This is a genomic window from Pseudomonas sp. ERMR1:02 (assembly GCF_002277815.1).
In the GTDB taxonomy this organism is placed as follows: domain Bacteria; phylum Pseudomonadota; class Gammaproteobacteria; order Pseudomonadales; family Pseudomonadaceae; genus Aquipseudomonas.
Window position 1 is genome coordinate 1 of sequence record NZ_NKJI01000024.1, and the last position, 57,671, is coordinate 57,671.

Here is a 57,671-nt window from a genome sequence, read left to right on the forward strand (position 1 = left end):
CTTACAGCGGGCAGGATGTCAGCATGAATCCGGTCGACTTCGAGCCCGCCAAGCCTGGCAAGCCCGAGGGCAAGTTCATGATCCCCTGCCCTTGCACCGTGATGACCCTGCCGATATCGCCCGGCTTGCCCAAGCACGGCACCGCACCTTTATCTTTGGCCGCTCCGACGGCACAGATTTTTCGCCCTGGACGATCAAGACCGATGGCGGCGAAGGCTTCAACATGGACCCGCGCCGGATTTCAGCCGCGCCACAACTGGCCACTGGCCCGACATCGGCAGGGTTCAAGGGTGAAGGCACGCTGGAAGTCTGGAAGTTCCAGAACGGTGGCAATGGCTGGAATCACCCGGTACATGTGCACTTCGAGGAAGGATCATTCTCAGTCGAGGTGGGAAAACACCACCAGAATGGGAGAAAGGGGCGCGCAAAGATATCTACCGTATAGGCTCCGATCCTGACAGCCTCGACAATGTCGAAATGGCCCTGCGCATCCGTGAGTTTGCCGGTACCTACATGGAGCACTGCCACAACACACAGCATGAGGACACGTCGATGCTGCTGCGCTGGGACTCTGAGCACCCGGGCCAGTTCCAGTTGATGCCCACACCATTGCCCAGCTGGGACGGCGTGAAATTCGTGAACTCGGTTGCGTTACCGAAATTCCGTACGGGGATGGCGTCGGACCACAGGTCAAGGTCAACAATAACCAAGGAGATAACAGCACCAGTGTCAGCGCAGGCAAAGGCTAGCGACTTCGGCACTCAACGTTGTATCTCGAAAACCGGATCAATCGGAACGAGGAGGCCCGCCAATTTCGAGCCTCCTCAGAGGGAATGGGTCAGCTACATGACCGCAGCGATTTGCTTCGCACGACGGTTCTGTTTGCCAATCAGAAACACCAATAGCGATCCGATAGCGGTCAATGCACAGAGCGGCATCAGTGCGATAGGGAAGCTCCCGGTCTGATCACGCAGTACACCGATCACCGAGCTCATGGCACCGGTACCCAAGTGGGCAAAGGTATTAATCGCTGCAATTGCGGTGGCCAAAGTCGCTGGCGGCAGGGATTCGGAACACAGTGCCCAGAACGGCCCCTTGATCGCATAGTTGCCCATCAATACGAGCGTCAGCAGTATCAGCGTAATGGTCAGGGAGTCGGTGAACAGTGTGGCGGCGAAACTCACTGCAGTAATGGCCAGCGGAATAGCAGTGCTCTTGATCCGTTCCCCGCTCTTGTCCGCACGCAGTCCCCAAAAAATCATGAACGCGGCTGCCATGCCGAACGGAATCATGTTCAGCAGACCCGTTTGCATATTGGTCAAATGAAAGGATTTCAGGATCTGCGGCATCCACAACGAAAGTGTATTGCTGGTTGCCGAACTGCCCATATAGATAAACGAAAGCACCCATACATATTTGTTGGTAAACACCGCCTTGAGGGTGCCGCTTACGCTATGTGCATGCTGAGGAATTGCGCTTTCGCGCGCAGCCTTATCGTTGGTCAGTTGCTCGCTCAGCCAATCCTGCTCCTGCCGAGTCAACCATTTCGCTTCGCTTGGCCGATTTGGCAACACTTTCAGCGCGAGCAATCCCAGGGTAACGGCGGGGATAGCTTCAAGCATAAGCAACCACTGCCATCCCTTGAATCCTGCCACACCGTCCAGTTGCAACAGCAGTGCCGACACAGGTGAGCCGAGAAAGTTGGAGAGTGGTATTGCCACCATGAACAGCGCAACGATTCGAGCCATGTACGCTTGGGAATGCACTGCGTGAGGTAAAGAATGACCCGGGAAAGAAGCCGGCTTCGGCTGCACCCAAGAGGAAGCGGGAAATCGAATAGGATATCGGCCCGACCGCAAATGCCGAACAGAACCCGACGATGCCCCAGGTGATCATGATGCGCGCGATCCACCGCCGGGCGCCAAAACGCTCCATGGCCATGTTGCTGGGCATTTCGCAGAGTACATAAGCAACGAAAACAGCGTGGCGCCGAATCCGAAGGCGCTGGCCGTCAGGCCGATGTCCTGGTTCATGGTCAGGGCAGCGAAGCCGATATGACCCGATCAATGTAGGCGATGAAATAACAGAGTACGAGAAAGGGAATCAGGCGATACCCTAACTTGCGCATCGTCGAACTTTCAATTTCAGCATTGGATGGCTTGTTCATGGAAACCACTCTCTTGTAATTGGAATAGGCTGCTCTTGCGCAGAACTTCTCGATGCGGCACGAGAGGTTGACTGCAACGTCGAATTTCAAACGTTCTGCAAGTTATCGTTACAAATGGATAGGATGAATGGGCTTCTGCAAATGCGCGGGTGAACTTCAGCCTTCGCCTTTAGCAAAACCGAATAACTTTCGAGGTGCTTGCACGAGCAACGAATAAATAAGCTGCGTCGAACACTCCAGGGCTTGCAGCTGATCGATTACTGTGCCGAAACCGATGCTTTGCTCATGCTGCGTATGCGGCCAGTCGCTGCCCCACACCAATTGGCTACGGCCGAAACTTTGCTCCAGCAGCGGTAACGCCATTCGAGCGAAATTGATGTTCTGTTGTGGCGTACTCCCAAACGATAGATTCCCGATACCTTCATCCAGATTGACCCCTTGACCCAACTCCAGTAACTCGCAAAACCCTGGCTGATCGACGCCCGAATTGGCATCCGGCCGGCCGAAGTGATCAATCACCAATTTCAAACCGAACGGCGCTAATTGATTAATCAGTACCGGCAAATCCTTTACCTCCCGATGCAGTTCGACATGCCAGTCAAGATCAGCGATGTGGCGGAAAAACTCTCTCCAGGCACTGTTACGAAAATCAGGTAACGCCTTGCCCATCAGGTTCAAGCGAACGCCGACCACGCCCAGATGATCCATGTCATTCAACGTGGCGCGACTAACGCCTGGCTCCAGCACGACCACGCCTCGCAACTGCTCCGGCGCCTGCCTCAACGCCCCCAGCAGGTAGCTATTGTCGGTGCCGAGAAAGCTCGGCTGCACCAATACGCCATGACTCAAACCATGGGCACCCAGGTGGTTCAGATACTCGGCAAGCGTGGCATCGTAGTCAGGTGCGTAGCGCCGTGTAGCGGCCAGGTTTAATCCCGACTAAAGACATGAGCATGGGAATCGACGCCAGTGATCGATGTAGAACAGGTATCAGACATGGGTTTCATCTATCGCAAGTGAGGATCATCACGCTCGGGCGCTCTCGCCGTTAACCGGGACGGATGAGGTTGTGGCTTCGAGACTGCGACCACGGGTTTCCGGCAGGCAGAGGGCGGCGACTACCGCCACGCCGTAAGCGATCCCGGCGTCGATGCCAATGGCCGAGCCCAGCGACATGGAGTCACTCATATGGCCGACCAGAAACGGGAACACCGCCGAGAGCACTCGGCCGAAGTTGTAGCAAAACCCCACGCCAGCGCCGCGCACGTCCGCGGGTACAGCTCGTTGAACAGTGCACCCAGGCTTGCCGGAATGCCCGCCGCGAAGAAGCCGAGCGGAAAACCGAGGAACAGCATTTGGGTATTGGTCAGGGCATGAATACGTAGCACTGCACGGTAACGACACAGCACAGGGCGAACAGCACGATGTTTTTGCGGCGGCCAATACGGTCGATCAAGAATCCGCTGACGACGCAGCCACACCAGAAGGCAAAGATGATCACGGCCAGGTAGCCGCCAGAGTTCAACACCGACAGGTTGCGTTCGGTCTTGAGGAAAGTCGGCAGCCACGTCATCACGGCGTGGTATCCACCGTGTGCGCCCAAACCCAACAACCCACCGAACAGCGTTACGCGGATCAGTTCAGGACGGAAAATACCAGCCAGGGATTTGAAGAAGCTCTGAGGAATAGCGTGTTCTTTTTGCAGACGCTGAAAACTGTCGGGCTCCTCGACATTACGCCGCACCCACAGGATCAGAAACGACGGCAGCAGGCCAACGATAAACATCACACGCCAGGCCATGTCTTGCGGTACGAACGTATAAATCAGCGCAAATACCCCGACCGCCAGGCCCCAACCGACGGCCCAGGCACTTTGTACAGTGCCCATCACTTTGCCTCGGAATTTCGGGTTGATGGTTTCGGCCATCAGTACCGCGCCCGCAGCCCACTCACCTCCAATGCCGAAGCCTTGCATTGCCTTGACCAACAGCAACTGATGGAACCCGGTGACGAAAGCGGACAGGAAGGTGAAGAAGGAGAACCACAAAATCATCCACTGCAACGTACGCACCCGGCCGTAGCGGTCGGACAACGTCCCCCTACCCAACCGCCGATGGCCGAAGTGACCAGCGTGACGCCGCTGATCAGCCCGGCATCACCCTTGGTCAGGGCGAACGCGGCGATCAACGCCGGAATGGCCAGTCCGAACATCTGTACTTCCAGTGCGTCCAGCGACCATCCGCCGAAGCAGGCCCAAAACGTTTTGCGCTCCCGAGGAGTGACTTGGCGATACCAGCTGAACATGATTTCTTATCCTTATAAGTGGAACGTGAGGCAGCCGAAAGCGAACCGCGCCGCTACGAGGCCGGGGATGGCAAGCAAACGATGAATCCGGCGGTGATCAGGCGCCGTTGGGCGATCCGCTATTGAGGCAAGGCGCTAGCGAATATCCACGCTGTAGCGGAAATGCTCGGCGTGCCCACGCGAGCGTCGCCACTCCAAAGGTGTACCGGCGTAGTCACGCGCCAGACGCTCGATCACCACCACGGGACTGTTGACCGGTACTTGCAACAATCGCGCATGCACGTCGTTTACAGACTCGGCGGTGAGTGTTTCTTCGGCAGAGGCGACGACTTGACCGCAGACTTCTTCGTAAATCGGGTAAAGCAATGGCCCTTTTCGGCTCAGGTCAATTTCCAGCAGCGGCTGAAACCGGCTGCGAGGCAGCCAGATTTCTTCGGCAAGCACCGGCTGAACATCGAGAAGACGTACGCGAACAATGCGAATAACCGGCGCGTCGATTGGCAGGCCTAACGTTTGTGCCACAGCCGAGGGTGCGGCCACCGGCTCAATCGACAAGATGCGACTCTGCGGCACCTGGCGTTCGCCCGCGGCGGTCTGGAAGCGGAAGAATCGGAACAGCGAAGATTGAAACTGAGGCCGACGGACGAAGGTGCCTCGACCTTGCTGACGCTCCAGAATGCCTTCACTGACCAGCGCGTCGACGGCTTTGCGCACGGTGCCAGTGGACAGTTGGTACTCCGCTGATAGCGCGGCTTCGGTGGGAATGGCCTCTCCCGGACGCCAACGATTGTTGGCAATCTGTTCGGCCAACTGATCTCGTAGGCGTTGATAAAGCGGTAGGCGGACATCACTGGACAAGGAATTCATCGACTTTATTCACCTTGTTATCTAGTCATATATATGAATCTTGGAGCGAGTATTCTCCTGATGCATTTTTCTGTCAAGAAGGGTTACCGAACCTGGCGGACGAATGGTGCGCGGAGCGGCCATAGGAGGTACCGAGACGTCGAATCTGGTTTGTTACGGGTTAACCATTGCTCCGGGAATTGCATCCCGGGTCGACAGTTGCCCGTCGTGGTAACTCGCTGGTGGGTTCGGTGGAACAACCCCAAAGTGGTGGTTTTTTCTGTTTGGCTGGCCTGGAGAAAGTGACCATCCCGGCGACTATGGAATTGCCAGGAATGACACAGACAAGTCGCCCCTGCGGCAGACCTGTTGCTGGTGACAAAAAAGCTACGTCGGAATCACGAGAGCCTCAATGCTGCAATGGAAAGGTCAAGCCTGCTTGTATCCGCGCACTTCATCCACACCACGATTCGCCAGCTGGTCGGCCCGTTCGTTGCCGTGGTGGCCGATGTGCCCGCGTACCCATTTCCAGGTGACGTTGTGGCGATTGACCTGCTCGTCGAGCATCTTCCACAGGTCGGCGTTTTTCACCGGTTCTTTCGCGGCGGTTTTCCAGCCGCGTTTTTCCAGTTGGCCATCCACTCGTTGATGCCTTTCATCACATACTGCGAGTCAGTCACCAGCAGCACGTCGCACGGTCGCTTAAGCTCTTCCAGGCCGCGGATCGCGCCCATCAGCTCCATGCGGTTGTTGGTGGTGTTGACTTCGCCGCCCCAAAGTTCCTTTTCAACACCCTTGCACACCAGCAACGCACCCCAGCCGCCAGGTCCAGGGTTGCCTTTGCAGGCGCCATCGGTGAACAGTTCTACGCTATCGCTCATGCCAATCTATCCAGAAAATGCGGTGGCTCGCCGATCGGTGATCGACAATGCCCGAGACCGGGGTAACCCCGGCCAGAAATATATAGAGGTATTACGGTTCGATGTGACGGCGGTTGACCTTGGCCATCGGCAATGGAATCAGCTTGCCCATCGGTTCTCGGCGCTCCTGACGGACCGGCCGCAGGCCCACTACGATCTTGCGTGCGACCAATAAGTAGAAGCCGCCACCGGACAATTGCCAGTCACCGGCCTTGCGTTCCCAACCGGCCAGACGGGCCTGCCAGGCGGGCGAAGCAAGCGGCGGACGATAGCACCCGAAGCGGCGTTTCTCCAGCGCGAAGCCTAGCAGGTTCAGCCAGTCCGCCACGCGCGACGGCGAAATGCAGCGAGCCTTGCGCAGAGCATCGTGGGCAAACGCATGACGCAAACCCCAACTGCTCCAGGGGTTGATCCCGACGATCAACAGATGCCCGCCGGGCCGCACACTGCTCGCGGCTTCGCGCAGCAGACCGTGGGGTGACAGGCAAAAATCCAGCCCGTGCTGCAATACCACTACATCGGCGGCATGTTCGCTCAATGGCCAGGCCTGTTCTTCGCAGACAATTTCGACCCCCGGCAACGGCGCACCCAGGCGCACGTTGCGCTGGACCTGCGGCGCCGACGGCGGCGTCTGGGCCGACGGGCCGTAATGCACCAGATAGCCGCCGAAAAAGCGACCAAGCTCTTCTTCGAGCATGCGCCGCTCTTCATCCAGCAAAAACTGCCCGAGAGGACCAGACAGCCACTCGCGGGCCGCGCTGATCAATGCCAACCAGTCAGGATCAGCCTGAGCGAACGCTTTATCGGTCATTGCATTCTCCAACGCGCCAGGAAGTTCTAAGATGCGCCATTGTTTACCGCTTGGCGAATCCGACGATGATACAGATCACAGCCCTGCCCGCCTTTACCGACAACTACATCTGGTTATTAAAAGATCACAACACCCGGCGCTGCGCGGTGGTCGACCCGGGCGATGCCGCGCCCGTACAGGCCTGGCTCATGTCAAATCCGGAGTGGGTGTTGAGCGATATTTTGATCACTCACCATCATCATGACCATGTCGGCGGTGTTGAACAGCTAAAAAAAACGACGGACGCGAAAGTCTACGGTCCGGCCAGCGAAAACATTCCGGGGCGGGACATCGCGCTTAAGGATAACGACCGCATTAATGTACTGGGCCATGACTTCAAGATCATCGCCGTGCCCGGCCATACCCTGGGGCACATTGCCTATTATCATAGCGGCCTGCTGTTTTGTGGCGACACCCTGTTCGCCGCCGGTTGCGGACGCCTGTTCGAAGGCACGCCCCAACAAATGTACACTCGCTGTCACGCCTCGCGGCGCTTCCCGAAGACACGCAGGTGTACTGTACCCATGAGTACACCCTGAGCAATTTGCGCTTCGCCGCCGCTGTCGAACCGGGTAATCCGGACACACTTGAACGCCTGGCTACGGTCACCCGACAACGGGAAGCCGGAATCATCACGCTGCCGTCTACTGTGGGCCTGGAAAAGCGTACAAATCCGTTTTTGCGTTCCGCAGAAACATCCGTTAAAGAAAAAGCGGACGAACGGACCGGCACTGATAACTCTCGGCCCGATATGGTTTTTGCAACTCTAAGGCTTGGAAAGACAAGTTCTAAACACCTTGCACGAGGGTACGAAATCACGAATGGTTGACCGCAGGGGGTGTGCTTTCTAGAATCGCCCGACATTTTTGCCCGAAACTTACTTCCAGCCAATGTCGCCATCCATTCGTAAGGCCATCAATTCGGACGCTCTGACCCGTCTGGCGCAAGCCATAGCGGTGGCTGTGTCCGCGACATTGGCGGGCTGTTCCAGCCATGTACCGCAAACCGATGCGGCACATACTCCGAATATTGCCGCGCGTGCCAAGCAAAAGCCCGTCTGGCTCAGCGAAAAGCCGAGCCCGCAGATCCCCCAGGATGTCTGGGAGCGCATGCGCCAGGGCTTCCAGTTGCAGGATGGCCTGGGCGTCAACCCGCGCATCGAGCAACAGCGCCTGTGGTTCGCCAGCAATCCGTCCTTCCTCGAAAACGCCGGCGAACGCGGCAGCCTCTACATTCATTACATCGTCGAACGCCTTGAAGAACGCAACATGCCGCTGGAACTGGCGCTGCTGCCAGTGATTGAAAGTGCCTACAACCCGATGGCCTATTCCCGGGCCGATGCGGTTGGCTTGTGGCAATTTATCCCGTCCACCGGACGTTACTTCAACCTGCGTCAGACCCGTTTCTACGATGGCCGCCGCGACATTACCGCTTCGACCACCGCCGCAATGGACTACCTGACCCGCCTGCACGACATGTTCAACGGTGACTGGCTGCTGGCCCTGGCCGCTTACAACGCTGGTGAAGGCACGGTCAGCCGGGCCATCGAGCGTAATGAAAAGCTTGGCCTGCCGACCGACTACTGGAACCTGCCGCTGCCCGCCGAAACCCAGGCCTATGTGCCGAAGCTACTGGCGCTGTCGCAAGTGGTACTGGCGCCTGAAGCCTACGGCGTGAACCTCAACCCGATCGCCAACGAACCGTACTTCCAGGTCGTCGAAATCAACCAGCGCATGGACCTGTCAAAGGTTGCCGCGGTAGCCAACATCGACGAAGACGAGCTGTTCCAGCTCAACCCGGCCTTCAAACAGCGCACCACCATCGACGGTCCCCAGCATTTGCTGGTGCCGACGTCCAAGGCGCAGTTGCTGACCACCAGCCTGCAGACCATGCGTCCTGAAGAGCTGATCAGCAAAAAGCAACTCAAACCGGTGTTTGAAGGCGCAGACAGAACTGCCGTGGCGAGCGTAAAACGCAACTACCGGGTCAAGCGTGGCGATAACCTGGGTACCATCGCCAAGGCCAACAACGTCGACATCAAGGATTTGCAGCGCTGGAACAAGCTGAGCGGCAAGAACCTCAAGCCCGGCCAGACCCTGGTCATACAGGACACCAGCAAACACGGCTCTGGACGCATCAACACCATGGTCGCGACCAACACCAAAACCAAGGGCGAGACAAAGAAGCCGCAGTCCCAGTACAAGGTTCAGCAAGGTGACTCGCTGTACATCGTGGCCAAACGCTTCAACGTTGAAATGCAGCACCTCAAGCGCTGGAATCCGCGCGTCGGTCAGGCGCTCAAACCGGGGCAGATGCTGACGGTTTCCAATCCGCACTAAAAAAGAGCCCCTGATTTTTCAGGGGCTTTTTTATCCGCGAGACTTGCCTGCCCCCTGTAGGAGCGAGCTTGCTCGCGATGGACTTGAGGGCGACGCGCTTATTCAGGAAACACACGTTATCGTTCACGTCCATCGCGAGCGAGCTCGCTCCTACAGGGGATCGGTTTGCTTCTCTAACCGATATCAGCATTATCCCCCCGTCTTTTTCCTGTCCTTACAAGCTGTTACTGTACCGCCACAAAGCCCAAGCCGCCTGGATCGAATTCCTTACTTGAAGCGTCCCCTCCTCTCGCTCCTGATCAGCCTGGCCTTGAGCTCCACCGCAAGCGCGACGATCAGTGAAAGCCATGGTTATGCGCAGTTCGGCATGCTCAAGTACCCGGCCAGATTTACCCACTTCGACTGGGTCAACCCGCAAGCGCCCAAGGGCGGGACGTTGCGGGTGATGGCGTTTGGCACGTTCGATACGCTCAATCCGTACACCTTCAAGGGCACCAGCCCGGTTACCACACCGAACTTCCTGCAATACGGCATCAACGAGCTCAACGAGCCGCTGATGGTCGGCACCGGCCAGTACGCGCCATCCGGGGACGAGCCGACTTCCAGTTATGGCCTGATCGCCCAATCGGTGGAGTACAGCGAGGACCGCAGCTGGGTGGTGTTCAACCTGCGGCCCGAGGCGCGTTTTCACGATGGCACGCCGATCACCGCCTACGACGTGGCGTTCTCCTACCGCTTGTTGCTCAAGGAAGGCCATCCGCAGTACCGCACCAGCCTGCAGGAAGTATTGCGCGTCGACATTCTCAACCCGCAGCGCATCCGTTTCGTGTTCAAGCGTGCCGGCAATCCATTGCTGATCCTGCGTCTGGGCGAGTTACCGGTGTTGCCGCAGCATTACTGGAAAGGTCGCGACTTCAAGGCAACCACCTTCGAGCCGCCGCTGGGTAGCGGGCCGTATCGCATCACTTCGGTCACGCCGGGGCGGCAGATCGTGTTCGAACGAGTCAAGGATTACTGGGGCAAGGACCTGCCAGTCAATCGCGGCAAATACAATTTCGATCGCATGGAAGTCGAGTTCTACCGTGACAGCGATGTAGCGTTCGAAGCGTTCAAGGCGGGCGAGTTCGATATCTATATCGAGCATCAGGCAAAAAACTGGGACAACGGCTACAACTTCCCGGCGATACGACGTGGCGACGTGATCAAGGCGCAGATCCAGCACCAAATCCCGACCCAGACTCAGGGGTTGTTCATGAACAGCCGCCGGCAAGCTTTTTCAGAGGCCAGGGTCCGTGAAGCGCTGGGATTGATGTTCGACTTCGAGTGGACCAACCGAACGCTTTTCAGCGATGCCTACAAACGTGCGATGAGTTACTACCCCAATAGTGAATTCTCGGCCACCGGTTTGCCGGTCGGTCATGAATGGCTATTGCTCAAGCCCTGGCGGGACCAGTTGCCCGCCAAGATGTTCACCGAGCCGTTCAGCCTGCCGCAGACCCAGGGCCGCGGCATTCCCCGTGACACCCTGCGCAAGGCCCTCGGCCTGCTCGCCGAGGCCGGCTGGAAGCTCAACGGCCAGCGCTTGCAGAATGCCGCCGGGCAACCGTTGCGCCTGGAGATCCTGCTAGTCAATCCGAACCTGGAACGCATCCTCCAGCCCTACGTCGAGAACCTCGCCAGCATCGGCGTCGATGCGCGGCTGCGCACGGTGGATCGCGCGCAATACAAACAGCGCCTCGACCAGTTCGATTTCGACATGATTCTGATGACGCTCAACCAGACCCTGAGCCCCGGTCTGGAACAGTGGCAGTACTTTCATTCCAGCCAGGCCGGGGTCAAGGGCAGCAAGAACTACGCCGGCATCGCCAGTCCGGTGGTCGATCATTTGCTCGAACAATTGCTCGCGGCGCAGACCCGCGACGAGCAAGTCGCTGCCGGCAAGGCGCTGGACCGAGTGCTGCTGTGGCAGCACTACATGATTCCCAACTGGTACCTCAATTATCACCGCCTGGCCTACCGCAACCGGTTCGCCTTCGTCACCACGCCGCCCTATACCCTGGGCCTGAGTGCGTGGTGGCTGAAATCTTCGGAGAAAGATCAATGAAACCCGTAAGCGCCCTGCTGTTGCAGGCCAGCGCCTTGTTGTTCGCAGGACTGGCCTGTGCCGCCCCGCAACATGCCCTGACCCTGTACAACGAGCCGCCGAAATACCCGGCCGACTTCAAGCACTTCGATTACGTCAACCCGGACGCGCCCAAGGGCGGCATCTTCCGCCAGGCCGGTTTCGGTGGTTTCGACAGCCTCAACCCGTTTATCAGCAAAGGCGTTCCGGCCAACGATATTGACCTGATCTACGACACGCTGGCCAAGCAGGGTCTGGATGAGCCCTTCACCGAATACGGCCTGATCGCCAGCAAGATCGAAAAAGCCCCGAACAACGACTGGGTGCGTTTCTATCTGCGGCCAGAAGCACGGTTCAATGACGGCCACCCGGTGCGTGCCGAAGACGTGGTCTTCAGCTTCCAGACCCTGATCAAGGATGGCGCGCCGATGTACCGCGGTTACTACAACGACGTCGAAGACGTGGTGGCCGAAGATCCGCTGACAGTGCTGTTCAAGTTCAAGCACAGCAACAACCGCGAACTGCCGCTGATTCTTGGTCAGCTGCCGGTACTGCCCAAACACTGGTGGGCAAATCGCGACTTCAGCAAAGGCAACCTGGAAGCTCCTTTGGGCAGCGGTCCGTACAAGGTCAGCGAAGTGAAGGCCGGACGCTCAGTGCGCTATGAGCGGGTCAAGGACTATTGGGGCAAGGACCTGCCTGCCAACCGCGGCTTTTACAACTTCGATGTCATGACCACAGACTACTACCGCGACAACACCGTGGCGCTGGAAGGTCTCAAGGCCGGGCAGTTCGATTACTGGCTGGAGATGACCGCAAAGAACTGGGCCAATGCCTACAACATTCCGGCCGTCACTGAGGGCCGCCTGATCAAGGAACAGATTCCCAACGGCAACCCCACCGGCATGCAAGGTTTCGTGTTCAACCTGCGCCGCCCGGTATTCCAGGACGTGCGCGTGCGCCAGGCCCTGACGCTGTTGCTGGATTTTGAATGGACCAACAAGCAACTGTTCAACGGCGCCTACGCACGCACCCGCAGTTATTTCGAAAACTCGGAAATGGCCGCCACCGGCCTGCCGGACGCCGATCAGCTGGAAATTTTGAATCCATTGCGCGGCAAGATTCCCGAGCAAGTATTCAGTGAATCGTTCCAGAACCCGGTGACCGACGGCAGCGGCATGATCCGCACCCAGCAACGCAAGGCCTATCAACTGCTGCAGGATGCCGGCTGGCGCATCGTCGACGACAAAATGGTCGACGCCACCGGCAAACCGGTGAGTATCGAATTCCTGCTGGCGCAGACCGAATTCGAACGGGTGCTGCTGCCGTTCAAGCGTAACCTCAGTGACCTTGGCATCGATCTGGTGATCCGCCGGGTCGACGTCTCGCAGTACGTCAACCGCGTGCGCTCTCGGGACTTCGACATGATCGTCGGCAGCTTCCCGCAATCCAACTCGCCGGGTAACGAACAACGCGAGTTCTGGATGACCGCGGCCGCCGACAAACCCGGCAGCCGTAACTCCATGGGCCTGAAAGACCCGGTGGTGGACCAGTTGGTCGAGCAACTGATCAACGCCGATTCACGCAAAAGCCTGGTGGCCCACGCCCGCGCACTGGACCGGGTGCTGCAATGGGGCTATTACGTGATTCCCAACTGGCACATCAAGACCTGGCGCGTGGCCTACTGGAACCACATCGGCCACCCGAAGGTCTCCCCAAAATATGACATCGGCACGGCCACCTGGTGGGTCAAGCCCGATGCCAAACCGGCCATAGAAATCGAAACCAAATTGCAAGCCGACCCTGCGGGCACGGAGTAATCAGATGCTGGCGTATATTTTTCGGCGACTGCTGCTGATCGTTCCAACCTTGTTCGGCATTTTGCTGATCAACTTCGTGATCATCCAGGCCGCTCCCGGCGGGCCGGTGGAACAGATGATCGCCAAGCTCGAAGGCTTTGAAGGCGCCACCAGCCGCATCGCCGGTGGCGGCGCGGAAGTGTCGGTGGCCGGTTCCGCCTATCGCGGCGCACAAGGTCTGGACCCTGCGCTGATCAAGGAAATCGAACACATGTACGGCTTCGACAAATCGGCGCCGGAACGCTTGTGGATCATGGTCAAGAACTACGCCACCCTGGATTTCGGCGACAGTTTTTTCCGCGACGCAAAGGTCATCGACCTGATCAAGGAAAAGATGCCGGTGTCGATCTCCCTAGGGCTGTGGAGCACGCTGATCATGTACCTGGTGTCGATCCCGCTGGGGATCGCCAAGGCCACGCGACATGGCAGCCACTTCGACGTCTGGACCAGTTCGGCGATCATCGTCGGCTACGCAATCCCGGCGTTCCTGTTCGCCATCCTGCTGATCGTGGTGTTTGCCGGCGGCAGCTATCTGGACTGGTTCCCGCTGCGCGGCCTGACGTCGAACAACTTCGATGAGCTGAGCATGGGCGGCAAGGTCCTCGATTACTTCTGGCACCTGGCGCTGCCAGTAACCGCGCTGGTGATCGGCAACTTCGCAACCATGACGCTGCTGACCAAAAACAGCTTCCTCGATGAAATCAACAAGCAATACGTGGTCACCGCCAAGGCCAAGGGCCTGACCAATCACCGCGTGCTGTACGGCCATGTGTTCCGCAACGCCATGTTGCTGGTGATCGCCGGTTTCCCGTCGGCCTTCATCGGCATCTTCTTCACCGGCTCGTTGCTGGTGGAAGTGATCTTTTCCCTCGACGGCCTGGGCCTGATGAGTTTCGAATCCGCCATCAACCGCGATTACCCGGTGGTCTTCGGCACGCTGTTCATCTTCACCCTGCTGGGGCTGGTGGTGAAACTGATCGGCGACCTCACCTACACCTTTGTCGATCCGCGCATCGACTTCGAAAGCCGGGAGCATTGAGATGAACCTGTCCCCTCTCAATCGCCGCCGCTTCGAACTGTTCAAGGCCAACAAGCGCGGCTGGTGGTCGCTGTGGCTGTTTTTGATCCTGTTCGGCGCCAGCCTCGGCGCCGAGTTAATCGCCAACGACAAACCGCTGGTAGTGCACTACGACAACGGCTGGTATTTCCCGGCCTCAAGCGTTATCCGGAAACCACCTTCGGCGGCGAGTTCCCGCTGGAAGCCAACTACAAGAGCCCGTATATCCGCGAACTGCTCAAGGCCAAGGATGCCTGGGTGCTGTGGGCGCCGATTCCATTCAGCTACCAGAGCATCAATTACGACCTGAGAGTACCGGCTCCCGCGCCGCCGTCGGCGGACAATCTGCTGGGCACCGATGACCAGGGCCGCGACGTGCTGGCCCGGGTGATCTACGGCTTCCGCGTTTCGGTGCTGTTTGCCCTGACACTGACCATTCTCAGCTCGATCGTCGGCGTCATTGCCGGCGCCTTGCAGGGCTTCTACGGCGGCTGGGTCGACCTGGCCGGCCAGCGTTTCCTGGAGATCTGGTCCGGCTTGCCGGTGCTGTACCTGCTGATCATCCTCGCCAGTTTCGTCCAGCCGAATTTCTGGTGGCTGCTGGGGATCATGCTGCTGTTTTCCTGGATGAGCCTGGTGGACGTAGTCCGCGCAGAATTCCTGCGCGGCCGCAACCTTGAATACGTGCGTGCGGCCCGGGCGCTGGGCATGCAGAATGGCGCGATCATGTTCCGCCATATTCTGCCCAACGCCATGGTCTCGACCATGACCTTCATGCCGTTCATCCTGACCGGCGCCATCGGTACGCTGACCGCCCTGGACTTCCTCGGCTTTGGCCTGCCCGCAGGCAGCCCGTCGCTGGGTGAGCTGGTGGCCCAGGGCAAATCCAACCTGCAGGCGCCGTGGCTGGGCATCAGCGCGTTTGCCGTGCTGGCGCTGATGTTGAGTTTGCTGGTGTTTATCGGCGAGTCCGCTCGCGATGCCTTCGACCCGAGGAAGTGAAATGAATCAGAACAATCTGATCGAAGTGCGCGACCTCGCCGTCGAATTTGTCGTCGGTGACCACTGCCAGCGTGTGGTCGAAAATGTCAGCTTCGATATCAAGCGCGGCGAAACCCTGGCGCTGGTGGGCGAAAGCGGTTCCGGCAAATCGGTGACCGCCCACTCGATCCTGCGCCTGCTGCCCTACCCGCTTGCCCGGCACCCCTCGGGCACCATCGAATATTCCGGGCAAAACCTGCTGAACCTGAAAGAGAAAACCATTCGCCACATCCGTGGAAACCGGATCGCGATGATCTTTCAGGAGCCGATGACCTCGCTCAATCCGCTGCACTCGATCGAGAAGCAGATCAACGAGGTACTGGGCATCCACAAAGGCCTGGTCGGCAAAGTGGCGACCAAACGCACCCTGGAGCTGCTTGAGATGGTCGGCATTCCCGAGCCGCACAAGCGGCTCAAGGCCCTGCCCCATGAATTGTCTGGCGGTCAGCGCCAGCGCGTGATGATTGCCATGGCCCTGGCCAACGAGCCGGAATTGCTGATCGCCGATGAGCCGACCACCGCGCTGGACGTGACCGTTCAGCTGAAAATCCTCGAATTGCTCAAGGAATTACAGGCTCGTCTGGGCATGGCGCTGCTACTGATCAGTCACGATTTGAACCTTGTGAAAAGAATTGCACACCGCGTATGTGTCATGCAGCGCGGTCGCATCGTCGAACAGGCATCGTGCGAAGAGCTGTTCCGCGCGCCGCAGCATCCGTACACTCGGATCCTGCTGGCAGCAGAGCCCAGCGGCAAACCGGCGACCAACGTGATCGGCCCGCCATTACTGGCGGTCGATGACCTGAAAGTCTGGTTTCCGATCAAGAAAGGCTTGCTCAAGCGCACGGTGGATTACATCAAAGCGGTAGACGGCATCAATTTCAGCCTGCCCCAGGGCCAGACCCTGGGGATCGTGGGCGAAAGCGGTTCCGGCAAATCGACGCTGGGTCTGGCGATCTTGCGGTTGATCGGCAGCAAAGGCGCCATCCGTTTTGAAGGCAAGCAGCTAGACTGCCTGACGCAGCAACAAGTCAGACCGCTACGGCGGGAGATGCAAGTGGTGTTTCAGGACCCGTTCGGCAGTCTGAGCCCGCGGATGTGCGTGAGCCAGATTGTTGGCGAAGGCCTGCGGATCCACAAGATCGGCACCGAGGCTGAACAGGAACAAGCGATTATTGCGGTACTCAAGGAGGTAGGACTGGACCCGGATACCCGGCACCGCTACCCCCACGAATTTTCCGGCGGGCAACGGCAGAGAATCGCCATTGCCCGGGCATTAGTGCTAAAACCGGCGTTGATTCTGCTGGACGAGCCGACTTCGGCCCTCGACCGGACAGTACAGCGCCAAGTGGTGGAGCTGCTGCGTTCACTGCAAACCAAGTACAACCTGACGTATCTGTTTATCAGCCATGACCTGGCTGTCGTCAAGCACTGAGCCACCAGTTGATGGTGGTCAAGCATGGCCAAGTGGTCGAACAGGGAGACGCGCAAGCATTTTTGCCGCCCCCAACATCCGTATACACAGCAGTTGCTGGAAGCCGCTTTCCTGGCTCCGGACACTGCGCAATAACCTGAAAGAGAGGAGCAACACATGGGTTTTCTCGCCGGTAAGCGCGTACTGATCGTCGGTGTCGCCAGCAAGCTGTCCATCGCATCCGGCATCGCTGCCGCCATGCATCGCGAGGGCGCTGAGCTTGCCTTCACTTATCAGAACGACAAACTCAAGGGTCGTGTCGAAGAATTCGCACAAGGCTGGGGTTCGAGCCCTGAGCTGTGCTTCCCGTGCGACGTGGCCAGCGATGCAGAAATCGCCAAGGTCTTCGAAGAGTTGAGCAAGAAGTGGGACGGCCTGGACTGCATCGTGCACTCCGTCGGCTTCGCCCCGGGCGACCAACTGGACGGCGACTTCACCGAAGCCACCACCCGCGAAGGTTTCCGCATCGCTCACGACATCAGCGCCTACAGCTTCGTGGCCTTGGCCAAGGCTGGTCGCGAAATGATGAAAGGCCGCAACGGTAGCCTGCTGACCCTGTCGTACCTGGGCGCCGAGCGCACCATGCCGAACTACAACGTGATGGGCATGGCCAAGGCATCCCTGGAGGCTGGCGTTCGTTACCTGGCCGGCTCCCTGGGCCCGGACGGTACTCGCGTCAACTGCGTATCGGCTGGCCCGATCCGTACCCTCGCCGCTTCCGGCATCAAGAACTTCCGCAAGATGCTGGCCGCCAACGAAGCGCAAACCCCGCTGCGTCGCAACGTCACCATCGATGAAGTCGGCAACGCCGGCGCGTTCCTGTGCTCGGACCTGGCGTCCGGCATCAGCGGCGAATCATGTACGTGGACGGTGGTTTCAACACCACGGCCATGGGCAACATCGAAGAGTGATTTTCGGTTAGCCACTAAAAACCCGCCTCTTCTGGCGGGTTTTTTATGTCTGCATTTTCAGCCCTGATGCAATCCAATGTGGGAGCGGGCTTGCTCGCGAATGCGGTGTGTCAGTCGACATTTTCTTTTACTGATACACCGCATTCGCGAGCAAGCCCGCTCCTACAGGGTTCAGTGTTGTGTCAGACAATTTGCGAATAACTGCTGAATCGGCTGCTGTCGCTGGCTGTATCGCTGCAACAGGACTATTTCACGGTAAAAGGTCAACTCGCCCAACCGAATCACCCTGACCTTCGCCCCATGCTCTAGCCACAGCCCTGCCTCGGGCAACAATGAAATCCCTAATCCACATTCGACCATTTTCACAATGGCTTCCAGCTCATCCAGCTCCAGGGCACGTGCACGTCGATCTGCTGTTCACGCAGAAACCGCGTGACCAGGCGCCCGCCGAAGGAGTTGCGGTCGTAGCGCACATGGGGATGTTCGGCGAGCAACTTAAGCGGCTCGTCACCTTCGAGGTCCGCCGGCACAATCAGCACGAACGGCTCGCGGCGGATCACTTGCGCTGACAGCTCCTTGGGCAGTTCAACGGCGGTTTGATCATGATCGCCAGGTCCACTTCGCCAGTGTCTACCTGGCTCAACAGGTTGAGGGATACGCCGGGCACCAGTTTCGGTTCCAGCCGCGGCGCCTGCTGACGCAACCGCAACAATGCCTGTGGCAACAACCCGGTCTGTACCGTGGCCACGGCGCCGATCTTCAACTCGCCACGGTACTCGCTGACATCATCGCTAATTGCCATGCGGCTGAAGGTCTCCAGCATCTCCCTGGCCATCGGTATCGCGCGCTGCCCCGCCGCATTGAGCAGCGCCTGACGCCCAGTGCGATCGAACAGACGAATGCCCAAGGCTTGTTCCAGATTGCGAATCTGCGCGCTGACCGCCGACTGCGTCAAACCGATGTGTATGCCCGCCGCAGCGAAGTGCCGTAACGCGCCACCGCGATAAAGGTTTTCAGTTCTCGCAGCATGGCGGCCTCAATTGATCGAAATAATTTGTGCTCGATGCAAAAATATCGTCTTTCAATCTAAAAGCACAGGGATAAACTCAGCCTCATCTTCCAAAACCGAGGCACGCCTGATGCAACTTTCCCCTTTTCACCTGGCCATTCCGGTTTATGACCTGGCCGCCGCACGGCACTTCTATGGCAGCGTGTTTGGTCTGGAAGAAGGTCGTTCCAGCGACCACTGGGTCGATTTCAATTTTTTCGGCCATCAACTGGTGATTCACCTGGCGCCGAAAAACGCCTCGCAAGAAGCCGCCCACACCAACGCCGTCGACGGTCATGACGTGCCGGTGCCACATTTCGGCGTGGTGCTGGGGATGGCGGAATGGGAGGCGCTCGCCGAACGGCTGAAATCGTTGGATACGCGCTTTGTGATTGAGCCGGGGATTCGTTTTCAGGGATTGGTGGGTGAGCAGGCGACGATGTTTTTGTTCGATCCTTGTGGGAATGCGCTGGAGTTCAAGGCGTTCAAGGATATTGGGCAGTTGTTTGCCAAATAGGTGTTGAATGTCAGGACGCCCCCCTGTAGGAGCGAGGCTTGCCCGCGAAGAGGCCCGCAAAAAATACGTTGGACTACCGGCCCAACACCGTTTCCGCCTCAACCAAAAGCGCTTCAACCGAGTCATGATCCACAGGGTCATACTCGATCTGCCCAATGCTGAAGCGAATGTCATAACTGCGATGCGCCGTGGCGTTGCGTTCATCGAGCATCTCTTCGAGCCGCGCCCTGATCGCCGTAATATCCACGCCACAAGAGCCCGTCAGCAAAGCAACAAAGGTGGCACCTTCCAGCCGGCCGATCACATCGCTTTCCCGAAAACCGATGCGCAGCACATCGGCATAGGTTTTCAGTGCGTTGTCGCCTTCCGCACGGCCATACAGGTAGTTGATACGCTTGAATTCATCCAGATTGAAAAACAGCAGGGTCGCCGGTCTCTCCAGTTGCATGCAGGCCTCCAGCCCCAATTTAGCCAGGGCAATGAAGCCGTGTCGGTTGGGCAGCAACGTCAACTCATCCATGCTCGCCATCTGCACCCCGATCAGCTCTTGCTCGGCCTTACGGGCGAGATCGCGCAGAAGCTCGCGCTCCTGTTGTGACGTCCCTGCACATACACCTGTCTTGTGCGGTTTGCCTGGAATCAGCATCACATACTCCCATGGAGGGTATGTTCTTTAGAGTCCTCGACACCGGTTTGACTCCGTGTTCATTGACCGATGGTCAAGTACCTAACACCGGGCAAGGCCCTCCTGCCTCGGCCCAGAGCTTGAACTGGGTGACAAAATATCGTGCGGCACCGGCACCGGTGCGCGATTGCCGCCCGGATTCCAGCCCCACAGCACCAGTTTGTCTTCGCTGACGTGCTTGATCAGCGCCGCGAAATCCCGGTCGCCATTGCTCGCGCGGTCCTTGATCATGCTGCACAGTTTGTCGGGCGGCAGGCCGATCCAGGCCATTTTGTGCGCCGCCGGCGGCAGGCTCCAATGCGGTGCGCCCGGGGGTGCCTTGGGACCGTAACTGGCCGGCGGATTGGCATCGGCATGGCAAGTGGCACAGGGCAAACCCACTGCCCCTTTGCCGTCCATGCCCCGCACCACGTTCATCGCGTGGGGAGTTCCGGCATCGAACTGCAACGGTGAGTCGCCGGGAATGTGGCAGTTTTGGCAACGTGGACTCTGGAAGACTTTCTGCACGGTATCGAAAGCCTTTACGGCCTCCTTGTCGTCGGCGAACAACTCCGTTGCATAGATGAAAAGGCAAATCAGGATCACCGCGCCGAGTACCCAGTGATGTCGTTTCATCTCACACCCCCGACAGCTGCAGCGGCAGTTCCCGCAGGCGCTGCCCGGTCAGGGCGAACACCGCATTGGCCACTGCCGGCGCCGTGGGTGGCACACCGGCCTCACCGATGCCGCCGGGTTTTTCGCTGCTGGGCAGGATATGCACTTCGACCACGGGCATCTCGTTTAGCCGCAACACCTGATAATCGTGGTAGTTGGACTGCACCACCTGCCCGTCCTTGATCGTCAGTTTGCTGTGCAAGGTGAAGCTCAGGCCGAAGGCGATGCACGACTCCATCTGCGCCGCGATGCTTTGCGGGTTGACCGCAATCCCGCAGTCCACCGCACACACCACCCGATGCACGCGAATCGCCAGGTTGTCCTGGGACACTTCGGCGACATGGGCCACGTAACTGCCGAAAGATTCATGCACCGCCACGCCCAAGGCATGGCCGTCCGGCAACGGCCCTTTCCAATTGGCCTTCTCCACCGCAAGGTTCAGTACACCAAGGTGCCGAGGATGGTCCTTGAGCAAGGTGCGCCGGTACTCCACCGGATCCTTGCCCGCCGCCGTGGCGAGTTCATCGATCAGCGATTCCATGACGAAGGCGGTGTGGGTATGCCCCACCGAACGCAGCCACAGCACGCTGATACCGGTCTTTGGCGAGTGCAGGTCAACTTGATGGTCAGCCAGACCTTCAATGTAGGGACTGTCCGCCACGCCTTCCACCGAGGTCCTGTCGATGCCGTTCTTGACCATGGCTGCTTCGAGCGAGGTGCCGGCCATGATCGACTGCCCGACCAGCACATGTTTCCACGCCATCGGCAGGCCATCAGCGCCCAGACCGACCCGCGCCTGATGCAGGAACGCCGAGCGGTAATAACCGCCACGGATATCATCCTCCCGCGCCCACACGGTTTTCACCGGCCCGCCTGCGGCTTTAGCGACCTGTACTGCTTCCGCGACAAAGTCCGAAGTCGGGTTGGCCCGTCGGCCGAAGCCACCGCCGAGGAACTCGGTGTGAATCTCGACCTGTTCGGGTTTAAGCCCGGTGATTTTTCCGGCGATCATCTGGTCCAGGGTCTGGAACTGCGTACCGGTCCAGATCTCGCATTTGTCCTGGGTGATTTTCACCGTGCAATTGAGCGGTTCCATCGGTGCATGGGCCAGGTAAGGCACGCTGTATTCAACGTCCAGGGTCTTGGTCGCTTTGGCCAACGCCGCCTTGGTATCACCGGCCTGGCTGGCCGGGAGGCCTGGGGTGGCGGCAAGTTTGCGAAAGCTCTCCAGCAGTTTCTGACTGTCGAGCCCGGTGTTCGGCCCCAGGTCCCATTCGACCTTTAGCGCATCACGCCCCAGTTTTGCCGCCCAATAGTGATCGGCGATCACCGCCACGCCGGTCGGCACCTGTACAACTTTGTGCACGCCGGGTACTGCCAGCGCTTCGGCGCCTTCAAAGGATTTGACGCTACCGCCGAACACCGGCGAACGGGCGACCATCGCCGTCATCAGGCCATCGAACTGCACGTCCATGCCAAACTTCGCGCGGCCGGTGATTTTCTCCGGTGTATCCAGGCGCTTGGTGGGTTTGCCGATGATTTTCCAGTCTTTCGCGTCTTTAAGTTTGATCGATGCTGGGTCCGGTACCGGCAGCTTGCCGGCGTCATCGGCCAGTTCGCCGTAGGTGGCGCTCTGATCGCTGGCAATCACCACGCCCGATTCGGTGCGAACCTGCGAAGGCGCGACATTGAAGCGCTTGGCCGCCGCCTCGATCAACATCAACCGCGCCGCCGCACCAGCCTGGCGGTAGCGATCGAACTCCATCCGGGTCGAAGTCGAGCCGCCGGTGATCTGCATGCCGCCGAACCCGGCCAGACCATAGTCCTTGGCGGAGGCCGGGGAATGTTCGACGCGAATTTTCGACCAGTCGGCGTCCAGTTCTTCAGCGATCAACATGGTCAGGCCGGTCCAGATGCCCTGACCCATTTCCGAATGGCCGAGCAACACGGTGACGCTGTTGTCATTGCCGATGCGCAAAAAGGCATTGGGCGCGAACACGTCACCCTGATTCTCGGCGCCCATGGCAAAGCGGTGTTTACCTGGGATGACAAACGCGACCACCAGCCCGCCGCCAAGCACAACACTGCCCTTGAGAAATCCTCTTCGTGACAGCAGATTGAGGCTGTTCATGGCCATCAAGCCAATTGGGCGGCGCGTTTGACCGCGGCGCGAATTCTTGGATAGGTGCCGCAGCGACAGATGTTGCCGGACAACGCCTGATCGATGTCGCTGTCGGTCGGTTGCGCGATCTTCGCCAGCAACGCTGCCGCCGACATGATTTGCCCGGACTGGCAGTAACCGCACTGGACCACATCGAGCTCGGCCCAGGCTCGCTGCACCGGGTGCGAACCATCAATCGACAGCCCTTCGATGGTGAGGATTTTCTGGCCATGGGCCACGGCTGTGACGGGCGTGATGCAGGAACGTAGCGGCGCGCCGTCGATGTGCACGGTGCAGGCGCCGCACTGGGCCATGCCGCAGCCGAACTTGGTTCCAGTCAGGTGCGCGACATCACGCAGGACCCAGAGCAGCGGCATGTCCGCGGGGACATCGAGTTCCTGGTCCTTGCCATTGATGTTGAGGGTCAGCATTGCGAAGGTCCGCCGTTTTTTGTAGGAGCAAAGCTTGCTCGCGATGGCGTCGGCACAAACCACATTGATGACAACTGAGCCACCGCTATCGCGAGCAAGCTTTGCTCCTACGGACGGCGGGTGCGTGCGCCTCGGGTTGTCTTTACAGCTAAGTCCAATTTGCCCGGCAAGCCGAGGTCTATCGACCACCGGTCACCATAGGAGCGAGCCTGCTCGCAAAAAACGCCAGGACAACGCGGTCATTCAAGCGGGGCGCGTTATCGTTGGCGAACATCGCGAGCAAGCTCACTCCTACAAAGAATGCCGGTATAACGCAGCAGAAACAGTCCGAACGCCGAGCACCAGAGCAATGCAGACACCCCCAACCCAAACCCGGAAAACGGCACCAGCAACACCCGCGACAGCCCAGCCATCAGCACCAAGGCAAACCCCACGACAATTGCTTTCGAAGGCTGCAACGCTCGCCCTGTATGACCCAGGCTGACCCGGGCAATCATCGCCAGAATCAATCCGCCCACACCGCCCACCGCCAACGAATGAGTGGCCAGACTCTGTTGCTGCATCCAGCCTGCATGCCACGAGGCCATGGCGAAAGCCGCCACCGCCAGCCAGACGTAGGACAGATACAGCGACCACAACAGCGGCACGCGCCACATGCCCCGATCGTGCCAACGCCACAACCGCAGCAGATGCAAAACGCCCATCAGCACAAACAGCGCCGCCAGCCAAAGCCGGGGAACGTCTTTCATTCCCAGGGCAAACGTCAGCGCCACAAGCAAACCACTCACCAGCAGGATCCGGGTCGGCCATGGATTGGCTGCAGGCTGTGCCGGACGATTCAAACCACGCTGAATGAAGAACGGGATCACTCGCCCGCCAATCACACTCATCAGCGCGCCCACCAGCCACAGAGCGGCCAGCACCCCACGTCGTTGCAGGCCAACGTCGTCGGTCGCGATGCCCCATAGCGTCATGGCCTGACACCCGGCCAACAACATGACCATTAGCAGGATCGGATAGTTGTCGCGCTTGCCGGCAGCCACCAGGTCACGTCCCAGCACCGCGGCCAGCAGCGGCAAAAAAGGCAGCTGCAAAAGAAGCAAAAATCCGCAAGGAATCGGCATAAGCCAAGCCAGTCGCGCCAGCAGCCAGACAAACATCAGCCCGATCAACGGCCAGCCATTGAGCCCCGGTCGACCGGTCCAGTTCGGCACCGCCGTCAGCAGGAACCCGGCAATGATCGCCACGGCAAACCCGAACGGCATTTCGTGGCGATGCCAGGCCAGCATGCCGCCCACCGGCTGTGCGCCGGGCAAGCGGCCATACAGCCACAGTGCCCAGATCGCCACCGCCAGCACGGCGAACATGGCCCCCGCCAGAAAGAACGGGCGAAAACCAAGACTGAAGACAGGTGCCGCGACCAGTTTGCGCATCAGGCCAGCGCCCCAGCCACCAGCATCGCCATGCCGACGCCGAGCACACGACTGCAAAGGTGCGGAACATTCTGAGGATTGCTGAAGAAATCGAACATTTTCCGTAGTCCTGTGCAGTTCAGTTGTACGTTGGATGTATCAAGTCTCGTGCCAGATATTTACCCCATACGAATCAAGCCTTTGAGATGAACATGTCAAAAAGACTCTCCAAAAAACGGGTCAATTCGACTCGGCGCGCAGTCATATTGACTAATGCCAATCCTGTAGGAGCTAGCTTGCTCGCGATGATGGCCAAGATGACGCGCACAGCCTGACTGGACGCGGCGTCCTCGGGTCTTTCGCGAGCGAGCTCGCTCCTACGAAGAGCAGTTTTATGCCCACTTGGCGATCTACGGCACAACCAGGCGACCGGAGGCTGGCTACGCTGATAATCCAGCATGCAAAAACCTGCCAGGGAGACCCGCCATGCTACATGTTCAAAAACTCACGCCCTGCCTGTGGTTCGACGATCAGGCAGAAGAGGCTGCAAAGTTTTACTGTTCGATCTTCGACCATTCGAAAATCACTGCGATCACCCATTATGGCCATGCCGGTTTCGAGTTCCACGGGCGACCCGAAGGTTCGGTGATGACGGTCAGCTTCGAGCTCGAAGGGCAAACTTTCACTGGCCTTAACGGCGGTCCGATGTTCAAGTTCAGCGAGGCGGTGTCGTTTCAGGTCAATTGCCAGACCCAAGAGGAAGTCGATCATTTCTGGGGATCCCTGTCAGCCGGCGGCGTGCCTCAGGCTCAACAATGCGGCTGGCTCAAGGACCAGTTCGGGTTGTCGTGGCAAATCGTGCCTGTGGCATTGATGGACATGATGAAAGACCCCGACACGAGCAAATCCCAACGTGCCATGGAAGCGATGCTGCAAATGAAAAAACTCGATATTGCCGCGCTCAAGCGAGCCTTTGACGGTGAGAGCTAATACACTCAGGCGCTGACCAGCCAAGGATCGACCATGAAGCTCGCCAAGCCCAAGGACACCGACAAGGCCCCGCGCTTCTGGCGCGATGACGCCCTGCCCTTCATCGAGGCGCGCTCCATCGCCGACGGGCGCGAGGTCTGTTACACCCGACATTCCCACGCGCATTTTTCCATCGGCGCGATCACCGCCGGGCGCAGTACGTATGTCCATGAGCAATCGCAGTTCGAAGTCAGTGCCGGCACCGTGGTGCTGATGAACCCCGGTGATGTCCACGCCTGCAATCCGATTGACGACCAGCCCTGGTCGTACCTGATGCTCTATGTCGACGCCGCATGGCTCACCGACTTGCAGCATCAGCTCGGGTTCAGCGACGATCTGGCGTTTCGCCGCTTTGCCGTCACCCATAAGCCGGACGCCTACCTGTTTGATGGCTTGAACAATTTGTATGAAGTCCTGGTCGATCAGCAGCAGGATTTCCTGCGCAAGCACAGCGCAGCGGTGGAGTTTTTCACCGAGGTGCAACTACGGCTGAACCCGGTCGATCAACCGTTGCGCGAGCCCAACTTCAAACTGGAACGCGCCGCCGACTTCATCCGCGATCACTGCACGCAAATGCTCAAGCTCGAAGACATTTGCGAGGAGGCGCAATTGTCACCGTCCTATCTGATACGAGCCTTCAAGCAGCATTACGGCATGACGCCCCACGCCTTCCTGGTCAACCAGCGCATCCAGTTCGCCCGGGATCAATTGCGCAACGGCAAGCTGATCGCCGATGTGGCGCTGGAAGCAGGATTTTCCGACCAGGCGCATTTTCAGCGGGCGTTCAAGCAGCATCTGGCGGCGACACCTGGACAATATCGCGGCTGAGTGAATGGCGCCCTGTATGTAGGAGCCGGCTTGCTGGCGAAAGCGGCGTATCAGTCAACATGGATGGCGCCTGACACACCGCTTTCGCCAGCAAGCCGGCTCCTACAGGTCTACGGAATCAACAAATAAATGGCACTCACGGCCAGCATCAACGCCATCCCCCGATTGAACCAACGCATCCCCGCCGGGTTGTTCAAGTAACCGCGCAAAAACGTCCCGGCGTACGCCCAACAACCGACTGACAAGTAGCAGATCACCAGATACACCGCCGCGAACTGCCACACCAACCGCGCTTCGCCATCAGCGACAAACGCCCCCATACCCGCCACGCAGGCCAGCCACGCTTTGGGGTTGAGCCATTGCATCACCGCGCCGTACAGCATCGACGGCGCACGGCCCGAGTCCTTCGCGTCAAGTTGCCCGTTGTCCGCCGCCAGTTTGAATGCCATGTACAACAGGAACGCCACACCGGCCCACTGCACCACTTGGGTCATGGCCGGCCAAAGCTGCAACAGCTCATGCAACCCCAGCCCCATCAGCACCAGCAGCAGGACAAACCCCAGGGTCGCCCCGGCCACATGCCGCTGACTGGCGCGAAAGCCGAAGCGCGCCCCCGAACTCAACGCCACGATATTCACCGGCCCCGGCGTTATCGAAGCAACCAGCGCAAACGCCGCCATGGACATCATCAGACTCATCGCACACCTTCTTCCTGTCAGTTGAACCAGGCCTCAAGGTAAAGAGCCCTCCGGTGCACGTATTGAAGAAAACTGCCCTGCGCGCCTAATGCCTCGGCCCCTTGTAGGAGCTGGCTTGCCAGCGAAGAACCCAAGAGATACACGTGAAGCCAGTCAATACGAGTCATCGTTGACGACCATCGCTGGCAAGCCAGCTCCTACATTCTGAACTGACCACCACCCAGTACTGCTAAGAATAAAAGCCAACCACCCTCTTCACTTTCACCAGCGCTTCGCGCAACGAAACCATGTCCACCGAGCCTAGCGCCAGGCGGATGGCGTGCGGTACATGGGTGGTTATCGCAAAGGGCTCGGCGGGCGACACCGACACCTGCTCGCGCATCAACGCCATGGCGATCTGGTCGGCCCGGGCGTCTTCGGCCAACGACAACCAGATGAAGTACGAAGACGGATGGCTGATGTATCCAAGTCCTGCCAATACCTCGCGAGCCATGGCTTGGCGGGCCTGTGCGTCGGCACGTTTTTGCGCCTCCAGTCTGGTGACGGTGCCGTCGTCGAGCCAGGCCGTGGCAATGGCCGTCATCACGCCTGGGGTGTTCCAGGTGGTCGCCATGATTGTGCGTTCAAATCCCGCGATCCAATGCTTGGGTGCGGCAACAAAACCGACGCGCAATCCGGTGGCTACATTCTTGGATAAACCTGAGACGTACACCGTTCTTTCCGGCGCCATTTCAGCCAGGGGTGGTGGCGCGTTTTCGGCCAGAAAAGCGTAGGCCGCGTCCTCGATGATCGTCAGGTCGTACTGGCGCGCAATCGACACCAAGCGCTCGCGCTGATCGGCGTCCATCACCCAGCCCAGGGGATTGTGCAAGGTCGGCATCGAGTAGACGGCCCGAACCGACCGGCTCCGGCACAGCTTTTCCAGCGCCTGCAAATCAGGCCCCTTGTCCGTGACAGGAATGGGCAAGACTTCAAGGTGCAGCGTTTCCGCCAGTGTCTTGAACCCCGGATAGGTCAAGGCATCGGCGGCGATCACATCACCCGGCTTGAGCAGCGTCATCATGACCACCGCCAGGCCATGCTGAGCGCCACTGACGATCAACACCTGTTCGGCCGGCACATTCAGGCCGCGTTCGCCCAGATGACGCGCGACCGAGGCCCGCTCATGCAGACGCCCGGCATGGGGCTGGTAGCGCAAATGCGATTCGAGGTCTCCGGACAACGCGAGCTGGCGCAGGGCATTGCGCAACAGGTCGGCCTGACCGGGCAACGACGGGTAGTTGAAGTTGAGGTCAATCATCCCCGCCGCCACCACGGACTGCGAGATGCCCTGACCAGGCGGTAGTGATGTTTCCCTGACAAAAGTCCCACGCCCGGTTTCGCCGCTGATCAGACCCATGCCCTCAAGCTCGGCATAAACCCGGCTTGCGGTGACCAGCGCCAGTCCTTGCTCACTGGCCAGTTGCCGATGAGTCGGCAGGCGCGTACCGGGTGGCAGACGCCCTGAGCGGATGTCGGCGGCAAAGGCATCAACCAGCGATTTGTACCGGGATCTAGACATGTCGAGATGTATCCATGACAATTTTTTGATTGTATCGATAGTCGGTCATACGATGGGTTTCGTGCAATCAAACTTTGAGCGTGAGCGAAATGGAACGGACTTCGAACCTGCAAAACCGGGCGCTGGAAAGCGGTACCAGCGGCTGGATCAACGGCCTGATCGGCGTGATTATTTTCAGTGGCTCACTGCCCGCGACACGGGTGGCGGTGCTGGAGTTCGATCCGGTATTCCTGACCGTGGCCCGCGCGACTATCGCGGCGATTCTCGCGCTGTGCCTGCTGCTGTTGTTCAAGGAAAAACGCCCTGCGCACAATCAAATTGTGCCGTTGACCATCGTCGCCTTGGGCGTGGTAGTGGGGTTTCCGCTGCTGACTGCGCTGGCGTTGCAGTACGTGACGTCGGCGCACTCCATCGTGTTCGTCGGCCTGTTGCCGCTCGCGACGGCCGTGTTTGGCGTTTTGCGCGGTGGCGAACGCCCGCGACCAGTGTTCTGGATTTTCTCGGTGCTGGGGAGCCTGCTGGTGGTCGGCTTCGCCGTTGCCCAAGGCCTGACTGCGTCCCCCAAGGCGATATCCTTATGCTGATGGCGATCCTGGCTTGCGGTCTGGGTTATGCCGAAGGGGCGAAATTGTCTCGCACGCTCGGCGGCTGGCAGGTGATTTCCTGGGCGCTGGTGCTGGCGTTGCCGGTCATGGCGGTGCTTAGTTTGTGGCGGATGCCGGCGTCGTTCAGCGGCATCAGCACGCCTGCCTGGTTCAGCCTGGCTTACGTGTCGCTGTTCAGCATGTTGATCGGCTTTGTGTTCTGGTATCGCGGGCTGGCCCAGGGTGGAATTGCCGCCGTCGGCCAACTGCAATTGCTGCAGCCGTTTTTTGGCCTGGCGCTGGCGGCGACTCTGCTTCACGAGCACGTCAGTATCGGCATGCTTGGAGTGACCGTGGCGGTGATTTTTTGTGTGGCCGGGGCGAAAAAGTTTTCTCGCTAGCCCTGAATCTTTTCTTTAGACCGCTGCCGGTAAATCCCGGATAAAAATACTCCGCAGTGTTTACTACGGAGTATTTTTAACCGCTGAAACACAACGCACTTACTATTAACTACTCGGCAGAAAACTTCAGACCGACAATCTTGTTATCTGCAAACTCAGCGTTAATGTAGTTAACTTTTTTTCCCGTTGCCTTATAAGTACGCAGAGTGACCGAATTGTCCTTTTCTTCATTCACCTGCACCAGATTAGTATCGGGGGTTACTTTAATAAAAGACGACTCGATCTCCTCGACGTGTTTATTGTCAAAAACCTTGTGAATATCGCTGCCCAACAATGGATCATTGCTCCCATTCATAAGTGCAATAATCGCGCTTTTGGTTTTTTGAGTCTCTGCTGCGGACCCTGCAATTTCTTTTTCGAGTGGCAATAGACCTGGCTCGATAATGCCTGCGACCCGCCTGACGATATAACTGCCACGTGCGGACTCAAGGTTTGTCAGCAAGGCGACCGAGAGACCATTCTCGAATCGGGCGTAGTGCGCGCGAAAACCCTGGAACGATCCTGAATGGTCAATTACCCGATGTCCGTTGACAACATTGTTACGCCAGCCAGTTCCATAACCGGTGACTGGCTGAGTGCCGTCGGGCATCAACGGCACTTCCCACTCGGTAGCAACAGATTCTCTAGTCAGTGGTTTGTTATTTGATAGACAGGCATCCCATGCAGCCAGGTCATTTATGGTCAGCAACAAGCTTCCATCGGCGGTCTCAGACAGAGTCTGGGCGACTGGTCCCGGATTCTCAAGCGGGCCTTCATTGGAAACGTACCCTGCCGCACGGTTCGGGATAATGCTTTTCAGCACATTGACCTGTGCCGTTTTCATATTGCACTGACTGAATAGCCTTTCCTGAAGGAGATCACCATAGAATTTTCCGCTTGCCCGTTTGATCAGTATTCCCAGCGCAATGTAGCCAGAATTGCTGTAGCGATACTGAGTACCCGGAGGAAAATCCAGCGCCTTGGATGAAAGAAGACCAATGAGCTGCTCGTCGGAGTAATTCTGCTTGATATCGATACTGTTGAATTCCTCATAGTCACGTATGCCGGAGCGCTGCAACATGACCTGTCGTATGGTTATGCCGTCCCACACGCCTTTGACTTCAGGAAAAAACGGGGCAATAGGGTCATCGAGCTTAATCTTGCCGTCTTGAACCAAGAGCATGATCGCGGAGGAAGTAAACATTTTACCGACCGATCCTGACTGGAATACGGTCGCGGTCGTTGCAGGTGTTTTGGTTTCGAGATTACTGATTCCATAGGCCGCGGTATAGAGCGGCTTTCCATCTTTGAGGATCGTAACTACTGCGCCCGGAATGTTCTGCTGACTCATGAGAGAGCGCATCGTATCGTCAACTTCACTCGCCTTCTGAAAAGCAGGCTCGGCATGACTGACTGTTGCCCATACCAGGCTTGCGAGTAACAGAGGCATTGAGGATACAAATGTTCGTTTCTTCGAATTGTTATTCATTGTAGAGCTCCAGATAATTTTTGATAGCAGACCTGTTTTTTGTTTATTTTTTTAGGTTTCTTCAATGGCTATGAATTCATTTCTCCCTTCGAAAATGATCGTCACTCATTAATTCATGGCAAGCCGATATGGAAACTCAGCGCCGGAATTTGTAAGTCTTCGAGCACTGAACGTCGAATCCGAATTCATGCGATACGATTGAGTCTACAATGGACTTGTAAGTCCATGATGGACAGGCAAGTCCATTTCGTCAAGCGCTCGAGAAAGTAGATTTTTTCTCCCAGTAGCGACTGCTATGGCGCTTGTGGTCATGACTGTACGAGGCTGTCCCCTCGACAGCCGTGATAAAAATACGGCTCTCGCTATAGGAGCCAACCCATGGACCTCGCCACCCTCACCCTTTTCCTTCCGGCCTGCTTCGCCCTGAACATGGCGCCAGGCCCGAACAACCTGCTGTCGGTCAGCAACTCGACCCGCTACGGCTACCGTACCGCGTGTGTGGCCGGGGTCGGCCGTTTGCTGGCGTTCGCCGCGATGATCGCCCTCGCCTCGGCGGGCCTGGCGGTGGTGCTGCAAACTTCGGAGCTGTTGTTTTACGGGATCAAGATTCTGGGGGCGGCGTACTTGTTCTACCTCACGTGGCAACTGTGGCGTGCCGATCCCGGCGTGGAAAAAACCGTGACCGGCGCGCCGGTGGGCACGTGGGCATTGGCCCGGCAGGAGTTTCTGGTGGCAGCAGGCAACCCGAAAGCGATCCTGATCTTCACCGCGTTCCTGCCGCAGTTCGTCGATTCCACCCGCGCCATCACGCCGCAATTCGCGGTGCTGGGCGCGCTGTTCCTGGTGCTGGAATGGATCGCTATCGCGGCCTATGCGTATATGGGCCTGCACATGCGCCGCTGGTTCGCCAAACCGTCGGGCAAGCGGATTTTCAACCGTTGCTGCGCTGGACTGCTGTCGGCGGCGGCTTCGGTGCTGCTGATGGCTCGGCGTGCCTGATTGGTTTCAAACGTACCACTACCCTGACACCGGGCAGGCCTATACTTCAAAAGTCGGCACACTCGATGTGGTATGCAATCGTGTTTGATGTATGGAAGTAACGCGTCGAGCGATCGCTCACGCAGGCCACGGCCTGCCTTCGTCGTAGGGAGGAGAACATCATGGCGCGCAAATACATCGACTGCCGCGAGTTCCCGAGCGATTCCAAATGCTCGGTCGCGCTGTCCGCAGACTCTGAAAACGAACTGCTTGAGGCTGCCGCACAGCATGCAGTCAAAGTTCACAAGCACACCGACTCACCGGAACTGCGAGCTCAACTGAAGACAATGTTTCACGACGGCACCCCGCCTGTTGAAGCACCACGTCCTGCTTAGTACGCAGGGGTTTCAGAGAAGTGAATGGGAGCGAGCCTGCTCGCTCCCACATTGAACTGCAGTGATCTCATGGCGAATGAGGGGAATTCCCTGTCGATTTTCCGGTGGAGGCGCTCCCGACCCCGTCCTATGCTGCGTCCATGAACCTACAACACACGCTACTGCCGCCCCACGCCGAGATGGTCCGCGCCATGCTCGAACGAGACACCGCCTACGAGGGGGTGTTTTTTACGGCGGTTAAAACCACCGGGATCTTTTGCCGGCCCAGCTGCACGGCGCGCAAGCCGAAGCCTGCGAACGTCGAGTTTTTCGCCCACGCCGAGCAATGCCTGTCGGCAGGTTACCGCGCCTGCCTGCGCTGCAAGCCGCTGGATGCAGCAGACATTGCGCCGGACTGGGTACAACGGCTGCTCAAATCGGTGGACACCGATCCCGAGCAACGCTGGACCGACGCCCAGTTACTGGCAGAAGGCATCGAACCGCTGAAATTGCGGCGCTGGTTCAAACAGCATTTCGGCATGACCTTTCATGCCTGGTTGCGCACCCGGCGCTTGGGCGTGGCACTGGGCGGCATCAAACAGGGCGACTCCATCGACAGCGCGGCATACGACTCGGGCTATGAATCCCTGAGCGGTTTTCGCGATGCGTTTCAAAAGTCCTTCCACATCACGCCTGGCCGCGCCGCCAACAGTGAACCCTTGCTGTTCACCCGGCTGACCACGCCGCTGGGGCCGATGATCGCCATGGCCGAACGTCGCGGGCTGGTGTTGCTGGAGTTTCTCGACCAGCCTTCACTCACTCGCGAAGTCGAGACCCTGCAAAACCGCTTCGGTTACGCCGTGGCGCCGGGGCATAACGCACATTTGCAGCAAATCGAAGAGCAACTGGCCGCCTATTTTTCAGGCATTCGCACCCAGTTCAGCGTGGCCCTGCACATGCCTGGTAGCGAGTTCTCCCGCCAGGTCTGGGCCCAGCTGGCGAAAATCCCCTACGGCCAGACCACCACCTACGGCGCTATCGCCGCCCTGCTGGGCAAGCCCGGCGCCAGCCGCGCGGTAGGCCTGGCGAACGGTCACAACCGCCTATCTATCGTGCTGCCCTGCCACCGGGTGATCGGTGCCGACGGCTCTCTGACAGGCTACGCTGGAGGCCAACCGCGTAAGGCATATCTGCTAAGGCTGGAAAACGCAGCGGTGCAAATCACCCAACAGCTCGCATTCTGATCCCCGCGTATTTTTCATAAGGAAGGAAATTCGATGGACAGGCTCGACACTCAACTTCATCAACTGCATCAGGACGGTCTGCTGATCCTCACCAACGTCGCCGACGCCGCCGGGGCGCGGCTGGTAGAGCAGCTTGGCAACAAGGCGGTGGCCACCAGCAGCGCGGCGGTGGCCTGGGCTCATGGATACCCGGACGGCAACGCCCTGCCCCTTGAACGCCTGGTATCGACGGTCGAATCTATCGCCCGGGTGATTTCGGTGCCGTTGACCGTGGACATCGAGGCCGGTTACTCCGATGACCTGGCTCATGTTGCAGAGGTGGTAGACGCGGTTATTGCCGCCGGTGCGGTAGGGATCAATATCGAGGACGGTGCCTCCCCGCCTGAATTGCTCGCCCACAAGATCGAAATCGCGCGACAGGTCGCCGATCGTCGCAACGTGAATCTGTTTATCAACGCGCGCACCGATGTGTACCTGAAGAGCCTGGTTCCCGCCGAAGATCGCGTGGCGGAAACCCTCAAGCGCGCCGCGCTGTATCAAGCGGCCGGTGCCAACGGGTTGTTCGCGGCGGGCGTTACGTCGGAGTACGAGATCGCAGCACTGTGCAAAGGCACGACACTGCCGTTGAATGTGCTCGGGTTGCCTGGCCTGCCGTCGCCTGAAGCGTTGCAGGCTATCGGCGTGCGTCGCCTGAGCGCCGGTTCAGGTATCGCCGAATTTCTTTATGGCGCCATGGCTTCAGTGGCTCAAAGCTTTCTGCAGACCGGCAAATTCGACAACCATGGCATCAAGGCTCTTACCTATGGCGAAGTCAACGCGCTGTTGAAACCGTCCGGGAAAGCCTGAGCCCATGCCCGACAGCTACCAGCCAGCCAGCGAGTTTTTATCGTCGCTCGACGAGGACTGGCGTCGGCATATCGACGCCATCGGCCCGTGCCTGCATCAACCTCATGCCGCCCGCGACCCCTATGAGTCGCTGGTCAGGGCGATTGCCTACCAGCAGCTGCACGCCAAGGCTGGCGATGCGATTGTCGGTCGCCTGCTGGCGTTGTTCCCGTCGGTGTCGTTTCCGAGGCCTGAACAGATAGTCGCCACGGATTTCGATCAACTGCGCAGCTGCGGGTTTTCCGCGAGCAAGATCGCGACCATTCAGGGCATTGCCCAGGCCGCGCTGGATGGCGTGGTGCCGGATTACGCCACGGCGCTGGCCATGGACGATGAAGCACTGATCGAGCGCCTGATCACTCTACGCGGCGTGGGGCGCTGGACGGTTGAGATGCTGTTGATCTACAGCCTGGAGCGGCCGGACATTTTGCCGGCTGATGATTTTGGTGTGCGCGAAGGGTATCGACGGCTCAAGGGGCTGGAGGTGCAGCCGACGCGTAAGCAGATGATTGAGATCGGGTTGGTGTGGAGTCCGTATCGGACGGTGGCTTCCTGGTATTTGTGGCGGGTGCCCACCCGTTAGACCGCGTTATCGTTCTTCGCGAGCAAGCCCGCTCCCACATTTGACCGAGTTCTCCCATGAGAATGCGGTCAAATGTGGGAGCGGGCTTGCTCGCGAAGGCGCCAGAACAGTCGCCACATCAACTCGGTCCTTTGACAATCCCGACTTCAACCGACTGAACGCCCGAATCAACGCCCGGTTGAACGCCTTGCCATTGTCATATTTGCTGTACAGCGACGCGCGCACCTGCGCTGATGGATAAGTCCCCGGATCATCGCGAATCGCCCGGTCGATCAGGGTGTCTGCGACGGTAATCGCATTGGCGTAATGGATGGTATCGGTGATCGGTGAGATCACCTCCACTGACAGTGGAGGACATTGCGGGGAAGGCTTAGGAAAAAATCAGGGCAGATTCAGGGCCGCCATAGGCCGCAGCACGCTTCGTTATCCGGGCACGCTCGGTACATCAAGCCCTACTTTCACACGATCCAGCGCCACGATTGTCTTGAACCAGGTCACGTTGGCATTTTCGGCAAACAATCGCCGCGCCAATGCCTGGTATTCCTGCATGCTGGCAACGGTTAACACCAGCACGAAATCCACTTCGCCGGTGACGTAGTAGCATTGCTGAACTTCGGGCACCGCGAAGTGCAACTTCATTGCCTCCAGTGCCTCGATGCTCGTGCGCTCGGCCATCACTTCCACAATGATCGTGATCGGCCTTCCTACGGCGGTCGGGTCGACGATGGCTACATTGCCGGTGATGACACCTCTTTCTTCCATCCGCTTGATGCGGCGCTGCACGGCAGCCGTGGAAAGATTGACCTGCTCGGCCATCAGGCGCAGCGGCGTGGTGTTGTCGCGTTGGACGAGGTCAAGGATGGCACGGTCGAATTTATCCAACGGTTCAGAGTCAGCGTGGTTTTTTACCATGGGAGGCCTGCGAGAAATTTTCTCGAAAACTACCAGAAAACTGCGACCCTTTATCTAGTCACGAGAAATATTATCTTGCCTGCAATCTGCATACGCAGCCTTTGTCGGGACTCACACAGGATATTATTGGCATGCTCGCACTGTTTCATCTTTCCCCAGTCCTGTTGGTGACAGCCATGCTCGTCGTGCTGCGCCGGCCGCCCGTTCATGCCGCCATCGCCGGCACGCTACTCGTCCTTATGCTCTGGCTCGTCGGCGCTGCAGACGCGTGGAGCCCGGGTAGTATGATGGCCGCCGCTCAAGATACGGTTGTGCTGTTTGCGAGTACGGCCTTCGTGATCGTGCCGGGTCTGGCCTTCGTGATTTTTATCGAACGCCTCGGTGTCAACCTGGCGGTTAGTCAATGGGTGCGTTCATTGGGCCTGGGACGGGGGGATCAGGCAGTGTTTATTGTCCTCGGGCTGGCACCGTTACTGGAAGCGATGACCGGCTTCGGCGTGTCATTGATCGCAACGGTGCCCCTGCTGCTCAGCCTCTTCGAGCGCCGGGTCGCGCTGCGAATAGCACTGACCGGCATGGCAATCATGCCGTGGGGAACGCTGGGCCTGGCATCGGTCATAGGCGCCTCCCTGGCTCACTTGGACGCCCCCGCGCTGGCTTCGACCTCGGCACTGACCAGCGCACCGGTTTTTTTGGGCCTCAGTGCGATGGCGCTGTATCTGGCTGGCGTTTGTGAGTCGCGGGAATGGAGGGCACTGGGCGCTTTCTGGCTGCTGTTCGTGGGTGTGCTTTACGGTGCCAGTCGTTGGATCGGGCCGGAAGTGGCCGGCGTTGCGGCGGGCCTGGTGACGGCAGCTGCTGTGCTCTTTGCCGGGCTGTGGCGACTGCGTCGCAGCAATAGCGAGCGCGGTGCGGTGCAATGGCCGCGTCAGGCATGGCCGTATCTGTTGCTGATTGTCTCCATCATCGCGTTGAAAATGGTGTGGACGATCACCTCCTGGCAGGATCTCTGGGTCGTACAGGGCGCCCAGGTCATCTGGAAACCACTGGCTTCACCTGGCCTGGCACTGATTCTGGTGCTGATCGGGCTAGGGTTTCACACGCGCAATACACAACGCCAGACAGGGCCGGACGTCTGCATGCCTGCTGCGTTGGCGGCGCGGGCGAAGCGGCCATTGTTGACCATTTTCTTCTTTCTCGCGATGTCGCAGATGATGGTGAAGGCCGGCTTCCTGGCGGGTTTGATGCAATTGCTGGCGGGCCTGTCGCCTACCGCCGCGACATCGATGGTTGCCATGCTTGGCGCGCTGTCAGGCTACATGACCGGGTCGAATGTTGGCGGCAATGCGATCTTCATGCCGGCTATCGCGATGTTGCCCGAATCATCTCGTCTATTGTTGGCAGCGGTACAGAACAGCTCCGCAGGGCATGCAGCACTGGGCTCTCTGTCGATCGTCATGCTGATCCTGGGACTTGCTAAAACCCAGGCTACGGAAGAAGGCGAACTGGTAAGGTTTGGCTTCGCGCTGGCCTGTCTGAATACCGCGTTAGTCGCGTTGGGCGCAGGGTTGCTGAGTGGATGGTTTGGATAGCATTGCACTGGCTGATGGGCATCCCAACGAGCAGCGCGCAGATTAGCAACTGCAACGACTGCTTCACGCCCTGAGGAAGTCAGTAAACTAAATCGAGGTTCTTGAGGAGCGGTGCAGATCCAGCACCCTGTTAAATCCAAACGAAGTCAATTCTAGTTAGCGCGCATGCGCTTGATATCTCTCTGCGGCGGCTCCCCGAACAGCCGGCTGTACTCACGACTGAACTGGGAGGAGCTTTCATATCCTACGAGCCCACCAGCACTGCTTGCGTCCACATTTTGGCTCAACATCATTTGCCGAGCTGCCTGTAGTCTGAGCTGCTTCTGGTACTGCAGAGGGCTCATTCCGGTCACCGCTCGGAAGTGCTGGCGGAATGTGGAGGGGCTCATGTAAGCCGTCGCAGCCAAATCATCCATCCTGAGTGCCTGGCGAAAATTGAGCTTCAACCACGCCACGGCCTTGGCAATATGCTGGCTGGGTGAGCCGGCACTGACGACATGCAGAAGCTGTGAGCCATGGGCTCCACTCAGTAGACGTATGACGATTTCCTCTGTGATCAGAGGCGCCAGGGAATCAATCAAGCCTGGTTCGTCCAGCAGCCCCACCAGACGCTCCAGCGCGCCCAGCAGACTTGCGTCCAAAACCTGGACGGTGACGGGGCGAAATCCTTCATCTTTCATTCGCTGAGACAGCTGCAAACGCTCCGCGATTTGCATGACCATGGCGCTATCGAATGTCAGTATCATGCCGAGGAATGGTCGAGCCATGCTTGCCTCGGTCACATTCGCAATAACGGGAATGTCGATACTTGTGACCATGGACTGTCCGGGGCCGTAAGTGAGCACTTCCTCCCCCACCATGACCTGCTTGCTCCCTTACAGAGTCAGGCCAAGCCCAAGCCCATAGATACAGTGCAAGGGGACAGTCACCGTATTACGGCGGTGGAAGCTGAGACCAGGAACCTTGCTGTAATGGTCGCCCTCAGTTCGAATGATCTGCCCTACACGTTCTGCCAGATGGCCTGTAGCACTGCTGGTGAGACTATTTTTAGAAGCAGCGTTCATAGTCATTTCCCAAATCCCGACGCTAAAGTGCGCCTTTAACAATCCCGTTACTCACACGAACGATATCGGACATGACAGCCAGCGCGATCTCGGCAGGTGTTTTGCTGCCCAGGTTCAATCCAATCGGGGCGTGGATGCGCTCGACAAGTTCATCGTCCAGCTTTCCTATGCGCCTGACCCGCTCCAGGCGCTTTTCACTGGTACGCCGTGAGCCCATGGCGCCAATGTAGAACGCAGATGTCATCACTGCCTCCAGAAGCGTCAGGTCATCCAGACGGGGGTCATGTGTCAGTGCCACAACCGCAGTAGCATCGTGACAGCCTCCTTGAGCAATATAGGTTGCTGGGTGCATCTCGATCAGCTTTGCGCCTGGGACTTGAAAATTCGCTGTCAGCTCAGTACGCGGGTCGCACACGACAACCTCATATCCCAGGGCTACAGCAAAACTGGCGCAAAATTCTGCTACCGGTGATAGCCCTGCAATCAGAAGTCGTCGCACCGCACCTATTCGCAGACGTACATGATCAGTCCCAACAGAGACAGGGGCACACCCTATGGAGCAAGTCTCAATACGCACCTGGCGTGTTCCCAACGTGACATGCCGCACTATCAACTGGTGGCCCTGCAGAGCGCTCAAAAGCCTCGCAAAATGCTCATGACTCTGGCAGTCAGGTTCGAAGTGTTCAATGAGCACATCAAGCACGCCGCCACAGGGTAGCTCTAAGGAAGGAGCAAGCCCGCCCTCACCGTAGCGGATGATTTGGTTGCAAGCCTTGAACTCCTCGCGACCGAGCCTCTCCAGAAAATCCTCCTCTACACAGCCACCCGACAGCGATCCGCAGAAGTCGCCGCATCGCAGAGCAACAAGCATCGCTCCAGGGCCACGGGGAGCTGATCCGTAGGTCGACAGGACGGTGCAAAGCCACACGTTTTCACCCTGTTCGAGCCACCTTGATGCTTGCTCAATCACCTGTATATCTAGATTCTTCATCGATTAGGCAAGCAGCTTGTCCATGGTAATCGGCAGATCGCGAATACGCTTTCCAGTGGCATGGTAAACCGCGTTACTTATCGCTGCCGCCACCCCTACGATTCCTAGCTCGCCAACCGCTTTGCCGCCCAGTGCACTGGCCTTTAAATCCGGTATACCGACATCGATCGTGACGATTTCAGGGACGTCGGCATTCACTGGAACGACGTAGTCAGCCAAGCTTGCGTTTACGACGCGACCGTCACGCCGGTCAATGTGACCTGCCTCAAACAAGGCTTGACCAAGCCCCATGATCATGCCGCCCATCCACTGGCTCTCGGCAAGCTTAGGGTTGTACACCTTGCCGCTATCGAACGCGGCAACCATACGCTTGACTCTGACCGTACCGAAGTCCTCGTCCACCCGAACCTCGACGAAATGCACGCCCCAGCTATGGGCCGATACTCCACCGCTTGTCGCCGATTGCATCTGGCTAAACCCATGCGCTGCCGCGTCGCGATCAGCCTCCGTAGCGCCTGCCTTGAAAGTGTCCGAGGATATCTCGAATCGATCCTTGCCAAGCGCCTTCAACAGATCTGGCAACGCTATGCCGTCGCCCGGTCTTTGTGAGGGCTTGATGCGTCCGTTCTTGAACACCAAGTTGCCGATATCCATACCGTGAAGCGGCGACTTCGGGTCGGTTGTGGCGAGCCGCAGCAGTTCGTTGCGTGCGACTTTCGCCGCCTTGTACACGGCGCCAGTAAGATTGTTCGCAAGCTGCGAGCCTCCCGCGACGGGTGCACGGGGCAAATCTGTATCGCCAAGGCTTACCTTGACCGAACTCGTCAGAACATCCAGTACCTCGGCGGCGGTCTGCGCAAGGATCGTGTAGGTGCCTGTGCCCAGATCGGTGCCTCCACTACACACCTCGATGCGTCCATCTCGATGGATGATGATCTTGGCTTCTCCGGGGGTACGCCAGACCGGGTAAGTACCTGCTGCCATCCCCCAACCAATCAGCTCGCGACCTTCGCGCATTGAGCGCGGCTGCGGATTCCGGCCGCCCCAACCAAATGCGTTAGCACCGGCGGCATAGCCCTCCCTAAGACGCCGTGTCGACCACGGGATGTTGGCTTTCGGATCTTGAGAGGCCCAATTGCGCAGCCTTAACTCAATGGGATCGAGCCCGACTTCATAGGCCAGTTCATCCATGGCTGTTTCAAGCGCATAGGTGCTGATGTTTTCACCAGGTGCACGCATCCAACCTGGATTGACGGTATTCACCGGAATAATGCTGTGGCGAGCGAGCATATTAGGCGTGGCGTACATAAGCGCCGTCACTGAAGTGCTTGGCTCCAAATGAATATCGTCAATTGCGGTCTCGTTCCAACCCTCATGCACCACCGAGACAAGCACGCCCTGCTTCGTGGCACCCAGCGCCAGTCGTTGGCTGGTGCGAGGCCGACCACCGTACCCAGTGAACGTTTGTGGACGTGTCAGCGACACCTTCAAAGGCCGACCCAATGCCTTAGATGCCGCGCAGGCCATAGCGACATGCGGGTGTGGCGCCACTTTGCAACCAAACCCACCACCGATAAATGGAGAAATAACACGGACGTTTGCCATGTCCACCCCCATCCACTGAGCGATAACATTGCGGGCACCGCCCACCCACTGGCTCGACTCGTATACCGTCAGATTGTCTCCATTCCAATGAGCTATGCACGCATGGGGCTCCATCGGTACGTTGTACTCGCGGGGCGTGGTGTAGACGCCTTCTACCTTGACCGCAGCTGACGCCAGGGCAGATATCGCGTCGCCCCATTTGGCTTGAAGATCATCAGTGGGCTGAGGCTTTGCGCGTGGATCATCCGGGTCAATGATCGCATCGGTTTGCTCATAGCTGACCTTGACCAAGCTCGCGGCCTCAGTGGCTTGTTCGAAGCTTTCAGCAACTACAAAGGCAATATGCTGACCATTCCAGCGCACCAGGTCATCCTGCAAAGGTGTGAAGTTTTCGGTGGCGGCTCCGCCCTTAATAAAAGGTGTGGCTTGCTGAATCGCCAGTCGGTTCAGATGCGTGTAGATGGCAACTACACCGGACGCTTTTTCGGCCAGGCCAGTGTCGATACCAGCGACCCGCCCGGCAGGAATGGTCGATTGCACCGCCACGCCGTACAACATGCCGTCGATGGCATGCTCAATGGCATAGCGCGCTTCACCTCGCACCTTAAGGCCGCCCTCTTGCCTGGGTGCGCGCTCACCAAGAGAGCCATTCGGCTCTTTCTCAATAAGCGGCGCCGCCTCCCCGGTCAACGGGTTGAAGACGAGGCCGGTGTACGCGACAGCAGATCCTGCAGCGGCAGTTTTCAGCAGTGTCCGCCGATCAATTTTCGGGTTGAAGAGATCGTTCATGACAAGCCTCCGACGGTCATCAGTGCTCGCGCGACAACGCGGGGTGCCAGCACTATTTTGAAGGCGTTGTGCTCACGAACTTGAGCACCATCGACGGTATGACGAGCTGCATCACGCAGTACCTTCTCAGTAAACGGCTTACCAATAAGAGCTTGCTCGACCTCACGTGCTCGCCAAGGCTTCGTGCCTACTCCACCCATGGCAATGCGGACATCTTTGATGGTTTGGCCATCGTCTTCAAATTCGACACCGACTGCTGCGCTGGCGGCAGCAAATTCATAGGAAGCGCGATCACGCACCTTGAGGTAATGAGAGCGTTTGAGAGCTGGCACCATGGGGACTTCCACCCCGACAATCATCTCTCCTGCGGCCAGATCATGCTCAATGTCTGGGCGGGCTCCAGGTAACCGATAAAAGTCATCTGCCGCCACTTGGCGATCTATCGCACCACGAATTAAAACTTTGGCATCGAAAGCAACCAATGCCACAGCCAAGTCACCGGGATAGATGGCGATGCAATCATCGCTTACCCCCAGCACGGCATGGTTGCGGTTAATCCCGTTGAGAGCCGCACACCCAGACCCTGGGTTGCGCTTATTGCAGTGGGGGTAGGCCGCAGGATCGCGAAAGTAGGTACACCGGGTACGTTGTAAAAGGTTGCCGCCGATCGAAGCCATATTGCGCAATTGCGGGGAGGCAGCACGCCACAGGGCTTCACTCAGAACGGGCGCCTGGCTCTCGATCTGAGCATGGGTTGCAACATGGCTCATCTTCGCCGAGGCACCAATATGGATCCGCTGAGTGCCGACAATGATATCGCTCAAACCTTGTAGATGGCTGATGTCGACCAAGCGTGCTGGACGCTCAACTCCACACTTCATCAGGTCGAGTAATGTCGTTCCCCCTGCCAGGAAGCGAGTCTCGGGGAGACCAAATTCCTGGAGCGCGGTACTGATATCGTTGGCACGAACGTAATCGAAGGCTCTCATGCCTTGCCCTCCTGCAAACGTGCCGCTGCAGTGCGCACTGCCGTGACGATGTGCGGGTATGCGCCACAGCGGCAGATGTTGCCGCTCATGTACTCACGTATGGCATTGTCCGACCCCGTGTGTCCTTCACGTATGCAAGCAACAGCTGACATGATTTGGCCAGGAGTGCAGTAACCACACTGGAAGGCATCGAACTCCACGAAGGCGGCCTGCACGGCATGTAAAGTGCCGTCAGCCTGAGCTAACCCTTCAATGGTGGTCACGTTACGCCCTTCAACCTGTGCTGCGAGGGTAAGACAGCTCAATACCCGCTCGCCGTCGACATGCACCGTACAAGCCCCGCACTGCCCCTGATCACATCCCTTCTTGGTTCCCGTGAGAGAGGCATGCTCGCGAAGGGCATCCAGTAAAGTGGTACGAGAGTCGAGTTCAAGGGCCCAATGCTCGCCATTGATCGTGAGCTGAAACCTGTTACGGTCTGCCATAGTGGCCTCTCCAATAAAATCCAATAGCGCTTAGCCCGGCGAGTACAAGCGCCAATTCCAGGTTTGAGTATGCTTCGCTAAGGGCCGCGAGAATTGCCTGATCGGCGGGGTTTGTTGCCTGATCCGATGGAGATTTTTTAGGCATGGTGCCCGCAACAAGATGTTACGGAGCAGGCCAATGCTCGAAACAACGAGCGTATGTGCCATCCCCAAAAGCCGGCTCAGCATCGAGTCCGTATGTCGGCGGCAACAATGAAGGTGCGCAAGATCATGGCGCTGGCCTGTAAATCGCTCGCAATCTGGAAGAGATCCGGCTCACCGTCTTTTGCCTTTGCCAAGGCTTCTACACCGTGCTCCCTGGATACCCAGTTGAGCTGCATGTGGACTGCATCCTGCTGCTCGCTCACCTGCACGAGCGCCCCGATAAACCCTGAGTAGGTGCGAGTGAATTGATCTATCCGCGCTGAAAGCACGCTAACTAGCGCTGGAACAATGAGCGGACGGACTACGATTTCAACTGATTGGGTAAATCCAACTGGGTACGGTGAACGACTCATGGATGCTCTCCAACTAAGCTATCCAGCGACAAAAGAGACTATGCGAGGGCCGACATACGCTTCGCTGACTCCCGAATCTATAAGGTCGAGTCAGGAGCGCCGCGAAGATTCAACCAGCCCAGTTTTGCAGCCAATAGGCGTATGGCGTCGGAAGTACAGAGGTTGGGTCCGGGATGTTCAATTTGCGAGCCGCTTGAAATGGCCAATGGGGGTTGGCTAACAGCGTCCGTGCAAAGCAGACCAGGTCGAGCTGACCATCTCGCACGAATCCATCCGCTTCATGGGCGTCAGTGATCATCCAGCTTGCACCTACTGGCAATCCAGTCTCGGCGCGCACACGCTCGGCATATGGCACCATGAAGTTGGGCCCCCATGGCACGGATTCACAAGCTGTTGCGAGCGAGAGAGAACAATCTACAAAGTCCACCCCAGCGTCTTTCAACCATTGAAGAACTTGAATTGACTCCGCCATGGATTCTTCAAGATTGTCTCCGAAATCGACAACACCAAAACGGACAGTTAACGGGAGGTTACTTGGCCATATCTTCTTCACTGCATCGATGGTTTCCAGCAAAAACCGCGCACGATTGGGCAGCGATCCACCGTATTGATCCGAGCGTGTATTGGACTTGGAAGACAGAAAGCTCTGGCCGAGAAAACCGTGTGCAAAGTGCAACTCCAGCCAGTCAAACCCTGCTCTGAAAGCCCGTGATGCGGCGTGCATGAAGTCGTCCTGGGTACGTCGAATCTCGTCTACAGTCATTTCACCAGGTATGTGGGGAGAATCGGGCATGTATGGCAGAGCACTCGGGGCAACGGGCTGCCAAGCCTGCGAGTCAGATTCCGGCAGTGGATGCCCACCAAGCCAAGGTGGGGTACACCCAGCCTTGCGTCCCGCATGACCTAGCTGTATGCCAGGGACAGCTCCGGCGTCCTTGATGGCCAACGCAACGGACGCGAGATTAGCAATGTGAGAGTCGCTCCATATCCCGGCATCTCCGGGAGTGATGCGCCCCCGGGGACAAACAGCGGTAGCCTCTACAATTACCAAACCCGCACCGCCCTTGGCCAAGGTTTCATAATGGGTTTGGTGCCAATCGGACAACAGCCCGTCATGAGCTTGGTACTGACACATCGGCGAAGCCACGATACGGTTGCGCAGCGTGACATCTTTTAAGTGATAGGGTGAAAACAGAGAGGTCATTGATCTATCCACGTCGAAATTGGCTGAGTGGATTATGAAGCTGACAGCCCCTTTTATTTTTGCCTGATAAGAGCGACAAATTGCATTATCTGACGAGCTTCTAAGTGACGCGGTGCCTACACGCCTGATATTTCAAGATGTTCGTAACTACGTATTGCAGTATTTTCCCTGCGCGTCCTCGACCTGTTTTCCCACGGGCAAGAGCGGTTGGTAACGCTACATTCTGGCGACGTGGCTCCGTCGAAAATGATGTCGTGGGAGACACGAGGGCGGACTGCCCATTCCATGGGATGGTTGCCTGTTCCAATTGAAATGCTGTTGATCTAAGCCGCCGGCTTCCGGCAATGATGCTGACGGCGATTCGATTCGTCGTTTTAGGCAATCTTTTACCCAAACCATGCAAACCTTCGCACCTTCTGAACGAGAGAATGGATCGTCCTGGTGACCGGGCGATACGGGGCCCCGGCCAGACCAGACATAAGATCCTCAACCTCTAAGGAAAATCGTATGGCTGACAAAAAGGTTTGGCTCATCACTGGCGCAAGCAGAGGCCTTGGCGTCCATTTGGCTCAAGTGGCTTTGACTGCAGGTCACGCCGTAGTCGCCACCGGACGCGACCCCAAGAAGGTGGAGGCTGCCGTAGGTGCCCACAAAAACCTTCTGACGGTGAAGCTCGATGTCACCAATCCTGAGGATGCAAAGGTAGCTGTAGCAGCTGCTGTCAGCGAGTTTGGCCGGATCGACGTATTGATCAACAACGCCGGCAATTTCTATGCTGGGTTCTTTGAAGAGCTCACGCCCGACCATGTTCGTAGCCAGATCGAAACCGTGCTATTCGGCCCCATGAACGTGACACGTGCGGTATTGCCCGTTTTTCGCAAGCAACGGTCTGGCTTGGTGGTGACCGTATCCTCCACCGCAGGCATCGTCGGCGGCACCTTCTGCAGCGCCTATGCAGCGGGCAAATTCGGGGTCGAGGGATGGATGGAGTCGCTGGCCCCGGAGGTTGAGCAATTTGGCATCAAGACCATGCTGGTCGAGCCTGGCTTCTTTCGTACCGAGCTACTCAGCACTGACTCCACTACCTTCGTAGAGCCGGCAATCGAAGATTACGTGGAAAAGACGCTTGAAACCGTCAAAGCCTTAAGCAGCCTGAGCGGTACGCAAAGTGGAGACCCTGCGAAACTGGCAGTCGCCATTGTTCAGCTTGCCAGTAGCGAAGCCCCGCCAGCTCGATTCATTGCTGGCGCAGATGCAGCCGAGGCTACCGAAAACAAGGCTAAGGTGCTTCTCCAGCAAGTGGACGCCTATCGTTCACTGTCATCCTCACTGGCACACGATGATGCCTGATCTGAAGTAGCCAGAGTGCAACAGCCGTTCAGCGCGAGGGGGAGCTCGTCGTAGCCGCTGCATTGCAGGTGGTTGACGGTTTCTCGGCGCATAGAGGTGCGCCCCGCGAACAACTCCAGAAGTTTATCCATGGACAGCAATAAGCCAGCATCCGATCAGGGAGAATTTTCCAAGCTGAAAGTGCACGGCATACGAATGTCTGACATGCATATGCAGCAGATTGATCCAAACTGAGCCGTCGTAGCTTGTTGCCATTTGCCTGGGTTTAGCAACGGTAACGGTGTGAGAAAGAGCTGCGCCAAGGCTCGGAGAGTTGCCGGCGGCGCAAATTTGTTTATCTAATAAAAAGGGTCCTCGAACGGCTAATGCCAGTCAGTTAACTGACTGGCACACCGTAACGCGTATCGGCCAGTTGTAGCGTTCCCTTATAGGTAGTGGCAATCAATTTCCGATTGACACTCCAAAGAAACCTGACGAAATGCAGGATTAATGCAACAACGAGCGGCGCCTCGCATAGGCGAAGTAGATCACCAGGCCAATTGCCAACCACGCCCCAAATGCCAGCCAGGTCGTCTGCTTGAGGAAGGTCATCAAGGTTACGCAGAACGCGATGGCGAGCAACGGAACAACGGGCACGCCAGGGCATCTGAATGCGCGAGGGAGATCGGGTCGGGTCTTGCGCAATACGATCACTGCCACCGAGATCAGACTGAATGCGGCCAACGTACCGATGTTGATCAGCTCGGCGAGGACGTTCAGCGGAATCAGGGCCGAGATCAGCCCGAAGACTATTCCGACCATCCAGGTGGCGAAAAATGGGGTGCCAAATCGTGGATGAACCCTGGAAAGGCGCTGGGGAAGCAGTCCGTCGCGCGACATCGCGTAGATGATCCTGGTTTGACCGTAAGCCATAACCAGAATGACGGTCGTCATGCCAACGATTGCGCCTAAATCAACGAACCCGGCAACCCAGCTTTCACCGGCATATTGCAACGCCAATGAGACCGGATGATCAACGCCAAGGAATTGGGCATAGGGCACGATGCCGGTCATGATCATTGAAACGGCAACGTACAACACCGCACAAACGGCCAAGGAACCGATAATACCGATGGGGAGGTCACGCGCCGGTTTTTTCACTTCTTCGGCGGCAGAGGAAACCGCATCGAAACCAATAAAAGCAAAAAAAACCAAGGCCGAAGCACTCAAAATGCCACTGGTACCAAAGGGAGCGAAAGGTTGCCAGTTAGCCGGCTGAACATGTCGCACACCCACGGCGATGAAGAGCAGCACCACGGCGATTTTGATGATCACCATCACGTTGTTTACGCGCGCGGACTCCTTGATGCCCATGGAAAGCATCCAGGTGATTGCCAGCATAATCACCAGCGCGGGTAGGTTGAACCAGGTTTCCACACCGGGCAAAGAGCCTGGAGCCGCCGTAAGCACAACCGGAAGACTCAGCCCAAATCCGCTCAGCAGGGACTGGAAGTAACCCGACCACCCAACAGACACAGCCGAACTGGCCAGTCCGTATTCGAGCATCAGATCCCAGCCGATCATCCAGGCCACCAACTCTCCCAGCGTCGCGTAGCTATAGGTGTAAATCGAGCCTGCTACCGGTACAGATGAAGCGAACTCGGCATAACAGAGCGCTGCAAATGCACAGGCCAACGCCGCTATCAGGAATGAAACCGTGAGGGCCGGTCCCGCAGTCAATGCGCCGGTTCCGGTCAATACAAAGATGCCCGTCCCCACGATTGCACCGATACCAATCAAGACCAGATCCATCGGCCCCAGCACTTTTTTCAACCCGGCAGGAGCTCGGGCAGCAGCAATCATTGCGTCCAGGTCTTTTGTTCTGAAAATGCTCAATATTGCCTCCGTTGTTACTTATTTTTGTTGTCAGAGCCAGTGGCTTGGGTGTCGGAAACGACAAGAAATTGTATTTCAGCGCCTCGAAAATTAGCTTCGAAACGGGTCTGTATTTAATTTTTTTTCAGACGTTAATTATCCAAAATGTTTTCTTTATGTAATTTTCTTTCTAATATTTTTAGGTTCTAGAAATGGATGTTTGATCAAGGACCTGCGGGATGGGGCCAATCGCCCTACCGCGTACTCATTGTTAAAGGGAGAGAACACATGGCGGAAATGGATAAGGTTGATCGTTCGATTCTGGAAATTCTGCAAATGAATGGTCGCCTGACGAACGCCGAGATCGCCGTTCGTGTTTGCCTGTCAGCGCCAGCCTGCTGGAAGCGCCTGAAGCGCCTGGAAGAGGAAGTGATTGTCGGGTATCACGCGCACTTGAACCCAAAGACCATGGGGCTGGGACTTTTTGCTTTCATCAGCGTCACCCTCGATAGTCACTCCGAGGACGCCATGGAGCATTTCGAAGCGGGCGTTCTGGCGCTGCCCAACATTATTGCCTGTCACAAAGTGTCGGGGAAATACGACTACCTCTTGCAGGTAGTCGTCAAAGACATGGAGGCATTCCATGAACTCGCCATGCATCGCATACGTACGCTCGGCAATATCAAGGAAATGTACACCGGGTTTTCGCTCAAGGAGATCAAGCACTGCAATACCTTGCCACTGTAAGTGCCTGGACTTGCCCCTTATTCAGGACAAGTCAAGCACTACAAAAAAGCCCTCAATTTCGAGTCGCACATGCTGAACCGGCCATCGGCGGGCGTCCCGTGGGACCGAGTCATCGTTCATCGCAGGCAAGCCTGCTCCCACAGGGAACGCATGTGAACAGCAATATTGTGTTCGGCGCATAACCTGTGGGAGCTGGCTTGCCTGCGATGGCGGCGGCACTACCAGCAGATGTCTTCTAGTCTGAAACAAGCAAATTCAGCCACCGGAGATCACCATGCATCTCGAAGGCTCCTGCCATTGCGGCGCGGTGTCGTTCAGCCTGACCAGCGCCCACCCCTACCCTTATCAACGCTGCTATTGCTCGATTTGCCGCAAGACCCAGGGCGGTGGCGGGTATGCGATCAATATTGCCGGTGATGCCAACAGCCTGAAAGTACGCGGGCGCAAGAACGTCGCTATCTATCATGCACTGCTCAAGGGCGAAGGCGAGCAGCGTGCCCACCGCAGCAGCGCCGAGCGGCATTTCTGCTCGGTTTGTGGCTCAGGTTTGTGGCTGTTCAGCCCCGAATGGCCGGAGCTGATCCATCCGTTTGCGTCGGCCATCGACACGCCGCTGCCGATACCGCCGGAACACACGCATCTGTCACTCGATTCCAAAGCACCCTGGGTGGAAGTTGATATCCAGCCTGGCGATAAACAATTTGATGAGTATCCGCAAGAATCCATCGCTGACTGGCATGAGCGCCTGGGGTTGAGTCGCTAGGCCCTTTCACAGTCTTTGACAGTTTCCCGACAAAGCTGCCAAAGACTGCGAATCGGCAGCTACCTAGCATGGGCATCCAATTTCCCCAAGGGTGCTCCCATGTTCCGTTCGTTGTGTCTGTCATTGACTTCTTGTTGCCTGCTCCTGCCCTTCGACTCAGCGCATGCCGAAGACTGGCGCTACAGCCTGCGCGCCGGTGCCGCCAGCGCACCGCGTTACAGCGGCAGCAAAGAACAAGTGGTGGCGCCGCTGGTTGGCGGTGAGATCGTCAGCCCTTATGGAATATTTATCGACACCGAAAAGGGGCTGGGCTGGGCCTTGGACAATGATGATTTCGGCCTCAGCGTGCACATCGGCGCCAGTGACGTGCGCAAGGATCGAAAAACCGGTTTCAAGGGCTCGGACGAGCTCAACGGCATGGGCTCGATCAAGTCGCGCCCGGTGCTGGGCCTTGATGGGACGTATCACATGGGCCCGATCATTCTCGGTGCGGAATTTGAGCATGCGCTGGAAAAGGACGATGACGACCATGACACTGGTTCGGCCTGGAACCGCTTGAAATTGAGCATCAGCGCACCCTTCTATGACGGCAATTACGGCAAGGTGGTGGGCAGCCTCAATAGTCAGTTTGGTGATGGCGACTATGTGCGCACCTGGTATGGCGTCAGTACGGCGCAGGCGTCGCGCAGTCAGTTCAAGGCCCATGACACTCGTGGCGGATTGGTCAGTCGCGGGGCGGATCTGACCTGGTCATTGCCGCTTGATGAGCAGTGGAGTGTTTCGACGGTGCTGGCGGTGCAGTATCTGGCGGGTGACGCGGCGGACAGTCCGATTGTCGAGCGGCGGATGCAGACTTCAATGGCTGCGCAGGTGCAGTACACCTTTTAAGCTGTTGTGTGGCTGATGGCCTCTTCCCGGGCAAGCCTCGCTCCTACAGGATTAGCGCAAATCCTGTAGGAGCGAGGCTTGCCCGCGAAGGCGTCCTGCAGAATTACACAATTAATCCAGATGCGCCCACGTCATGCGAAACGACGCCCCGCCCCACGGCGAGTCCGCCACTTCCACTTGCCCGCCATGGGACTGCGATACACGCCTGACCAGTGCCAGACCCAGGCCGAAACCACCGGTTCGTCGGTCACGGCTGGCGTCGAGGCGCGAGAAGGGCTCGAAGATTTTCTCGCGACCGTGCAACGGCACGCCCGGACCGTCGTCGTTGACCCGGACTTCGTAGTGGTCACCGTTACGCACCAGCGACACCTCGACCCGGTCCTTGGCATAACGTATGGCATTGCGCAGCAGGTTGATCACCGCCCGCGCCATGAAGCGCGGCTCGATGCGAACCTCATCAACCTGACACTCGACAATCAGCAATTGCACCCCGGCCGCTTCAGCCTCAAGGGCCACACTGCCAACCACGCTGTCGAGCCAGCTCGGCGCCTGAATGTTTTCCCGGGTGATGACCGTAGCCCCGCGCTCCAGGCTCGCATAGGTCAGCAGTTCCGAAACCATTTCTTCCAGCTCGCCGAGGTCGGCGTACATGTCAGCAATCAACTCGCGGTTCTGGCTCGGGTCAGGTTGCTGCTTGAGTTGGTCGAGTTCGAATGACAGCCGCGCAATCGGTGTGCGCAGCTCGTGGGATACCGCGTTGGTCAATTCCCGCTGGTTGGCGATCAAGCCTTCGATGCGCGCCGCCATCAGGTTGAAGTGTTCGGCGAGGTCGCGGATGTTCGAGCGTTTTGACAGCTGGATGCGCGCCGACAGGTCGTTGTCACCAAAACGTTCGGCCGCCAGACGTAGTTTCTCCAGATCGCGCCAGTGCGGCCGCACCCAGAAAAACAGCACGACACCGATCAAACCGGCCAGCATCACGTACGCGCCGGCAATGTAGAACGGCATCAGGCTCGGTTCGGCCGGCAACTTGATGCTCAGCAGTTGGGTTCCGCCGTCGATCGAGCAGATGAACTGCGTGTAGTTTTGCCGGATCACCAGCGTTCCTTCGGCCAACAAGGCCTTTTCCTGATCATCGAGGTCCATTTCACCGGACTGCACCAGATTCAGGCCCAAGCCGTAATGCGGGCGCAGCTTTAGCAATTGCTTCTCCCGCCCGGGGCCGTCGAGCTCACGCAACTGCTCCACCAGCGACCAGGCCTGCCCCGAACCGCCTCTCGGTTATACGCCTGCATCTGGTTATCGAGCAGCGCGTTGAAGGTGTGTTCGACAGTCTGCAATGCCAGCACCAATCCCACCGCCAGCACCAGGTACAACCCCAAAAATAGCCGCAGCATTTACAACTCCCACGCAAACGGATTGAACAGATAACCCTTGCCCCAGATGGTCTTGATGCACACCGGCTCGCGGGGGTTGTCTTTCAACTTGCCGCGCAACTTGCTGATGTAGACATCCACACTGCGGTTGAGGCCGTCGAAGGCAATGCCACGCATGCGGTTGAGAATGTCATCGCGGGACAGGGTCTTGCCAGCGGAGCTGGCCAGCAGCCACAGCAGTTCGAATTCCATGGTGGTCAACTCGATGCCCTCGCCCGCCAGCCGCACTTCGCGGCAGCTGCGGTCGATGCTCAGGTGGCCGAACTCCAGAGCGTTGCTCACACCACTATCCGGGGTTTGCCGACGCTGCAATGCACGCAGGCGTGCCAGCAGCACCGGAGGTTTGATCGGTTTGATCACGTAGTCGTCAGCCCCGGATTCAAGGCCGAGAATATGATCGAGGTCGTCTTCCTTCGCCGTGAGGATAACGATCGGTGTATCGGATACGCTGCGGATCTCGCGACAAACGTGCAGGCCGCTCTGGCCCGGCAGCATAAGATCGAGTACTACGATATTCGGTTTGAAATCGAGGAACACGGCCAGCGCGAGGTCGCCACGGTGTACTTGCTTCACCTCGAAGCCGTGTTGCGACAGGAAATGCGCGATCAACCCGGCGAGCTTTTCGTCGTCCTCCACCAACAGTACTTTGCCAAAACCGAGGTTTTCCATAACGAATGTTTGCAACCCTTGAGTGAATGGGCCGCATTATGCCGCCAATTAGTGCCGGGACGGGTAAGGCGGGCAGCAAAAACCGGCCGCGAAGGCCGGTTTTCAGTAACCTTTCATTTTCTTAAGAGTTTTTAACATTTGCATCGTATTGATTCGCGAGGGCAAGTTCCTTGAAATAGACAGATATTATTCAGCCTACCAGTAATCTCCTGGCAGCTTGCTGTCTCCTACCGAAACTTTTACCGTCTGACTTGCAAACGCAAACTCCATTAATCTCTCATTAGCTTTATCATTGACAAAACAACCAAGGAATGGTTATGAACAACAGGCACATGGCAATCACATGCTTACTAACCGGGTCGTTATTTTTATCGGTAAACATTTCTGCGACAGATCTCGGCAAGGGACTGATCAATGGAACTGACTCGGTATATTTAAATAACCAAAACAACGAGTACAACCAATGGAACGGCATCGGGCAAATTTATTGGGGAGACGATCCACAATGCACCGCCAGCTTGCTGGACACTCGAGACAAAAATAATAATGCTGTGGGCCCTGGTTATTTACTGACCGCGGCAGAGTGTGCAATAGGGGTGAGATTCGCCCCTCACATACTCCAGCCACAACCCGTACCAGAGACGGTTAGATTCAATCTCTTCAATGACACACCGGACGGCTATAAAAATTATAAAATCCGTAAAACAACCTGGACAAATTACGAACGTATCAATCTCGCGATCCTGGAGCTGGAGTCTCCTCTTGCCACATTACTGGAAGATGGGATAACACCGATCAAAATGGCACCGCAAGTGCAAAAGGCACCCAGCGACGTGCTGGTTTTCGGTACTGGAAATAAACATCAGGAAGCGGGACTGCGCGTAAAAGCGTGTCTTCAGGAACCTACGGGGCACCTTTGATCGAAGGGGACCGCATCTACCTGAACACCCTGAAAAACCAATGCAAGGAAGAGAATTTTTACTCCGCAGGGGCTCCCGTACTTGACCGCAAGAGCGGAAACATTCTCAGTGTGCTGACGAAAAATACATATGGATCGACTATCGATAAACAATGCTTCGACGATGCCCCGTGCGAAGTAAAAAATGGTCAGCCCGAATGGTCACCAGAGACTCAATATGGCGCCCCCGTCGATTCATTGGGGAGCTGCTTCAGCGAAGGTGTCTTCACTACCTCCTCAAACTCGTGCACATTTGAGAGCACTTTCAAAGTGACGGGTTTGGACAATCGCTCGCGATACAAAGTTGTATCCCCAACCGCGGAAAAAACAAATTTACGCGCTTACTTTTCCTTGAGCACTCCTTATTATCGATTCAAAACCGTACGCGACCCCATGCAATGCAGCCTGCCCAATGGTTACAGCAATAGCAGCAGCGCAACCGACGCAGTTATTAGAGCGCCAGTAGCCCAGGAACCAGGCATGCATTTTGTTTGCATTGCAGGTATTGAATCTGAAGCACAAACGCTCACCACCGAGCGACTGAAAAGCACTTTGATCCTTCCAGCTCAACTTGTAAAAAGCATACCAGTCAGAGTTCCACTGGAGCCAAACTATGTCTATTTCCCCGACAAAACCTATGGCCTGCAATTCGAACAGGAACTGCCATTCAATGTTGGAATTTATTACTATAAAAGCCCAATCAAGGATTTAGACTGCGGCACCATAGACAAAAAAGATTATTCTTTTACAAATGTGAGCATTACGTTTAAAGCCGAAGAATTCCCGTTCACGCTATGCAGCAAAAACATGGACCTGAGTTATCGCATTTCCGCAGAGGTTCGTACTGATTACTTCAAGCCGGATGGCCGACTGACTCCGAATATACGTTAATAGCAAACTCCGTCAGTCTGATCGGGACTGACGGAGCTTTTTCCATTCTGATCAGGCGACCGACGCAAGCGCTGGCACACCACTGTGAAAGCGAAACTCCACATCCGGCGACTCAATCAACTCCTGTTCTGCAGCACGAACCTTATCGATTATCTGAGCAATGTCCTTGGCATCCCCATACTGATAAGCCAGTTTCAGATAGCCCTGGAAATGCCGAGCCTCGCTTTTCAGCAGGCCGAAGTAGAACTTGCCCAGTTCTTCGTCCAGATGCGGCACCAGTGCCTCGAAACGCTCGCAACTGCGGGCCTCGATGAACGCGCCGACCACCAGTGTATCCACCAGCTTCACCGGTTCGTGACTGCGCACCACTTTGCGCAGCCCCGAAGCGTAACGCCCGGCGGACAACTGGCGCAGCTCGATCTTGCGCTTTTTCATCAGGCGCATGACTTGTTCGTGGTGCACCAGCTCTTCCCGGGCCAGTCGCGACATCATGTTGATCAGGTCGACGTGGGAGTGATATTTGGCAATCAGGCTCAGCGCGGTGCTGGCCGCCTTGAATTCGCAATTCTTGTGGTCGACCAGCAGGGTTTCCTGATCGGCGAGCGCGGCCTGGATCCAGCCGTCAGGGGTGCGACAGCCAAGGAATTCGTGAATTTCGGGAAGGATCATGGGGCCCACGGGATAAAAGGTCTAAAACGAAGGGCGCCGATTATACCGGCCTGCCGACAGACCACCAGTCGCCGGGCGTTGATATGTATCAACACACCGGTCGACGGGCAGCAACTATAGTTGTGCAACGCCGTGCTTTTTTCATTTTCAGGAGATCCCGCTCATGCAAGCCATACGCAGCATCTTGGTGGTCATCGAACCCGAACACTCGGAAAGCCTGGCGCTCAAACGGGCAAAGTTAATTGCCGGCGTGACCCAGGCGCATCTGCATCTGCTGGTGTGTGACCCCAGGCATGATCACAGCGCCATGCTGAGCGTGCTCAAGGCCGCTTTGCTCGAGGACGGTTACAGCGTCACCACCGAGCAGGCATGGAATCAGAGCCTGCATGAAACCATCGTCGATGTGCAGCAGGCGGAAGGCTGTGGTCTGGTGGTCAAGCAGCATTTTCCCGACAGTGCGCTGAAAAAGGCGCTGTTGACCCCCGCGGACTGGAAGTTGCTGCGCCACTGCCCGACCCCGGTGCTGCTGGTAAAAACCGCCGGCTCGTGGAAGGACAAGGTGATTCTGGCGGCCGTCGACGTCGGCAACGCAGATCCTGAACACCGCCACCTGCACAACTCCATCATCGACTCCGGCTATGACATCGCCAGCTTGGCCAAGGCTCACCTGCATGTAATCAGCGCCCATCCTTCTCCAATGTTGTCTTCACCCGATCCCACGCTGCAGCTCAGCGAAACCATTGAGGCGCGCTATCGCGAACAGTGCAAAGCGTTCCAGGCGGAATTCGACATCGACGATAAACACCTGCACATCGCGGAAGGTCCGGCGGATGTACTGATTCCGTTCATGGTGCACAAACTGCAGGCGGCAGTGACGGTGATCGGCACGGTGGCGCGTAGCGGGTTGTCGGGGACGTTGATTGGCAATACGGCGGAAGTGGTGCTTGATGAGGTGGAAAGTGATGTGTTGGTGCTCAAGCCTCAGGAGGTTGAGGATCATCTGGAGGAGATTGCCGGCAAGCATTGAGATTTACGGCGCCAGTTCTATCGCCTTCGCTGGCAAGCCAGGTCCTACAGGGGTACGCGTTCATGTAGGAGCCGGCTTGCTGGCGAAGCTTTTCAGCCGCCAAACGCATCCTTGAGGAAACCGGGCGCGATATACCGGTGGTAATGCGCCTCGGAGAGCAGGAAAAACTCCCGATCGATGGCATCGCGCAATTCAGGCAGGTTCCACTCGCGGAACTCCGGCAGCAGCACCATCCCGTAGGCTTCCAGGTTATTGATGACCCGCGCCCCCCGGGCGATCAACTGGTATGCCCAGCAATAGGCCGACTGATGCGGCACAAAACGGATCTTTCGTTGCTCCAGCTGGGTTTTCAGCAGCGACGCATCGAAAATTTCGACCTTGGCCGCCATCACTTGGGACAACAGCTGCTCAAGACGCAGCCATACCGCACGTTTTTCTTCTTCGTTGTAGCCGTTCCAGTGAATCACTTCATGGTGGAAACGCTTGCAGCCACGGCACACCAGGTCACCGTAGACAGTGGAGCAAAGGCCGACGCACGGCGTCTTGATGGTCTGATTGGGCATAGGTAGGCAGAACACGAAAAAGCAAAACAGGCCGGCATGTTAGCCCTTTGTCTGAGATTCATCACCCCTCAAAGTGCAGGGGCGCAGGGCCTGGCGGGCTTTGGTGACGACCGCCACCAAAGTCCAATAGGTCCTGACTTACCTTTAATTTTTTTTTGCCGTAGAATCAGCCTGCCT

Annotated in this window: 42 protein-coding genes and 13 pseudogenes; 26 read left to right on the forward strand and 29 right to left on the reverse strand. The window is 57.6% G+C overall.

Annotation, left to right across the window (positions count from 1 at the left end; genetic code table 11):
* Nucleotides 1-672: pseudogene (locus CES87_RS28005) on the forward strand (multicopper oxidase domain-containing protein); the annotation flags it as partial.
* 170 nt (nt 673-842) lie between these two features.
* Here the strand turns inward: CES87_RS28005 and CES87_RS28010 are convergent.
* The 6 genes and pseudogenes from CES87_RS28010 to CES87_RS28035 form a co-directional block, all read right to left on the reverse strand.
* Complete coding sequence (locus CES87_RS28010; RefSeq protein WP_256591120.1) at nt 843-1,748, reverse strand: MFS transporter; 906 nt, start codon at nt 1,746-1,748, stop codon at nt 843-845.
* Between the two features lie 575 nt (nt 1,749-2,323).
* The gene (locus tag CES87_RS28015) at nt 2,324-3,094 is read right to left on the reverse strand and encodes an amidohydrolase (protein WP_128608656.1); all 771 of its coding nucleotides are present in this window, start codon (nt 3,092-3,094) and stop codon (nt 2,324-2,326) included.
* Nucleotides 3,095-3,193: 99 nt separating this feature from the next.
* Nucleotides 3,194-4,471: pseudogene (locus tag CES87_RS28020) on the reverse strand (MFS transporter).
* Nucleotides 4,472-4,606: 135 nt separating this feature from the next.
* Complete coding sequence (locus CES87_RS28025; RefSeq protein WP_128608657.1) at nt 4,607-5,338, reverse strand: GntR family transcriptional regulator; 732 nt, start codon at nt 5,336-5,338, stop codon at nt 4,607-4,609.
* A 408-nt stretch (nt 5,339-5,746) separates the two neighbouring features.
* Nucleotides 5,747-6,198, reverse strand: a pseudogene (rnhA, locus tag CES87_RS28030) (ribonuclease HI).
* A 91-nt stretch (nt 6,199-6,289) separates the two neighbouring features.
* Nucleotides 6,290-7,048 (reverse strand): class I SAM-dependent methyltransferase, encoded by a 759-nt coding sequence (locus CES87_RS28035; RefSeq protein WP_128608658.1) that lies wholly within the window; start codon nt 7,046-7,048, stop codon nt 6,290-6,292.
* Nucleotides 7,049-7,113: 65 nt separating this feature from the next.
* On the opposite strand from CES87_RS28035, the pseudogene gloB reads away from it, so the two are divergent.
* From gloB to fabI, 8 genes and pseudogenes are all read left to right on the forward strand, one after another.
* A pseudogene (gloB, locus tag CES87_RS28040) lies at nt 7,114-7,879 on the forward strand (hydroxyacylglutathione hydrolase).
* Between the two features lie 98 nt (nt 7,880-7,977).
* The gene (locus CES87_RS28045) at nt 7,978-9,426 is read left to right on the forward strand and encodes a transglycosylase SLT domain-containing protein (protein WP_128608715.1); all 1,449 of its coding nucleotides are present in this window, start codon (nt 7,978-7,980) and stop codon (nt 9,424-9,426) included.
* Nucleotides 9,427-9,721: 295 nt separating this feature from the next.
* A complete protein-coding gene (locus tag CES87_RS28055; protein WP_371858275.1) occupies nt 9,722-11,530 on the forward strand; it encodes an extracellular solute-binding protein in 1,809 nt (602 codons plus the stop codon).
* A complete protein-coding gene (locus CES87_RS28060) occupies nt 11,527-13,368 on the forward strand; it encodes an extracellular solute-binding protein (protein ID WP_128608661.1) in 1,842 nt (613 codons plus the stop codon). Before CES87_RS28055 ends, CES87_RS28060 begins: the two co-directional genes overlap by 4 nt.
* Before the next feature lie 4 nt (nt 13,369-13,372).
* The gene (locus CES87_RS28065; RefSeq protein WP_128608662.1) at nt 13,373-14,446 is read left to right on the forward strand and encodes a microcin C ABC transporter permease YejB; all 1,074 of its coding nucleotides are present in this window, start codon (nt 13,373-13,375) and stop codon (nt 14,444-14,446) included.
* A 1-nt stretch (nt 14,447) separates the two neighbouring features.
* A pseudogene (locus CES87_RS28070) lies at nt 14,448-15,466 on the forward strand (ABC transporter permease).
* Between the two features lies 1 nt (nt 15,467).
* Nucleotides 15,468-17,075, forward strand: a pseudogene (locus CES87_RS28075) (ABC transporter ATP-binding protein).
* Nucleotides 17,076-17,096: 21 nt separating this feature from the next.
* Nucleotides 17,097-17,890 (forward strand): annotated as a pseudogene (gene fabI, locus CES87_RS28080) (enoyl-ACP reductase FabI).
* 171 nt (nt 17,891-18,061) lie between these two features.
* Here the strand turns inward: fabI and CES87_RS28085 are convergent.
* A pseudogene (locus tag CES87_RS28085) lies at nt 18,062-18,919 on the reverse strand (LysR family transcriptional regulator).
* 110 nt (nt 18,920-19,029) lie between these two features.
* Between CES87_RS28085 and CES87_RS28090 the strand changes: the two are divergent.
* The gene (locus CES87_RS28090) at nt 19,030-19,455 is read left to right on the forward strand and encodes a VOC family protein (protein WP_128608716.1); all 426 of its coding nucleotides are present in this window, start codon (nt 19,030-19,032) and stop codon (nt 19,453-19,455) included.
* Between the two features lie 73 nt (nt 19,456-19,528).
* On the opposite strand, the gene CES87_RS28095 is transcribed toward CES87_RS28090, so the two are convergent.
* The 5 genes and pseudogenes from CES87_RS28095 to CES87_RS28115 all read right to left on the reverse strand — a co-directional run bounded on the left by CES87_RS28095 (nt 19,529) and on the right by CES87_RS28115 (nt 24,819).
* Nucleotides 19,529-20,101 (reverse strand): GGDEF domain-containing protein, encoded by a 573-nt coding sequence (locus tag CES87_RS28095; protein WP_128608663.1) that lies wholly within the window; start codon nt 20,099-20,101, stop codon nt 19,529-19,531.
* Between the two features lie 73 nt (nt 20,102-20,174).
* Nucleotides 20,175-20,755: pseudogene (locus CES87_RS28100) on the reverse strand (hypothetical protein).
* Between the two features lies 1 nt (nt 20,756).
* Nucleotides 20,757-22,925 carry a xanthine dehydrogenase family protein molybdopterin-binding subunit gene (locus CES87_RS28105; protein ID WP_128608664.1) on the reverse strand — a complete coding sequence of 723 codons (2,169 nt, stop codon included), beginning with the start codon at nt 22,923-22,925 and terminating at the stop codon, nt 20,757-20,759.
* Nucleotides 22,926-22,930: 5 nt separating this feature from the next.
* Nucleotides 22,931-23,386 carry a (2Fe-2S)-binding protein gene (locus CES87_RS28110; protein WP_128608665.1) on the reverse strand — a complete coding sequence of 152 codons (456 nt, stop codon included), beginning with the start codon at nt 23,384-23,386 and terminating at the stop codon, nt 22,931-22,933.
* 257 nt (nt 23,387-23,643) lie between these two features.
* Nucleotides 23,644-24,819 (reverse strand): NnrS family protein, encoded by a 1,176-nt coding sequence (locus CES87_RS28115; RefSeq protein ID WP_128608666.1) that lies wholly within the window; start codon nt 24,817-24,819, stop codon nt 23,644-23,646.
* Nucleotides 24,820-25,284: 465 nt separating this feature from the next.
* Here CES87_RS28115 and CES87_RS28125 point away from each other — a divergent pair, with 465 nt between their 5' ends.
* Both CES87_RS28125 and CES87_RS28130 read left to right on the forward strand, forming a co-directional pair.
* The gene (locus CES87_RS28125; RefSeq protein ID WP_128608667.1) at nt 25,285-25,788 is read left to right on the forward strand and encodes a VOC family protein; all 504 of its coding nucleotides are present in this window, start codon (nt 25,285-25,287) and stop codon (nt 25,786-25,788) included.
* Nucleotides 25,789-25,821: 33 nt separating this feature from the next.
* Nucleotides 25,822-26,655, forward strand: a complete 834-nt coding sequence (locus tag CES87_RS28130) for an AraC family transcriptional regulator (protein WP_128608668.1) — start codon at nt 25,822-25,824, stop codon at nt 26,653-26,655.
* Between the two features lie 110 nt (nt 26,656-26,765).
* Here the strand turns inward: CES87_RS28130 and CES87_RS28135 are convergent, their stop codons facing one another.
* Both CES87_RS28135 and CES87_RS28140 read right to left on the reverse strand, forming a co-directional pair.
* Nucleotides 26,766-27,353, reverse strand: coding sequence for a LysE family translocator (locus tag CES87_RS28135; protein WP_128608669.1), 588 nt, complete (start codon nt 27,351-27,353; stop codon nt 26,766-26,768).
* Nucleotides 27,354-27,582: 229 nt separating this feature from the next.
* Entirely contained in the window at nt 27,583-28,914 is a 1,332-nt protein-coding gene (locus CES87_RS28140; protein ID WP_128608670.1) for a PLP-dependent aminotransferase family protein, read from the reverse strand.
* A gap of 89 nt (nt 28,915-29,003) precedes the next feature.
* On the opposite strand from CES87_RS28140, the pseudogene CES87_RS28145 reads away from it, so the two are divergent.
* Nucleotides 29,004-29,899, forward strand: a pseudogene (locus tag CES87_RS28145) (DMT family transporter).
* A gap of 109 nt (nt 29,900-30,008) precedes the next feature.
* Here the strand turns inward: CES87_RS28145 and CES87_RS28150 are convergent.
* On the reverse strand, nt 30,009-31,427 hold the full coding sequence (locus tag CES87_RS28150; RefSeq protein ID WP_128608671.1) for a serine hydrolase: 1,419 nt from the start codon (nt 31,425-31,427) through the stop codon (nt 30,009-30,011).
* A 378-nt stretch (nt 31,428-31,805) separates the two neighbouring features.
* Here CES87_RS28150 and CES87_RS28155 point away from each other — a divergent pair, with 378 nt between their 5' ends.
* From CES87_RS28155 to CES87_RS28175, 5 genes are all read left to right on the forward strand, one after another.
* A complete protein-coding gene (locus CES87_RS28155) occupies nt 31,806-32,426 on the forward strand; it encodes a LysE family translocator (protein ID WP_128608672.1) in 621 nt (206 codons plus the stop codon).
* A gap of 161 nt (nt 32,427-32,587) precedes the next feature.
* Entirely contained in the window at nt 32,588-32,800 is a 213-nt protein-coding gene (locus tag CES87_RS28160) for a DUF1059 domain-containing protein (protein ID WP_128608673.1), read from the forward strand.
* 140 nt (nt 32,801-32,940) lie between these two features.
* Entirely contained in the window at nt 32,941-34,023 is a 1,083-nt protein-coding gene (locus CES87_RS28165; protein ID WP_128608674.1) for a bifunctional transcriptional activator/DNA repair enzyme AdaA, read from the forward strand.
* Between the two features lie 33 nt (nt 34,024-34,056).
* The gene (locus tag CES87_RS28170; RefSeq protein WP_128608675.1) at nt 34,057-34,869 is read left to right on the forward strand and encodes an isocitrate lyase/phosphoenolpyruvate mutase family protein; all 813 of its coding nucleotides are present in this window, start codon (nt 34,057-34,059) and stop codon (nt 34,867-34,869) included.
* Between the two features lie 4 nt (nt 34,870-34,873).
* Nucleotides 34,874-35,491, forward strand: coding sequence for a DNA-3-methyladenine glycosylase (locus CES87_RS28175; protein WP_128608676.1), 618 nt, complete (start codon nt 34,874-34,876; stop codon nt 35,489-35,491).
* A 135-nt stretch (nt 35,492-35,626) separates the two neighbouring features.
* On the opposite strand, the pseudogene CES87_RS28180 reads toward CES87_RS28175, so the two are convergent.
* Both CES87_RS28180 and CES87_RS28185 read right to left on the reverse strand, forming a co-directional pair.
* Nucleotides 35,627-35,839, reverse strand: a pseudogene (locus CES87_RS28180) (spermidine/putrescine ABC transporter substrate-binding protein); the annotation flags it as partial.
* 75 nt (nt 35,840-35,914) lie between these two features.
* On the reverse strand, nt 35,915-36,403 hold the full coding sequence (locus CES87_RS28185) for an Lrp/AsnC family transcriptional regulator (RefSeq protein ID WP_128608677.1): 489 nt from the start codon (nt 36,401-36,403) through the stop codon (nt 35,915-35,917).
* Between the two features lie 131 nt (nt 36,404-36,534).
* Between CES87_RS28185 and CES87_RS28190 the strand changes: the two genes are divergently transcribed.
* Nucleotides 36,535-37,995: an L-lactate permease gene (locus tag CES87_RS28190; RefSeq protein ID WP_128608678.1), complete on the forward strand. Its 1,461-nt coding sequence runs from the start codon at nt 36,535-36,537 to the stop codon at nt 37,993-37,995.
* Nucleotides 37,996-38,147: 152 nt separating this feature from the next.
* Here the strand turns inward: CES87_RS28190 and CES87_RS28195 are convergent.
* The 7 genes and pseudogenes from CES87_RS28195 to CES87_RS28225 form a co-directional block, all read right to left on the reverse strand.
* Nucleotides 38,148-39,059: pseudogene (locus CES87_RS28195) on the reverse strand (AraC family transcriptional regulator N-terminal domain-containing protein).
* 22 nt (nt 39,060-39,081) lie between these two features.
* On the reverse strand, nt 39,082-40,050 hold the full coding sequence (locus CES87_RS28200) for an XdhC family protein (RefSeq protein ID WP_128608679.1): 969 nt from the start codon (nt 40,048-40,050) through the stop codon (nt 39,082-39,084).
* A gap of 3 nt (nt 40,051-40,053) precedes the next feature.
* Entirely contained in the window at nt 40,054-42,444 is a 2,391-nt protein-coding gene (locus CES87_RS28205) for a xanthine dehydrogenase family protein molybdopterin-binding subunit (protein WP_128608680.1), read from the reverse strand.
* On the reverse strand, nt 42,441-43,433 hold the full coding sequence (locus CES87_RS28210; protein WP_128608681.1) for a xanthine dehydrogenase family protein subunit M: 993 nt from the start codon (nt 43,431-43,433) through the stop codon (nt 42,441-42,443). Before CES87_RS28210 ends, CES87_RS28205 begins: the two co-directional genes overlap by 4 nt.
* A complete protein-coding gene (locus CES87_RS28215) occupies nt 43,430-43,918 on the reverse strand; it encodes a (2Fe-2S)-binding protein (RefSeq protein WP_128608682.1) in 489 nt (162 codons plus the stop codon). Before CES87_RS28215 ends, CES87_RS28210 begins: the two co-directional genes overlap by 4 nt.
* A 221-nt stretch (nt 43,919-44,139) precedes the next feature.
* Nucleotides 44,140-44,475, reverse strand: a complete 336-nt coding sequence (locus CES87_RS28220) for an antibiotic biosynthesis monooxygenase (protein WP_128608683.1) — start codon at nt 44,473-44,475, stop codon at nt 44,140-44,142.
* 109 nt (nt 44,476-44,584) lie between these two features.
* Nucleotides 44,585-45,679 carry an NADH:flavin oxidoreductase/NADH oxidase gene (locus tag CES87_RS28225; protein ID WP_128608684.1) on the reverse strand — a complete coding sequence of 365 codons (1,095 nt, stop codon included), beginning with the start codon at nt 45,677-45,679 and terminating at the stop codon, nt 44,585-44,587.
* A gap of 507 nt (nt 45,680-46,186) precedes the next feature.
* Between CES87_RS28225 and CES87_RS28230 the strand changes: the two genes are divergently transcribed.
* Nucleotides 46,187-47,029 carry an SDR family oxidoreductase gene (locus tag CES87_RS28230; RefSeq protein WP_128608685.1) on the forward strand — a complete coding sequence of 281 codons (843 nt, stop codon included), beginning with the start codon at nt 46,187-46,189 and terminating at the stop codon, nt 47,027-47,029.
* 486 nt (nt 47,030-47,515) lie between these two features.
* Here CES87_RS28230 and CES87_RS28235 read toward each other — a convergent pair whose 3' ends face one another.
* Nucleotides 47,516-48,904, reverse strand: coding sequence for an amino acid permease (locus CES87_RS28235; RefSeq protein WP_128608686.1), 1,389 nt, complete (start codon nt 48,902-48,904; stop codon nt 47,516-47,518).
* 267 nt (nt 48,905-49,171) lie between these two features.
* On the opposite strand from CES87_RS28235, the gene CES87_RS28240 reads away from it, so the two are divergent.
* The 3 genes from CES87_RS28240 to CES87_RS28250 all read left to right on the forward strand — a co-directional run bounded on the left by CES87_RS28240 (nt 49,172) and on the right by CES87_RS28250 (nt 51,281).
* On the forward strand, nt 49,172-49,630 hold the full coding sequence (locus tag CES87_RS28240) for an Lrp/AsnC family transcriptional regulator (RefSeq protein ID WP_030131065.1): 459 nt from the start codon (nt 49,172-49,174) through the stop codon (nt 49,628-49,630).
* A 274-nt stretch (nt 49,631-49,904) separates the two neighbouring features.
* Nucleotides 49,905-50,393 (forward strand): GFA family protein, encoded by a 489-nt coding sequence (locus CES87_RS28245; RefSeq protein ID WP_128608687.1) that lies wholly within the window; start codon nt 49,905-49,907, stop codon nt 50,391-50,393.
* Nucleotides 50,394-50,492: 99 nt separating this feature from the next.
* Nucleotides 50,493-51,281 (forward strand): MipA/OmpV family protein, encoded by a 789-nt coding sequence (locus CES87_RS28250; protein WP_128608688.1) that lies wholly within the window; start codon nt 50,493-50,495, stop codon nt 51,279-51,281.
* A 111-nt stretch (nt 51,282-51,392) separates the two neighbouring features.
* Here the strand turns inward: CES87_RS28250 and CES87_RS28255 are convergent.
* Nucleotides 51,393-52,678: pseudogene (locus CES87_RS28255) on the reverse strand (ATP-binding protein).
* A complete protein-coding gene (locus tag CES87_RS28260; RefSeq protein WP_128608689.1) occupies nt 52,679-53,386 on the reverse strand; it encodes a winged helix-turn-helix domain-containing protein in 708 nt (235 codons plus the stop codon). It lies immediately after the preceding pseudogene.
* Nucleotides 53,387-53,703: 317 nt separating this feature from the next.
* Here CES87_RS28260 and CES87_RS28265 point away from each other — a divergent pair, with 317 nt between their 5' ends.
* A complete protein-coding gene (locus tag CES87_RS28265; protein ID WP_128608690.1) occupies nt 53,704-54,306 on the forward strand; it encodes a hypothetical protein in 603 nt (200 codons plus the stop codon).
* Complete coding sequence (locus CES87_RS28270; RefSeq protein ID WP_128608691.1) at nt 54,303-55,235, forward strand: hypothetical protein; 933 nt, start codon at nt 54,303-54,305, stop codon at nt 55,233-55,235. The genes CES87_RS28265 and CES87_RS28270 overlap by 4 nt, the downstream gene beginning before the upstream one ends.
* Before the next feature lie 51 nt (nt 55,236-55,286).
* On the opposite strand, the gene CES87_RS28275 is transcribed toward CES87_RS28270, so the two are convergent.
* On the reverse strand, nt 55,287-55,904 hold the full coding sequence (locus CES87_RS28275) for a tRNA-(ms[2]io[6]A)-hydroxylase (protein WP_128608692.1): 618 nt from the start codon (nt 55,902-55,904) through the stop codon (nt 55,287-55,289).
* A 163-nt stretch (nt 55,905-56,067) separates the two neighbouring features.
* Here CES87_RS28275 and CES87_RS28280 point away from each other — a divergent pair, with 163 nt between their 5' ends.
* On the forward strand, nt 56,068-56,931 hold the full coding sequence (locus CES87_RS28280) for a universal stress protein (RefSeq protein WP_128608693.1): 864 nt from the start codon (nt 56,068-56,070) through the stop codon (nt 56,929-56,931).
* A gap of 92 nt (nt 56,932-57,023) precedes the next feature.
* On the opposite strand, the gene CES87_RS28285 is transcribed toward CES87_RS28280, so the two are convergent.
* The gene (locus CES87_RS28285) at nt 57,024-57,494 is read right to left on the reverse strand and encodes a DUF1289 domain-containing protein (protein ID WP_128608694.1); all 471 of its coding nucleotides are present in this window, start codon (nt 57,492-57,494) and stop codon (nt 57,024-57,026) included.
* Nucleotides 57,495-57,671: the final 177 nt, after the last annotated feature.

Bases quoted from the DNA above. Each gene is read 5' to 3' on its own strand.
- CES87_RS28275 (WP_128608692.1), bottom strand. From the start codon at position 55,904: ATGATCCTTCCCGAAATTCACGAATTCCTTGGCTGTCGCACCCCTGAC.
- CES87_RS28035 (WP_128608658.1), bottom strand. From the start codon at position 7,048: ATGACCGATAAAGCGTTCGCTCAGGCTGATCCTGACTGGTTGGCATTG.
- CES87_RS28200 (WP_128608679.1), bottom strand. From the start codon at position 40,050: ATGAAGAATCTAGATATACAGGTGATTGAGCAAGCATCAAGGTGGCTC.
- CES87_RS28130 (WP_128608668.1), top strand. From the start codon at position 25,822: ATGAAGCTCGCCAAGCCCAAGGACACCGACAAGGCCCCGCGCTTCTGG.
- CES87_RS28240 (WP_030131065.1), top strand. From the start codon at position 49,172: ATGGCGGAAATGGATAAGGTTGATCGTTCGATTCTGGAAATTCTGCAA.
- CES87_RS28115 (WP_128608666.1), bottom strand. From the start codon at position 24,819: ATGCGCAAACTGGTCGCGGCACCTGTCTTCAGTCTTGGTTTTCGCCCG.
- CES87_RS28170 (WP_128608675.1), top strand. From the start codon at position 34,057: ATGGACAGGCTCGACACTCAACTTCATCAACTGCATCAGGACGGTCTG.
- CES87_RS28215 (WP_128608682.1), bottom strand. From the start codon at position 43,918: ATGGCAGACCGTAACAGGTTTCAGCTCACGATCAATGGCGAGCATTGG.
- CES87_RS28025 (WP_128608657.1), bottom strand. From the start codon at position 5,338: ATGAATTCCTTGTCCAGTGATGTCCGCCTACCGCTTTATCAACGCCTA.
- CES87_RS28265 (WP_128608690.1), top strand. From the start codon at position 53,704: ATGAACAACAGGCACATGGCAATCACATGCTTACTAACCGGGTCGTTA.
- CES87_RS28190 (WP_128608678.1), top strand. From the start codon at position 36,535: ATGCTCGCACTGTTTCATCTTTCCCCAGTCCTGTTGGTGACAGCCATG.
- CES87_RS28205 (WP_128608680.1), bottom strand. From the start codon at position 42,444: ATGAACGATCTCTTCAACCCGAAAATTGATCGGCGGACACTGCTGAAA.
- CES87_RS28045 (WP_128608715.1), top strand. From the start codon at position 7,978: ATGTCGCCATCCATTCGTAAGGCCATCAATTCGGACGCTCTGACCCGT.
- CES87_RS28060 (WP_128608661.1), top strand. From the start codon at position 11,527: ATGAAACCCGTAAGCGCCCTGCTGTTGCAGGCCAGCGCCTTGTTGTTC.
- CES87_RS28260 (WP_128608689.1), bottom strand. From the start codon at position 53,386: ATGGAAAACCTCGGTTTTGGCAAAGTACTGTTGGTGGAGGACGACGAA.
- CES87_RS28150 (WP_128608671.1), bottom strand. From the start codon at position 31,427: ATGAATAACAATTCGAAGAAACGAACATTTGTATCCTCAATGCCTCTG.
- CES87_RS28210 (WP_128608681.1), bottom strand. From the start codon at position 43,433: ATGAGAGCCTTCGATTACGTTCGTGCCAACGATATCAGTACCGCGCTC.
- CES87_RS28160 (WP_128608673.1), top strand. From the start codon at position 32,588: ATGGCGCGCAAATACATCGACTGCCGCGAGTTCCCGAGCGATTCCAAA.
- CES87_RS28175 (WP_128608676.1), top strand. From the start codon at position 34,874: ATGCCCGACAGCTACCAGCCAGCCAGCGAGTTTTTATCGTCGCTCGAC.
- CES87_RS28135 (WP_128608669.1), bottom strand. From the start codon at position 27,353: ATGAGTCTGATGATGTCCATGGCGGCGTTTGCGCTGGTTGCTTCGATA.
- CES87_RS28280 (WP_128608693.1), top strand. From the start codon at position 56,068: ATGCAAGCCATACGCAGCATCTTGGTGGTCATCGAACCCGAACACTCG.
- CES87_RS28220 (WP_128608683.1), bottom strand. From the start codon at position 44,475: ATGAGTCGTTCACCGTACCCAGTTGGATTTACCCAATCAGTTGAAATC.
- CES87_RS28095 (WP_128608663.1), bottom strand. From the start codon at position 20,101: ATGCTGATTCCAGGCAAACCGCACAAGACAGGTGTATGTGCAGGGACG.
- CES87_RS28245 (WP_128608687.1), top strand. From the start codon at position 49,905: ATGCATCTCGAAGGCTCCTGCCATTGCGGCGCGGTGTCGTTCAGCCTG.
- CES87_RS28105 (WP_128608664.1), bottom strand. From the start codon at position 22,925: ATGAACAGCCTCAATCTGCTGTCACGAAGAGGATTTCTCAAGGGCAGT.
- CES87_RS28065 (WP_128608662.1), top strand. From the start codon at position 13,373: ATGCTGGCGTATATTTTTCGGCGACTGCTGCTGATCGTTCCAACCTTG.
- CES87_RS28155 (WP_128608672.1), top strand. From the start codon at position 31,806: ATGGACCTCGCCACCCTCACCCTTTTCCTTCCGGCCTGCTTCGCCCTG.
- CES87_RS28125 (WP_128608667.1), top strand. From the start codon at position 25,285: ATGCTACATGTTCAAAAACTCACGCCCTGCCTGTGGTTCGACGATCAG.
- CES87_RS28140 (WP_128608670.1), bottom strand. From the start codon at position 28,914: ATGTCTAGATCCCGGTACAAATCGCTGGTTGATGCCTTTGCCGCCGAC.
- CES87_RS28185 (WP_128608677.1), bottom strand. From the start codon at position 36,403: ATGGTAAAAAACCACGCTGACTCTGAACCGTTGGATAAATTCGACCGT.
- CES87_RS28010 (WP_256591120.1), bottom strand. From the start codon at position 1,748: ATGGCTCGAATCGTTGCGCTGTTCATGGTGGCAATACCACTCTCCAAC.
- CES87_RS28165 (WP_128608674.1), top strand. From the start codon at position 32,941: ATGAACCTACAACACACGCTACTGCCGCCCCACGCCGAGATGGTCCGC.
- CES87_RS28090 (WP_128608716.1), top strand. From the start codon at position 19,030: ATGCAACTTTCCCCTTTTCACCTGGCCATTCCGGTTTATGACCTGGCC.
- CES87_RS28225 (WP_128608684.1), bottom strand. From the start codon at position 45,679: ATGACCTCTCTGTTTTCACCCTATCACTTAAAAGATGTCACGCTGCGC.
- CES87_RS28285 (WP_128608694.1), bottom strand. From the start codon at position 57,494: ATGCCCAATCAGACCATCAAGACGCCGTGCGTCGGCCTTTGCTCCACT.
- CES87_RS28110 (WP_128608665.1), bottom strand. From the start codon at position 23,386: ATGCTGACCCTCAACATCAATGGCAAGGACCAGGAACTCGATGTCCCC.
- CES87_RS28250 (WP_128608688.1), top strand. From the start codon at position 50,493: ATGTTCCGTTCGTTGTGTCTGTCATTGACTTCTTGTTGCCTGCTCCTG.
- CES87_RS28230 (WP_128608685.1), top strand. From the start codon at position 46,187: ATGGCTGACAAAAAGGTTTGGCTCATCACTGGCGCAAGCAGAGGCCTT.